The sequence below is a fragment of the Asticcacaulis aquaticus genome (genome assembly GCF_028550415.1).
GTDB lineage: Bacteria > Pseudomonadota > Alphaproteobacteria > Caulobacterales > Caulobacteraceae > Asticcacaulis > Asticcacaulis aquaticus.
Genome location: NZ_JAQQKX010000005.1, coordinates 168494 through 224564 on the forward strand (window position 1 = coordinate 168494; position 56071 = coordinate 224564).

The 56071-nt window shown below is 60.4% G+C and carries 56 protein-coding genes and 2 tRNA genes (2 of these 58 cut by a window edge); 22 read left to right on the top strand and 36 right to left on the bottom strand.

The window, feature by feature from the left end; all coding sequences use genetic code 11:
* On the top strand, positions 1 to 793 hold the final stretch of the coding sequence (locus PQU92_RS08305; protein ID WP_272747750.1) for a hypothetical protein. 1871 nt of this gene lie to the left of the window's left edge; only the last 793 of its 2664 coding nucleotides appear in the window; the start codon falls outside the window, past its left edge; the stop codon is at positions 791 to 793.
* An 11-nt stretch (positions 794 to 804) separates the two neighbouring features.
* Complete coding sequence (locus PQU92_RS08310; protein ID WP_272747751.1) at positions 805 to 1119, top strand: hypothetical protein; 315 nt, start codon at positions 805 to 807, stop codon at positions 1117 to 1119.
* A gap of 96 nt (positions 1120 to 1215) precedes the next feature.
* Here PQU92_RS08310 and PQU92_RS08315 read toward each other — a convergent pair whose 3' ends face one another.
* From PQU92_RS08315 to PQU92_RS08345, 7 genes are all read right to left on the bottom strand, one after another.
* The gene (locus tag PQU92_RS08315; RefSeq protein ID WP_272747752.1) at positions 1216 to 1689 is read right to left on the bottom strand and encodes a phage virion morphogenesis protein; all 474 of its coding nucleotides are present in this window, start codon (positions 1687 to 1689) and stop codon (positions 1216 to 1218) included.
* A complete protein-coding gene (locus PQU92_RS08320; protein ID WP_272747753.1) occupies positions 1682 to 2179 on the bottom strand; it encodes a phage tail protein in 498 nt (165 codons plus the stop codon). Before PQU92_RS08320 ends, PQU92_RS08315 begins: the two co-directional genes overlap by 8 nt.
* 4 nt (positions 2180 to 2183) lie before the next feature.
* Entirely contained in the window at positions 2184 to 2405 is a 222-nt protein-coding gene (locus PQU92_RS08325) for a tail protein X (RefSeq protein WP_272747754.1), read from the bottom strand.
* Positions 2405 to 2881 (bottom strand): head completion/stabilization protein, encoded by a 477-nt coding sequence (locus PQU92_RS08330; RefSeq protein ID WP_272747755.1) that lies wholly within the window; start codon positions 2879 to 2881, stop codon positions 2405 to 2407. Before PQU92_RS08330 ends, PQU92_RS08325 begins: the two co-directional genes overlap by 1 nt.
* Before the next feature lie 107 nt (positions 2882 to 2988).
* Positions 2989 to 3774, bottom strand: a complete 786-nt coding sequence (gene gpM / locus PQU92_RS08335; RefSeq protein ID WP_272747756.1) for a phage terminase small subunit — start codon at positions 3772 to 3774, stop codon at positions 2989 to 2991.
* A gap of 75 nt (positions 3775 to 3849) precedes the next feature.
* Positions 3850 to 4872, bottom strand: a complete 1023-nt coding sequence (locus PQU92_RS08340; RefSeq protein ID WP_272747757.1) for a phage major capsid protein, P2 family — start codon at positions 4870 to 4872, stop codon at positions 3850 to 3852.
* 23 nt (positions 4873 to 4895) lie between these two features.
* Positions 4896 to 5744 (bottom strand): GPO family capsid scaffolding protein, encoded by an 849-nt coding sequence (locus PQU92_RS08345; protein WP_272747758.1) that lies wholly within the window; start codon positions 5742 to 5744, stop codon positions 4896 to 4898.
* 147 nt (positions 5745 to 5891) lie between these two features.
* Here PQU92_RS08345 and PQU92_RS08350 point away from each other — a divergent pair, with 147 nt between their 5' ends.
* From PQU92_RS08350 to PQU92_RS08360, 3 genes are all read left to right on the top strand, one after another.
* Positions 5892 to 7721 (top strand): terminase large subunit domain-containing protein, encoded by a 1830-nt coding sequence (locus PQU92_RS08350; protein ID WP_272747759.1) that lies wholly within the window; start codon positions 5892 to 5894, stop codon positions 7719 to 7721.
* Positions 7718 to 8749: a phage portal protein gene (locus PQU92_RS08355; RefSeq protein ID WP_272747760.1), complete on the top strand. Its 1032-nt coding sequence runs from the start codon at positions 7718 to 7720 to the stop codon at positions 8747 to 8749. The genes PQU92_RS08350 and PQU92_RS08355 overlap by 4 nt, the downstream gene beginning before the upstream one ends.
* Positions 8750 to 8835: 86 nt before the next feature.
* Complete coding sequence (locus PQU92_RS08360; protein WP_272747761.1) at positions 8836 to 9633, top strand: DNA adenine methylase; 798 nt, start codon at positions 8836 to 8838, stop codon at positions 9631 to 9633.
* Positions 9634 to 10435: 802 nt separating this feature from the next.
* Here the strand turns inward: PQU92_RS08360 and PQU92_RS08365 are convergent.
* Positions 10436 to 10511 (bottom strand) — tRNA-Ala (locus tag PQU92_RS08365).
* A 124-nt stretch (positions 10512 to 10635) separates the two neighbouring features.
* Between PQU92_RS08365 and PQU92_RS08370 the strand changes: the two genes are divergently transcribed.
* A complete protein-coding gene (locus PQU92_RS08370) occupies positions 10636 to 10941 on the top strand; it encodes a YggT family protein (protein ID WP_272747762.1) in 306 nt (101 codons plus the stop codon).
* Complete coding sequence (locus tag PQU92_RS08375) at positions 10934 to 11206, top strand: DUF167 domain-containing protein (RefSeq protein WP_272747763.1); 273 nt, start codon at positions 10934 to 10936, stop codon at positions 11204 to 11206. The genes PQU92_RS08370 and PQU92_RS08375 overlap by 8 nt, the downstream gene beginning before the upstream one ends.
* A gap of 52 nt (positions 11207 to 11258) precedes the next feature.
* On the opposite strand, the gene leuB is transcribed toward PQU92_RS08375, so the two are convergent.
* The 10 genes from leuB to PQU92_RS08425 form a co-directional block, all read right to left on the bottom strand.
* Positions 11259 to 12326: a 3-isopropylmalate dehydrogenase gene (gene leuB / locus PQU92_RS08380; protein ID WP_272747764.1), complete on the bottom strand. Its 1068-nt coding sequence runs from the start codon at positions 12324 to 12326 to the stop codon at positions 11259 to 11261.
* An 89-nt stretch (positions 12327 to 12415) separates the two neighbouring features.
* Positions 12416 to 13009, bottom strand: coding sequence for a 3-isopropylmalate dehydratase small subunit (leuD, locus tag PQU92_RS08385; protein ID WP_272747765.1), 594 nt, complete (start codon positions 13007 to 13009; stop codon positions 12416 to 12418).
* 20 nt (positions 13010 to 13029) lie between these two features.
* Complete coding sequence (locus PQU92_RS08390; protein ID WP_272747766.1) at positions 13030 to 13269, bottom strand: hypothetical protein; 240 nt, start codon at positions 13267 to 13269, stop codon at positions 13030 to 13032.
* Positions 13269 to 14675: a 3-isopropylmalate dehydratase large subunit gene (gene leuC, locus PQU92_RS08395; protein WP_272747767.1), complete on the bottom strand. Its 1407-nt coding sequence runs from the start codon at positions 14673 to 14675 to the stop codon at positions 13269 to 13271. Before leuC ends, PQU92_RS08390 begins: the two co-directional genes overlap by 1 nt.
* A gap of 182 nt (positions 14676 to 14857) precedes the next feature.
* A complete protein-coding gene (locus PQU92_RS08400; RefSeq protein WP_272747768.1) occupies positions 14858 to 15784 on the bottom strand; it encodes a branched-chain amino acid transaminase in 927 nt (308 codons plus the stop codon).
* Positions 15768 to 17357 carry a 2-isopropylmalate synthase gene (locus PQU92_RS08405; protein WP_272747769.1) on the bottom strand — a complete coding sequence of 530 codons (1590 nt, stop codon included), beginning with the start codon at positions 17355 to 17357 and terminating at the stop codon, positions 15768 to 15770. The genes PQU92_RS08400 and PQU92_RS08405 overlap by 17 nt, the downstream gene beginning before the upstream one ends.
* A 12-nt stretch (positions 17358 to 17369) precedes the next feature.
* Positions 17370 to 17645, bottom strand: coding sequence for an ACT domain-containing protein (locus PQU92_RS08410; protein WP_272747770.1), 276 nt, complete (start codon positions 17643 to 17645; stop codon positions 17370 to 17372).
* Positions 17623 to 19311 carry an acetolactate synthase 2 catalytic subunit gene (gene ilvG, locus PQU92_RS08415; protein WP_272747771.1) on the bottom strand — a complete coding sequence of 563 codons (1689 nt, stop codon included), beginning with the start codon at positions 19309 to 19311 and terminating at the stop codon, positions 17623 to 17625. Before ilvG ends, PQU92_RS08410 begins: the two co-directional genes overlap by 23 nt.
* Before the next feature lie 166 nt (positions 19312 to 19477).
* On the bottom strand, positions 19478 to 20479 hold the full coding sequence (ilvC, locus tag PQU92_RS08420) for a ketol-acid reductoisomerase (protein ID WP_272747772.1): 1002 nt from the start codon (positions 20477 to 20479) through the stop codon (positions 19478 to 19480).
* Positions 20480 to 20532: 53 nt separating this feature from the next.
* The gene (locus tag PQU92_RS08425) at positions 20533 to 21063 is read right to left on the bottom strand and encodes an IlvD/Edd family dehydratase (protein WP_272747773.1); all 531 of its coding nucleotides are present in this window, start codon (positions 21061 to 21063) and stop codon (positions 20533 to 20535) included.
* 784 nt (positions 21064 to 21847) lie between these two features.
* On the opposite strand from PQU92_RS08425, the gene ilvD reads away from it, so the two are divergent.
* Positions 21848 to 23713, top strand: a complete 1866-nt coding sequence (ilvD, locus tag PQU92_RS08430) for a dihydroxy-acid dehydratase (RefSeq protein WP_272747774.1) — start codon at positions 21848 to 21850, stop codon at positions 23711 to 23713.
* A gap of 187 nt (positions 23714 to 23900) precedes the next feature.
* On the top strand, positions 23901 to 24617 hold the full coding sequence (locus PQU92_RS08435) for a DUF4197 domain-containing protein (RefSeq protein ID WP_272747775.1): 717 nt from the start codon (positions 23901 to 23903) through the stop codon (positions 24615 to 24617).
* A gap of 154 nt (positions 24618 to 24771) precedes the next feature.
* Here PQU92_RS08435 and PQU92_RS08440 read toward each other — a convergent pair whose 3' ends face one another.
* Together PQU92_RS08440 and PQU92_RS08445 are read right to left on the bottom strand one after the other, a co-directional pair.
* On the bottom strand, positions 24772 to 25575 hold the full coding sequence (locus PQU92_RS08440; protein ID WP_272747776.1) for a hypothetical protein: 804 nt from the start codon (positions 25573 to 25575) through the stop codon (positions 24772 to 24774).
* A gap of 57 nt (positions 25576 to 25632) precedes the next feature.
* Positions 25633 to 26520, bottom strand: a complete 888-nt coding sequence (locus PQU92_RS08445) for a peptidylprolyl isomerase (protein WP_272747777.1) — start codon at positions 26518 to 26520, stop codon at positions 25633 to 25635.
* A 187-nt stretch (positions 26521 to 26707) separates the two neighbouring features.
* On the opposite strand from PQU92_RS08445, the gene PQU92_RS08450 reads away from it, so the two are divergent.
* Complete coding sequence (locus tag PQU92_RS08450) at positions 26708 to 27022, top strand: DUF485 domain-containing protein (protein WP_272747778.1); 315 nt, start codon at positions 26708 to 26710, stop codon at positions 27020 to 27022.
* The gene (locus PQU92_RS08455) at positions 27019 to 28680 is read left to right on the top strand and encodes a cation acetate symporter (RefSeq protein WP_272747779.1); all 1662 of its coding nucleotides are present in this window, start codon (positions 27019 to 27021) and stop codon (positions 28678 to 28680) included. Before PQU92_RS08450 ends, PQU92_RS08455 begins: the two co-directional genes overlap by 4 nt.
* Before the next feature lie 175 nt (positions 28681 to 28855).
* On the opposite strand, the gene PQU92_RS08460 is transcribed toward PQU92_RS08455, so the two are convergent.
* From PQU92_RS08460 to PQU92_RS08470, 3 genes are read right to left on the bottom strand one after another with little or no spacing between them, the layout of a single operon-like run.
* Entirely contained in the window at positions 28856 to 29482 is a 627-nt protein-coding gene (locus tag PQU92_RS08460; RefSeq protein ID WP_272747780.1) for a DsbA family protein, read from the bottom strand.
* Between the two features lie 40 nt (positions 29483 to 29522).
* Positions 29523 to 29906, bottom strand: coding sequence for a protein-disulfide reductase DsbD domain-containing protein (locus tag PQU92_RS08465; protein ID WP_272747781.1), 384 nt, complete (start codon positions 29904 to 29906; stop codon positions 29523 to 29525).
* Between the two features lie 32 nt (positions 29907 to 29938).
* Positions 29939 to 31486: an SEL1-like repeat protein gene (locus PQU92_RS08470; RefSeq protein WP_272747782.1), complete on the bottom strand. Its 1548-nt coding sequence runs from the start codon at positions 31484 to 31486 to the stop codon at positions 29939 to 29941.
* A gap of 872 nt (positions 31487 to 32358) precedes the next feature.
* Here PQU92_RS08470 and PQU92_RS08475 point away from each other — a divergent pair.
* The 4 genes from PQU92_RS08475 to PQU92_RS08490 all read left to right on the top strand — a co-directional run bounded on the left by PQU92_RS08475 (position 32359) and on the right by PQU92_RS08490 (position 38640).
* Positions 32359 to 32631, top strand: a complete 273-nt coding sequence (locus PQU92_RS08475; RefSeq protein WP_272747783.1) for a hypothetical protein — start codon at positions 32359 to 32361, stop codon at positions 32629 to 32631.
* 289 nt (positions 32632 to 32920) lie between these two features.
* Positions 32921 to 35059 (top strand): methyl-accepting chemotaxis protein, encoded by a 2139-nt coding sequence (locus PQU92_RS08480; protein WP_272747784.1) that lies wholly within the window; start codon positions 32921 to 32923, stop codon positions 35057 to 35059.
* A 39-nt stretch (positions 35060 to 35098) separates the two neighbouring features.
* Positions 35099 to 36787 carry a methyl-accepting chemotaxis protein gene (locus PQU92_RS08485; RefSeq protein ID WP_272747785.1) on the top strand — a complete coding sequence of 563 codons (1689 nt, stop codon included), beginning with the start codon at positions 35099 to 35101 and terminating at the stop codon, positions 36785 to 36787.
* Positions 36788 to 36960: 173 nt separating this feature from the next.
* Positions 36961 to 38640, top strand: a complete 1680-nt coding sequence (locus tag PQU92_RS08490; protein ID WP_272747786.1) for a methyl-accepting chemotaxis protein — start codon at positions 36961 to 36963, stop codon at positions 38638 to 38640.
* Here PQU92_RS08490 and PQU92_RS08495 read toward each other — a convergent pair.
* Positions 38637 to 39380, bottom strand: a complete 744-nt coding sequence (locus PQU92_RS08495; RefSeq protein ID WP_272747787.1) for a helix-turn-helix transcriptional regulator — start codon at positions 39378 to 39380, stop codon at positions 38637 to 38639. The two genes, PQU92_RS08490 and PQU92_RS08495, sit on opposite strands and share 4 nt — an antisense overlap.
* A gap of 211 nt (positions 39381 to 39591) precedes the next feature.
* Here PQU92_RS08495 and PQU92_RS08500 point away from each other — a divergent pair, with 211 nt between their 5' ends.
* Both PQU92_RS08500 and PQU92_RS08505 read left to right on the top strand, forming a co-directional pair.
* On the top strand, positions 39592 to 40755 hold the full coding sequence (locus PQU92_RS08500; protein WP_272747788.1) for an FIST signal transduction protein: 1164 nt from the start codon (positions 39592 to 39594) through the stop codon (positions 40753 to 40755).
* 1 nt (position 40756) lies between these two features.
* Positions 40757 to 42613 (top strand): putative bifunctional diguanylate cyclase/phosphodiesterase, encoded by a 1857-nt coding sequence (locus PQU92_RS08505; RefSeq protein ID WP_272747789.1) that lies wholly within the window; start codon positions 40757 to 40759, stop codon positions 42611 to 42613.
* A 56-nt stretch (positions 42614 to 42669) separates the two neighbouring features.
* On the opposite strand, the gene PQU92_RS08510 is transcribed toward PQU92_RS08505, so the two are convergent.
* A complete protein-coding gene (locus PQU92_RS08510; RefSeq protein WP_272747790.1) occupies positions 42670 to 43125 on the bottom strand; it encodes a helix-turn-helix domain-containing protein in 456 nt (151 codons plus the stop codon).
* 14 nt (positions 43126 to 43139) lie between these two features.
* Positions 43140 to 43634, bottom strand: coding sequence for a response regulator (locus PQU92_RS08515; protein ID WP_272747791.1), 495 nt, complete (start codon positions 43632 to 43634; stop codon positions 43140 to 43142).
* Between the two features lie 292 nt (positions 43635 to 43926).
* Here PQU92_RS08515 and PQU92_RS08520 point away from each other — a divergent pair, with 292 nt between their 5' ends.
* Positions 43927 to 44343 (top strand): hypothetical protein, encoded by a 417-nt coding sequence (locus tag PQU92_RS08520; RefSeq protein WP_272747792.1) that lies wholly within the window; start codon positions 43927 to 43929, stop codon positions 44341 to 44343.
* Between the two features lie 4 nt (positions 44344 to 44347).
* Here PQU92_RS08520 and PQU92_RS08525 read toward each other — a convergent pair whose 3' ends face one another.
* From PQU92_RS08525 to hemC, 8 genes are all read right to left on the bottom strand, one after another.
* Positions 44348 to 45013 carry a putative phage abortive infection protein gene (locus PQU92_RS08525; protein WP_272747793.1) on the bottom strand — a complete coding sequence of 222 codons (666 nt, stop codon included), beginning with the start codon at positions 45011 to 45013 and terminating at the stop codon, positions 44348 to 44350.
* Positions 44977 to 45408 carry a hypothetical protein gene (locus PQU92_RS08530; protein WP_272747794.1) on the bottom strand — a complete coding sequence of 144 codons (432 nt, stop codon included), beginning with the start codon at positions 45406 to 45408 and terminating at the stop codon, positions 44977 to 44979. The genes PQU92_RS08525 and PQU92_RS08530 overlap by 37 nt, the downstream gene beginning before the upstream one ends.
* A 51-nt stretch (positions 45409 to 45459) precedes the next feature.
* Entirely contained in the window at positions 45460 to 45702 is a 243-nt protein-coding gene (locus PQU92_RS08535; RefSeq protein WP_272747795.1) for a hypothetical protein, read from the bottom strand.
* 196 nt (positions 45703 to 45898) lie between these two features.
* Positions 45899 to 45974, bottom strand: a tRNA-Thr gene (locus PQU92_RS08540).
* Between the two features lie 91 nt (positions 45975 to 46065).
* A complete protein-coding gene (locus PQU92_RS08545; RefSeq protein WP_272747796.1) occupies positions 46066 to 47610 on the bottom strand; it encodes a heme biosynthesis protein HemY in 1545 nt (514 codons plus the stop codon).
* Positions 47607 to 48536: a COG4223 family protein gene (locus PQU92_RS08550; protein ID WP_272747797.1), complete on the bottom strand. Its 930-nt coding sequence runs from the start codon at positions 48534 to 48536 to the stop codon at positions 47607 to 47609. Before PQU92_RS08550 ends, PQU92_RS08545 begins: the two co-directional genes overlap by 4 nt.
* A gap of 21 nt (positions 48537 to 48557) precedes the next feature.
* Positions 48558 to 49235 carry a uroporphyrinogen-III synthase gene (locus tag PQU92_RS08555; RefSeq protein WP_272747798.1) on the bottom strand — a complete coding sequence of 226 codons (678 nt, stop codon included), beginning with the start codon at positions 49233 to 49235 and terminating at the stop codon, positions 48558 to 48560.
* Positions 49232 to 50176, bottom strand: a complete 945-nt coding sequence (gene hemC, locus PQU92_RS08560) for a hydroxymethylbilane synthase (RefSeq protein WP_272747799.1) — start codon at positions 50174 to 50176, stop codon at positions 49232 to 49234. Before hemC ends, PQU92_RS08555 begins: the two co-directional genes overlap by 4 nt.
* 256 nt (positions 50177 to 50432) lie before the next feature.
* Here hemC and tsaD point away from each other — a divergent pair, with 256 nt between their 5' ends.
* The 3 genes from tsaD (at position 50433) to PQU92_RS08575 (ending at position 53093) form a co-directional block, all read left to right on the top strand.
* Positions 50433 to 51572: a tRNA (adenosine(37)-N6)-threonylcarbamoyltransferase complex transferase subunit TsaD gene (gene tsaD / locus PQU92_RS08565; RefSeq protein ID WP_272747800.1), complete on the top strand. Its 1140-nt coding sequence runs from the start codon at positions 50433 to 50435 to the stop codon at positions 51570 to 51572.
* Complete coding sequence (locus PQU92_RS08570; RefSeq protein ID WP_272747801.1) at positions 51569 to 52585, top strand: NAD(P)H-dependent glycerol-3-phosphate dehydrogenase; 1017 nt, start codon at positions 51569 to 51571, stop codon at positions 52583 to 52585. The genes tsaD and PQU92_RS08570 overlap by 4 nt, the downstream gene beginning before the upstream one ends.
* Before the next feature lie 169 nt (positions 52586 to 52754).
* Positions 52755 to 53093 (top strand): Rieske (2Fe-2S) protein, encoded by a 339-nt coding sequence (locus tag PQU92_RS08575; RefSeq protein WP_272747802.1) that lies wholly within the window; start codon positions 52755 to 52757, stop codon positions 53091 to 53093.
* Here PQU92_RS08575 and PQU92_RS08580 read toward each other — a convergent pair.
* Positions 53090 to 53836 carry a creatininase family protein gene (locus tag PQU92_RS08580; protein ID WP_272747803.1) on the bottom strand — a complete coding sequence of 249 codons (747 nt, stop codon included), beginning with the start codon at positions 53834 to 53836 and terminating at the stop codon, positions 53090 to 53092. The two genes, PQU92_RS08575 and PQU92_RS08580, sit on opposite strands and share 4 nt — an antisense overlap.
* A 143-nt stretch (positions 53837 to 53979) precedes the next feature.
* Between PQU92_RS08580 and acs the strand changes: the two genes are divergently transcribed.
* Complete coding sequence (acs, locus tag PQU92_RS08585) at positions 53980 to 55911, top strand: acetate--CoA ligase (protein ID WP_272747804.1); 1932 nt, start codon at positions 53980 to 53982, stop codon at positions 55909 to 55911.
* A gap of 15 nt (positions 55912 to 55926) precedes the next feature.
* On the opposite strand, the gene PQU92_RS08590 is transcribed toward acs, so the two are convergent.
* A protein-coding gene (locus PQU92_RS08590) for a hemerythrin domain-containing protein (RefSeq protein ID WP_272747805.1) crosses the window boundary here: on the bottom strand, positions 55927 to 56071 show its end. 305 nt of this gene lie beyond the right edge of the window; only the last 145 of its 450 coding nucleotides appear in the window; its start codon lies off the right edge, out of view — the gene reads right to left on this strand; the stop codon is at positions 55927 to 55929.

The following is a 56071-nucleotide window of genomic DNA, read 5'->3' on the forward strand; positions in this document are numbered from 1 at the left end:
CCTGCTCAATGTCGATTCGCTGCGCAACGTCTTTGAGAATTGCCATATCCTGCTGGCCAATGTGGCGGATGCGGAGGGCGTGCTGTGTGACGGCACGATGTCCACGAATTTCTGTTTTTCGCGCTACATCAACCTCGTCATCTGCTTTCAAACCGCGCGAGGCATCGGCATCCGGCTGCGAAACTGCGACAATATGCGGTTTGATGATGTGCAGTTTCTCAACGCGGGCATCACGTCGCCGAACATCGTTTTTGATTACACGGGCAACGCCGTGTGGCCCGCATCGAACTATTTCTACGGGGTCGAATTCGGTAACAACGCCATTCCCTGCGAGAACTGGGGCACCCCTGACGTTTTGGCGCGGCCAAACGCATTGTCGTGCGTCGCTGAAACGAACGGTGGACGTGTCATGTTCCCCTCGCTGCCCAACCTGGTCAATGGTGATTTTCCCCGGCTCGAGCCCGGCGGTATCCATGCCCTGGGTCAATCGGGGCCGCTTCCGGAAACCATTATGTGCGTCCCGCAAATCGCGGGCATGTATCGCGTAAGTTATTATTTCTTCACGCAAATCGCGGGCACGGGCGGTACGTATCAGCTCAAGGTCAAGTCGAATAACACGACCGGCATTCAAACCCACAGTTCCGCTCTGGTCGGTGCAACGGGCGGATATGCCCAGGACTCGTTCATGCTCTATTGTGGTCCCGACTCTAACATCACTTACGAATTTTTGTGGGACGCGGTCACCGGGTCCGCGCAGTACGGCCTCGTTATCGCGATCGAACGTATTTATTAGGGGAGCCTGTCTTGAAATTTTTGCCTGAGGGCGTACCGCTCTTCGTTGTCATCGCCGGTATCTCCGGAGCGGTGGCGTCCGCCGCCTTCGATTTCAAAGACCCCAAGCGCGCGGCGCGCAAGGTGGTGGTCGGCTCGGTGTCGGCGATCTATGTGTCGCCACTGGTGGCCAAATGGTTGACGGCGCTGGGGCTCAATGGCGATCACACGCTGGGCCTTGCGGGCTGGCTGTGCGGGCTATTGGGGCTACTGATCGTCGAGACGATCCATCAGGTGGCGCCGGAGATCCTCAGCGCCTGGCGATCGCGCAAAGGGAGGCCGGAATGAAGCTGATCAAGGACAGCCTGTTCAAGGCGCTGCACCGCGAGCGTCATTCGTGGTTTATGGTGGTCGGGGCCGTCGTGCTGCTGGCCGTGATGGTTATCACCCGCTTTTAGCGTCCAGATGCGACATGACCAGGTCGAGCAGATCCTCGCGTTCATCGTCAGCCAGACCCAGCAGGACGCGCTCAGGATATTGGACCTCGGGCGCGCCTTTCAGCCGGACAACGCGGTCTTTGAGGCCGTATTGGTGAACGCGGGCGATGGCAGCCACGCGCCCGACGAAGCCGACCCAGGCCTCATTCGCACTGGCCCCTGATTTCAGATATTTGACCAGGCGAAGCTTTCTGAACATCGCCCCGTTTTTCAGGGGCTCATAGCCGTCTTTCAGCGGCTTGCGCTTTTCATAGGTCGAGCCGTCGGGGTTCTTCTGCGCCCGAATCCGCGCGCTCTGGGACTTGCGCCAGTCCCGCGCCACCTTGCGCATGAGGACGGCGCGGCCGGACGGCGACAGGCCGACCAGCAGGCCGTTGACGATGCCTTCCATGTCCTCGATCGCCGCCAACTCCCTAGCCATTGTCGGCGTCCGGCTGGGCCTCAAGTGAGGCGAGGAAATCCAGTGCCGTCATTGGCGGGACACCGGCAAAGGTGTCGGTGCCCGCGATCGGCGGTTCCGGTACGGCCTTAAGGTCGAACGCGCCGCCGGGCTTTTCGATGATCGTCGTCGACTCGGTCAGGTTCAGGGTCAGGTCGATATCGACGGTTTTGGCGTCGAGGAAATCGACCGACAGGTTGAGCACCTGTTCGGCGGAGGTGTGGTTGAGCAGCAGATCCGGCTGATGATCCCGAACCCACAGCAGGACCGGCATGACGATGTGATCGACGCTGCCCGCGAAGTCGCGCACATGGATGGTCAGGGGGTAGCTGTACTGGTAGCCCTTGGCCTCGGTCGAATAGCGCGCCGATACGCTGCCTGAGCGGATGAAGACGGCCAGCTTTTCCGGGTTATTCTTAAGGTCAGGGTTACGGGCGACGATAGCGGCGCGGAGGAGGTCGGGTTTTTTCACGGGCTTAATCCCAAAGCTGGACGATTTCAGTCGTCTTGACGGTTTCGACCTTGAGCACCGGCAGGGTCACGATCTGGCCTTCGGGCAAGGCCGTAGCGATCGAGGCGATATCGCGGTTGATCTGCAGCACCTGTTCGACGACCGGCGAACCGCGTTTCAGGACGCGCCAGACCAGAGCGTCGAGGGTCTCGTTTTTATGCGCGGCGGCGGTGAAGGTCGAGGCCATCAGATGAGCGCCGACTTAACGCGGCGCTTGCCTTTGAGGTCGCGGATTGCGTGGGTGGCGTTGCGTTTGTGGTCACCGGCGGTCGGCTGAGACTCTTCGATCCGGCCCAAGCCCGCGCCGGTGGCGGTCGTATCGCGATGGTTTTCGAGCAGGTCGGCGGCGGCGAAGGCGTAGATCGCCCGGCGATACAAATGGATATTGACGCTTTCGCCGTCGATCTCGTCGGCAGGGATAGCGGCCAGGGTGGCATATCCGGCGGCGACCTGAGCCGCCTTCCATTCGATCGTTTCAGAGCGCAGCGACAGCAGCGCGCCGCGCAGCGCCAGGACGAGACGGGCATGGGTGATTTCAGGCCCGGCGACGCGGAAGGATTCGCGGAAGTCGTTGATATCGATGTCCGGCCAGAATGGCCCGGCGGTCACGACAGAGTTGCCGGGCGAGGCATCTTCAGGAGGGATCGAGATCAGATCGGACATTGGGCCTCCGGAGAAAAAGGTGAGGGGGGTGGAAAAAGGTAAAACCGGACTGGGGAGATCATTCCAGGCGGTTTATCTTTCTGCCCCCCTCGGCGTCGCGGGGCGACCTATTCAGGCGTCTTTTTGAGGACACGTTCGATCGTTTCGATGTCCTTTTTGACGCCAATCTTGTTATCGAGCTGATAGGCCCGGTGGAAGTGTTTCAGGGCTTGGGTGCGCGCGGCCTTGGCGCCACCGGCGGGGCCTTGTTCGGTGCCTGCGTCGATAGCGGCGGCCAGCCGGACGAACAGCTTACCGGCCAGCTTGTGCAGCTTGGCCGGGATGATATCGACCGCATCGGTGCGGCCCTCGATCAGACCCAGCGCGCGGCGTACCGTGTCGATACTGAACGGTGCCGGGCCATCCGCCGGCGCGGAACCGAGTTTATTCTGACCATCATCGGCGACGAATTCGGCGAACAGGGCGGCGGGGGCGCGGTTGAAGCGGTCGGGCACCGTCAGGCCGAATTTCAGAATGTAGTCGGCCAGTTCGAAGGCGCGCGGGTAGAACTCGGGATCGATGGTCGCGATATCGAAGGCCCAGACCGCCATCCACGAGACGATATCGTCCTGAAGCGCCTTATCCGTCTCCTCGGATGTCAGGATGACGGTATCGACGTGGTCGGCATAGATCGGCATCCATTCCCGCTTTTTCTCCTGACGCGCCTCGATCGAGGCCGTGTCGGACAGCTCGCGCAGGTGCTCGCCCAGCTGCGCGCGCAGGAGGGCGTAGGGCGAGGTGTCGGGCTCGACCGGACGGGCGGCAGCGACGGTCAGGACCGGCGCGGCGTCAATGGCGGTTTTGGCCAGGTGCATGGCCACGTGAATTTGACAGGGAGAAAGGCGCTTCTTCATGGATGATCTCACTTTGAAAAAGGCGGGCCGGATATGGTCAGGCCCGCCTTGCTTTGTTCGGAGGCGGGAAGACGATTATTCTTCCTCGAACTCCTCGATATTTTCGGCCAGACAGGCGAATTCGAGATCTTCGATCACATAGGCATGGTTGGCAGAATTGTAGTCTTCGACGCGCTTGCGCTTGTGGTTGTCGTCGATCTTCCGGCGCGTGGACTGATCTTGGATGTAGATTGAGAGGTTGTCGTAACGCGTCACGAAGATTTTGCCGTCGGGGAAGTGCGGTACCCGCACGGCGGGCAGGCCACCCAGGCGTTTCGACGACATGATGATGTCGGTGGCCAGAGTGTTTTGCGCGTCCTGCTCTTTGTTGATCAGCGGGAAATACTTATCGTGGAGCAGCGAGCGACCGACGATGGCGACAAGGCCGGTGTCATCCGCCGCCCATGGGGGCAGCAGGGTGTTGACCATGTCATACACCAACGCGTCGAGGTTGATATAGTTGGCATCGACATGGCCATAGGTGATCTTGCCGGTGCCGCCGACCTGAGTGAGCGTGCGGCCCGCGTTTTCGGTACGCTGCTTTTGCAGCCAGCCGATATTGACGTCCTGCAACAGCGGGTTGGCATTGCGATCGGTAGCCGTAGCGGCGGACGTACCGTTCCAGCCGATCATGATCATGTCGTGCGCGATACGTTCGGCCACCAGCGCGGCCCAAAGTGCAAAGAAGTTCGGGAACTTGGACCACTGGTCCAGCTTGGCCCACGGAATCGATACGTCGAAGTCCGTGCTTTTGCACAGATAAGCGCGGTCTTCGAGATTCGATGGATCAGAACCAAGGCGATCCGTGGTCGCGACATTGACCCGGCCCGCAATGGTGCCGGAGATGCCCATGCCGATAATTTCGCCCGCGAGATCGCGAACCATCGGCATGTTGATTTTTTTCAGAAACTCAGAAGTATCCTGAACTTTCTTGTACAGTACCTGCTCGACCGTGGGGGCCGCGACGAAGCTTTTGGCCGCATCTGCGAACGCGATCGCATTGGCGAGCGCGACGGCTGCCACGTACTGGTTGTAACGAGCGCGGGTGTCGTTGCGCATGGGGCTTTAAACTCCGGATCTGGTTAAAAAACGAAAGCGTTGTCTTTGTCCCCGCCGCCGGAAATCGGCGCGCGGTTGAACTGTTGCGGGGCGGGTTCAGTTTCGAACTTCGTCTTCAACGCGGTGAATTCACGCTGCTGGGTCTCGAACAGGTTCGTCAGGCTGGTGAACTGCTCCGCTGTAGCCTTGGCCTGGGCTTCGATGACGCCGGTGACGGCGGTCAGGGCCGCGGCGAATTTGTCGTCGGTGGCGGCGGGTGCCGCAGGGGCGATGACAGGAGCGGCGGGCGCCTCGGGTTTGGTACCGGTCAGGGCCGTGACGGCGTCCTTCAGGATTGACAGGGTCGAGGCCAGAAGGGTCTGGTTTTCGCTCGGCGCATCGACGTCGAACTTGAAGGCGATTTCCTGACCAGCCTTGCCGGGCACGATGATCGTCTGATGGACCTTGGAAAATTCCAGACGGTGGGTAGCGATCGAGGCCGGAGTGTCCGTGACCGCGATCCCGAGCAGGCCGATTTTGCCCGTACCCGCGAAGTTTTCGCGAAGCTCGATCGAGGTGAAGACCTTCTGATCCGACTTGTTCAGCTCAAGGGCGCGCTCGTTCGGCCTGATCTCGGCATATAGGGCGGTGCGCTTTTCCGTCTTGCCGTCGATGACTATGTCGTCGTCCTGTACCGACAGGCCGATGACATCGCCGACCATGCCAAACGGCTTATCGCCGCTCAGGCCGCGAATGTGTTCGACATTGACACGGACGCCATAGGTCGAGGGGTTGAAGGTGTCAACGGCGTCGCGCAGCCACTGCGGTTCGATAACACGACCGTCAATGGTGTCACCGGCAACGGCTACGCGGAATTTCTTGGCTTTGGCCATATGGCGGCTCCTGATGAGGTCGGGCGGCAAAATGATCGCCATTGACGCGCAGGCGCGTGGCTGAGGGCAACCGTCGCAACCCGTCAGGACCGTGCTGACGGGGGCGGCGTCTCACGCGCGCGAGTGGGTGGGCCGTATCGTCCGGACATGTCCGAGTTTCTCATCCCCGCGGCCAACTTTTCGCTGCCCGGCGTGCCGTTCGACGCCGAAGCGCAGGCGCGCGTCATGTACTGGATGGGATGGCGGGTGCCGGAGATCGCCAAGGCGCTGGCGACCCCGGAATCGACCGTCAAGAGCTGGAAAGCGCGGCAGAAGTGGGACGAGGCCGAACCGATCACGCGGGCCAATGAATGCACCTACGTGCAATACATGCGCCTAGTCATGAAGCCTGAATATTCGCCGTCGGACGTGCGCGATATCGACGTGCTGGGCCGCCAGCTGGAGCGCATGGCGCGGATCGACAAGTTCCGCAAACCCGGCGGCAACAGCGCCGACCTGAACCCCAATATCGCCAATCGCAACAAAGGCCCGAAGAAACAGGCGCGTCAGAATCTGATCGGGCCTGAGGATCAGGCCAAGCTGATCGCGAAATTCGACGAGGGCCTGTTCGACTACCAGCTGACGTGGAAGAATTCGACGGCGTTTTCGACGCGCGCTATCCTCAAGAGTCGTCAGATCGGCGCGACCTACTATTTTGCGCGCGAGGCGCTGATCCGGGGCATCGAGACGGGCAATAACCAAATCTTCATTTCGGCCAGCCGCGCCCAGGCCAATATCTTCCGCCGCTATATCGTCGACTTCGTGTTTCAGGCCACCGGCATCATCCTGACCGGCGATCCGATCCGCGTTGATCGCGGCGACGATGAAGACGGCAATCCGCTGCCGCCGTTCGAGCTCACGTTTCTGGGCACCAACTACAAGACCGCGCAGGGATACCACGGCGACGTCTATATCGACGAATTCTTCTGGATTCACGGCTTCGAAGACATCGACACCGTGGCATCGGCCATGGCGTCGCAGAAGTTTTACCGCGTCACCTATTTCTCGACGCCGTCGACGATCGGCCATCAGGCCTATCCGCTGTGGTCGGGCGAGCGGTACAACGAAGGCCGCGCCAAGGCCGACCGCGTCAAGGTCGATATCAGCCACGAGAGGCTGAAAGACGGATTCCTCGGGCCGGACGGCGTCTGGCGCCACATCGTCACGATCGAGGATGCGCTGCTGGGCGGCTGCAACCTGTTCGACCTCGACAAGCTCAAGCTCAAATATTCGATTGAGCAGTTCGAGCGCCTGTTCCTGTGTCAGTTCGTCGATGACGCCAAAAGCGCTTTTCCGCTGCGCCTTCTGCGGCCCTGTATGGTCGATAGTTGGGAAAGGTGGAAGGATTTCGAGCCCTATGCAGTCCATCCCTATGCCGGTGAAGTCTGGCTGGGCTACGATCCGCAAGAGAGCGAGGAGGGCGATAATGCTGCCTTGGTCGTACTGGCCGCGCCGCGCGACAAGAAATCGAAGTTCAGGGTGCTTGACCGCATCCAGTGGCGCGGGCTCGATTTCCAGCAACAGGCGGCGGAGATCCGCAAGCTGACCGAGATCTATCGCGTGACCGAGATCGCGATCGACGTGACCGGCATGGGCAGCGCGGTTTACCAGCTGGTGCTCAAGTTCTTTCCGACCGCGCGGGCGATCGCCTATTCGCCGATGGTCAAGATGCAGATGGTTTTGAAAGGCCAGAATGTCTTCCGCAACCGCCGGATCGAAATGGATCAGGGCACCCATATCGATATCGCCGCGGCGCTGATGTCGATCCATCCTGAACAGACCAAGGGCGGCAAACAGCTGACCTATGTGGCGCGGCGGTCAGCCGAGACGGGCCACGGCGATCTGGCGTGGGCGCTTTTGCATGCGCTGTTCTGCGAGCCGCTTGAAAATACCGACGGCGAGTCGGGCAAGAAAACGAGAGTGAGTATCTCATCATGACCCAAACCGTACCTGTGGCCGTCACGACCGAGGCCAGGAGCACCGGCAACAAGATCCGCGCCTTTGCGTTCGGCGATGCCGAGCCCGTGCTGGACGGAGGCCGGTTCCTCAACCTGATCGAGGTCTGGCACAATGGCCGGTATTACGAGCCGCCGGTCAATCCGCGAACGCTGTCAAAGGCCATGAACCTGTCGCCGCACCATCGGTCGGCGATCGCACTTAAGGTCAATCTGCTGGTGAAATACTTCGTCGAACACCCAGTGTTGAGCGCCGAAGCTTTCGAGCGGTTCGTGCTGGACTACCTTGTCCAGGGTAATGCCTATCTGGAGGCCATTCTGAGCCGAAGCGGGGCGGTGGCGCAGCTGGAGCCCAGTCTGGCGCAAAATACCCGCGTCGGCCTGACGGCGGGCTCGTACTGGTGGATCGACGACAAGTGGCAGGAACATGAATACGCCGCGGGCCGGGTGCTCCACCTCAGGCAATACGACACCGCGCAGGAGATCTATGGGCTGCCGGAATATCTGTCGGCGTTTCAGTCGATGCTGCTGAATGAGGCTGCGACTCTGTTCCGTCGGCGCTACTACCTCAATGGCGCCCACGCGGGGTTCATCCTCTATATCAACGACGAAGGCATCGACGACACCTCTATCGACGCCATCGAGCAGTCGATGAAGGACGCCAAGGGCGTCGGCAATTTCAAAAACATGTTCATCCATAGCCCGAAGGGCAAGGATAAGGGCGTTCAAATCCTGCCGATCTCCGAGGTGGCGGCCAAGGACGAATTTCTTGGCATCAAAAACACTTCACGTGATGACATTCTCGCCGGTTGGCGGACGCCGCCGCAGCTGATGGGCGTGGTGCCCGCCAATGCCGGGGGCTTTGGTGACGTCGAAAAGGCCAGCGATATCTTTTTCGAGAATGAGATCGTGCCGCTGCAGCGCAAGTTCCGATCGGCGATCAATCGATTTGCCGGGCGCGAGATCGTCGTGTTCGAACCGCGGCCCAAGCCAGCGGGGGCGAAGGCCTAAGCCTTACTCACGATCGCTTAGATCGCTGCCCCACTGCTCTGGCAAGCGTGGAACAATTAGCGAACAAATAAGCGGATATCAAATCAATGGATAATCTATCCCCGGTTTTGCCGGTGCGCCCTGTCGCCCCGTATTTTGGCGGCAAAAAGAACCTCGCCAAGCGCCTTATCGCGCGGATCAATGCCGTGCCCCATGACGGCTATGCCGAGGTGTTCATCGGCATGGGTGGCGTGTTCCTGCGCCGCGATCGACGGCCAAAGGCGGAGGTCATCAACGACTGGTCAGAAGACGTCTCAACGTTTTTCAGGATATTGCAGCATCACTATGTGGCGTTCATGGACGTGCTGCGCTGGCAGGTCACCAGCCGTGCCGGTTTCGAACGGCTGATGGCCACAGATCCGGCGACCTTGACCGACCTGCAGAGGGCCGCGCGATTCCTCTATCTGCAGCGGCTGGCCTTCGGGGGGAAGGTGACAGGCCGTAACTTCGGTGTCAGCAATGGGCGACCTGCGCGCTTCGATGTCACGAAGCTGGGGCCAGAGCTTGAGGCGCTGCATGAACGGCTGTCGGGCGTAGTCATCGAGCGCTTGCCCTGGTCGGATTTCATCAGGCGCTATGATCAGCCGGGCATGCTGTTCTATCTCGACCCGCCATATTACGGCTGCGAGGGAGACTATGGCCGGGATCTGTTCGGGCGCGAGCAGTTCGAGCTGATGGCGGAGCAGCTGCGCGTGATCAAAGGTCGGTTCATCTTGTCGCTCAATGATTACCCTGAAGTGCGCCGGATCTTCGCGGGCTTCCAGATGGAAGCGGTCGACGTGACCTATAGCGTCAGCCAGCGGTCCAACGGCCAGAAGGCGGGCGAGCTGATCATCAGCAACTGACCACGGCAGCACCAACCACGAGCCCCGGCAGGCCCCTGCCGGGGCTTTCGCATGCCGCCCCCTCGAAGTGCGACCAGCGAGGCCGACCGGGCCATCCAGACCCCGCGCGCCGCGCTCGTCCCCGCGCCTCGCCCGCGCGCTTTTTGGGTCGATTTAGACGCAAATCCGGCCAACTGGATGCGTCGCAAGGCTATACAGCGTCTTTGAATTGCGAGGGGCCGGGCGTCGGAGTTGCGGACGCAAAAAGACGCAGATTCGGGTTGCCCCCGTGTCTTGAGTTAGCTTTCACTTTTTGATCGAAACGTACCGACGGAACGGGGGCGTGGTCGGGGAATTCCTTACCTCCAATTTTTGGTATCCGAATTGAGAAATATTAAAACAAAATCATAGAGATAGCTTAAGTTCTCGCCGCCTTACCTGCGCTTACATCGACCTAGCAACTTTAGTAATATATTGATTTTTAAGTATATTTATTACTCCAAAGGTGTGATTTGGTAAGTCTCACTTGGTTAGGCAAATGTAAGACTGATGTTTGGTGAATTGCTCAACAAAATCAGCAAGGTAAGAAAGGTAAGGAAATCCCCGTGCATACCCCGGAATTTTCAGATTCCGGCGTTGCAGGCTTTAAAGGCTGTGGAAATGTATAAATTGCTACGTCGCCTGACCTGCGCGTGGGAGCCGGTCAAGCTTCGAGTGCAAACCATAGAAAGGATGGTTGTGCGCGCAAGTCGCGCGCAAATGATGCGGACATAAAAAAACGGCCTCCCGAAGACCCGGTAAGCCGTTGATTTATACGGTGAAATGGTGGAGCTAAGCGGATTCGAACCGCTGGCCTCCTCATTGCGAACGAGGCGCTCTACCAACTGAGCTATAGCCCCATTTCACGGTGAGGGTGTTTTAATCAAACGCCCACAGGTGTCAAGACGGCTTTAACTTGTTAATCCTATTCAGGTCATTATATTCACAACAAGCCTGTAAGGCGTCATTTTACAAGGGGTGTCCATGTCGGGCTTTATCGTAATCATTCTGGGCGGCATTCTGTCGGTGGCCTGGTGGCTGATCATCATCAGCGCGGTCCTGAGCTGGCTGGTGGCGTTCAATGTGATCAATACGCGCAACCCGGCGATCTGGCGCATCATCGAGACGCTGGAGCGCATGACCTATCCGATTTTGGAGCCTTTCCGCCGGGTCATTCCGACGCTCGGCGGCGTCGATATCAGCCCGATCTTCGTGCTGATCCTGATCCGCGGTCTGCAATATCTGCTCTATACGGTGGTGGCGCCCAATCTGGCGCAACTCATTGGCTAGACTGGTCATTCGTCTGACGCCCAAGGCGGCGTCAGATCGCATCGACGGCTGGGACGTGGACGCGCAGGGGCGGGCGTTTCTCAAGGTGCGCGTTACGGCGCCGCCCATCGAAGGCCGGGCCAATGCGGCGTTGATCGACTATCTCGCCAAGCGGTTGAAGGTGCCGAAGTCACGGTTGACGCTGATGACGGGCGATACATCGCGCCTCAAGCAGATCGAGGTCGACGGGTTGGATGAGGCGGTGTTACAGGACGTATTGAAATAAAAAACCCCGCCGGAGCGATCCGGCGGGGTTTTTGTTTGCTCTGTCGTACCGCTTAGGCCGCGACCGAAGCCCCGGCACGGATTTGCGCTACGATGGCCTTGGTGACTTCTGAACCGGGCAGCGTGCCGCCCAAATCCTTGGTCAGTTGGCCTGCCGCGATAACGGCTTCGATAGCGGCGTCGAGCGCGTCGGCTTCTTTGCCCAGGTTCAGCGAGAAGCGCAGAAGCATCGATACCGACTTCAGCGTGCCGATGGGGTTGGCGAGGTCTTTACCGGCGATGTCCGGGGCCGAGCCGTGGATCGGTTCGTACAACCCTTTGCCGGTGGCACCCAGCGACGCCGAGCCCAGAAGGCCGATCGAGCCCGGCAGGACCGAGGCGAGGTCGGACAGGATGTCACCGAACATGTTCTCGGTGACAATCACGTCGAACGACTTCGGACGCGTGACGAGGTGCATGGCCATCGAGTCGACGAGGGCATGTTCCAGCTCGACGTCCGAATATTCAGCCTTGTGCAGCTTGATGATCGTTTCGCGCCACAGACGCGAGGTCTCGATGACATTGGCCTTATCGACCGAGGTCACCTTGTTGCGGCGCTTGCGGGCGGCCTCGAACGCCACGCGGGCGACGCGTTCGACCTCGGCGACGGTGTACAGGCATTCGTCGGTCGCTTGGGTTTCGGTGCGGGTCTGCTTGCCGAAATAGAGACCGCCGGTCAGTTCGCGCACGATCAGCATGTCGGCGCCCGACACGATGTCTTCTTTCAGCGGCGACCGGAAAGCCTGCGACGGGGCGACGTCCATTGGGCGCAGATTGGCGAACAGACCGAGCGACTTGCGTACCGCCAGCAGGCCCTGTTCCGGGCGCTTGGGTTGCAGGTCCCACTTCGGCCCGCCGACCGCCCCCAGCAGCACGGCATCGGCGGCCAAACAGGCGGCGTCGGTGTCGGCGGGGTAGGGATCGTTGCGCTCGTCGATGGCGATGCCGCCGATCAGCTTTTCTTCGAAATTGAACGTGTGGCCATAGACGTCACCGATGGCTTTCAGGGCCTCGACCCCTGCGGCGGCGACTTCGGGACCGATGCCGTCACCCGGCAGAACGACGATGTTGAATTGAGCCATCTTAAGCGCTTTCCAAAAAGTGGGACGCACTTTTTGGACTCAAAAGCGCGACCATTAAAAAATTGAATTCAAGGCCGAAGATTTTGAATTCAAGCGGCCTTTCCGGTTTTTTGTTCGTAGGATTCGATGGAGGGCAGGCGGTTCAGAATCCAGCCCATGGCGTCGACGCCCTCCAGCAGGCACTGGCGCGCGAAGGCTTCGATGGCGAAGGTGAAGACGGTGCCGTCTTCCAGCGTCAGGCTGTTGGCTTCGAGGTCGATGGTCACGCGCTGCTGTGGGTTCTTGAGCAGCTTTTCGTGAATCTCTGGCGTTACCACGATCGGCAGCAGGCCGTTCTTGAGCGAGTTCGACTTGAAGATGTCGGCGATATTGGTCGAGATCACCGCCTTGAAACCGAAATCGGTCAGGGCCCACGGCGCGTGTTCGCGCGACGAGCCGCAGCCGAAATTGTCGCCCCCGACCAGCACGCGGTGTTCGCTGGCATCGATGGTATTGAGGATGAAATCGGCCTTCTTCGAGCCGTCGGCATTGTAGCGCCAGTCGTTGAACGCCACGTCACCCAGACCGGCCTTGGTGGTCGTGGTCAGGAAGCGCGCGGGGATGATCTGGTCGGTGTCGATATTGGCTTCCGGCAGCACGGCGATGCGCGACGAGAAGGTGTTGATCGGTTCCTGATTGGACATCGAGTACCTCTGTGAGGTTATTAGCGTGGGTCAGATCGGATAAGTTGGAGCGCAAACTGCTTCAACGCATCTTCACTAAGTTCAAATTCCGGTCCTTCTTCCATGACGGCGACCTGTAGAATCTTATCTTTCAGGTCTTCGTTCGAAAGATCGGGCCTATGGTAGTTCTGAAACGCCCATCGTGCGATGCGGACAGTATCGTAGCCATTGTCGATTTCTACGAGGATGTCCGCACCAAAATCACGAGAGGTGTAAGGCATCAGGCGCTTTGCAGATAATCTCTGGGATCGACGACGTGACCAGCGATGGCCGAAGCCGCCGCCGTGGCGGGCGAGGCCAGCACTGTGCGCGAGCCCGGGCCCTGACGGCCTTCGAAATTGCGGTTGGAGGTCGAAACCGCCAGTTGCCCCGGCGCGACGAAATCGCCGTTCATGGCGATGCACATCGAGCAGCCCGGCAGGCGCCATTCGGCCCCGGCATCGGTAAAGACCTTGTCCAGCCCCTCGGCGACCGCGTCGATGCGGACCTGTTCCGAACCCGGCACGACCAGCATCCGTACGCCCTCGGCGACCTTGCGTCCGCGCAGGATGTCGGCGGCGGCGCGCAGATCGGCCAGACGGCCATTGGTGCACGAGCCGATGAAGACCACGTCGACCTTGGCCACCGAACGACTGTCGCCGCCGTGCAGGCCCATATAATTCAGCGCCTTGACCTCGTTTTCGTTCGAGGCGACCGGCACGCCTTTGGAGATCGCGCCGCCCTGATCCGGCGTCGTACCCCAGGTCGCCATAGGCTCGATGACCGAGCCGTCGATGACGATTTCGTCGTCGAACACCGCGCCGTCGTCGGTTTTCAGCTTCAGCCATTCGGCCGCCGCGGCATCGTAATCGGCGGGCACATAGGCGCGGCCGCGCAGCCACTCGACCGTCTTCTGGTCCGGCGCGATCATGCCGCAGCGCGCCCCGGCTTCGATGGAGAGGTTGCAGACCGTCATGCGGCCTTCCATATCGAGCGCCTCGATGACCGGGCCGGTATATTCGAGCGCGTAACCCGTGCCGCCGCCGAAGCCGAGGCGCTGGATGATGGCCAGCGCCACATCCTTGCCCGACACGCCGGGTTTCAGTTCGCCATTGACGGTGATGCGCATGGTCTTGGGCTTGCGCTGGGCCAGGCACTGGGTGGCCAGAACGTGGCCGACTTCCGAGGTGCCGATGCCGAACGCGATGCAGCCGAACGCGCCGTGGGTCGAGGTGTGCGAGTCGCCGCAAACGACGGTATAGCCCGGCTGGGTCAGGCCCATTTCCGGGCCGATGACGTGGACGACGCCGCGGTTTTCCGAGCCCCAGCCGAACAGTTTCACACCATGCGCGGCGGTGTTGCGCTCCAGCGTTTCGACCTGTGCCTTGGCTTGCGGGGTGAAGTAAGGGCGGTTGCCTTCGGCGTCGGGGCCCAGCGTCGGGATCGAGTGATCGAGCGTCGCAAAGGTCCGGTCGGGGCGGCGTACCTTGAGGCCGCGCGCTTCCAGTTCGGAGAAGGCCTGCGGGGAGGTGACCTCGTGGACGAGGTGCAGGTCGATATAGAGGACGGCCGGACGGTCGGCGGATTCGTCCTCGACAATGTGGCGTTCCCACACTTTTTCGAACAGAGATTTGGGTGTCGATGACATTCGGGTCGTCCTGAGTATTTTTAAGAGCCCCCACCACCACATCTCACCGCTTCGCGGCTTGTGCGGTCCCCCTCCCCAACAAGTTGGGGAGGTATGAAGGGTGTTTGCCTTACTCCTCCCTGGCTACGCCGGGGAGGGGGACCGCTTTGCGAAGCAAAGGGGTGGTGGGGTATCTTGCTTTCTTAGTTCACGTAATCCAGCCAGCCGTAGGTGTCTTCGGTCTCGCCGTTGAACAGGCCGTGGAAACGTTGTTGCATCAGCTTGGTGACTTCACCCGGACCGCCAACGCGGGTCGGGATGTCGTCGATCGAGCGGATCGGCGTGATTTCCGCTGCCGTGCCGGTCATGAAGACTTCGTCGGCCAGATAGAGCATCTCACGCGGCAGGGCCTGTTCGATGACCTCGATACCGGCGTCGCGCGCCAGAGTCAGAACCGTGTCGCGCGTAATGCCGCCGAGGATCGACGACGAAACGGGCGGCGTGTGAATCTTGCCCTTCATGATCAGGAACAGGTTCTCACCGGCGCCTTCCGACAGGCGACCGTCGGTGCCGAGGCCGAGGCCTTCTTCGTAGCCGCGCGAACGGGCTTCGCGACCGATCAGGTAGGACGACAGGTAGTTGCCGCCGGCCTTGGCCGCGGGCGGCACGGTATTCGGGGCCAGACGCTGCCACGACGAAACGATGACGTCGACGCCCTTGGTCAAGCCGTCTTCGCCGAGATAGGCGCCCCACGGGAAGGCGGCGATGGCGACATCGACCTTGACGTTTTCGGGCTTCGGCGTGACGCCCAGACCGCATTCGCCCAGAAACGCGATGGGGCGCAGATAGGCGGATTTCAGACCGTTGACGCGCAGGGTCTCTTTACAGGCTTCGTTGATCTGTTCGGGTGTGAACGGGATCGGCATGTGATAGATGCGCGCGGAGTCGAACAGGCGTTGCGTATGTTCGGCCAGACGGAAGACGGCAGGGCCTTTCGGCGTGTCGTAGGCGCGGACGCCTTCGAAGACGGAGGTGCCGTAGTGCAGGCCGTGGGTCAGGACGTGGATCTTCGCGTCTTCCCAGGCTTTGAGTTCACCGTTGAACCAGATTTTTTCAGCGAGCGGTTTCATGGACTTTTCCAGAATCAGAATGAGGGTTAGCTCTTTGGGCATTCTTCCTGTCGTGCAGGAAGACGTATTTTTCGAAGGCGTCGCACATGGCGCGGAGCCCGGCCCATACAGGGTCGGGGCCGCGACCACGGCCCCGATATGCCTCACCCTTAATCTGTAAACTGATTTCTGCAAAGGCCCCACCGTCGAACGTGAAGCCCGACTGGATGATTTCGCAGTCATTGACCCGCGCTTCGATCTGATACGCCTCGACCAGAGCCCGGAAACCGGCCTCGAAGGCGTTGACGCCGGTGGCGGAGACCTTGAGCGGATCGCCGTTGTCGCGGAACAGGTCGAGCGTGATATTGACCTGATCCTTGGTGACTTCGCTGGAGACCTTGAACAGGCGCGCATCGTCCTTGTCGGCATTGTTGCGCGTCAGAAGCGACATCAGCTCGAACTCGTCAATCTCACCGATTTCGTCGGCGCGGCGCTTGAAGGCGGCGAACAGGTCGCCCAGCGCCAGTTCGTCGAGGTCGAAGCCCAGAGCCTCAGCCTGTTTGGCGATGGCGTGGCGGCCCGAATGCTTGCCCAGAACGAGGTTGGACTTCTCCGCCCCGACGTCTTCCGGGCGCATGATCTCGTAGGTGCGGGCGTCGGACAACATGCCGTGCTGGTGGATGCCCGATTCGTGCGCGAAGGCGTTCTTGCCGACAATGGCCTTGTTGCGCATGACGATGGTGCCCGTGGCGCGCGACAACAGGTGGCTGGCCTTGGAAAACTTCGTCGCGTCGATGCCGGTGTGCAGCTTGTATAGCTCAGGCCGCGTGCGCAGGGCCATGACGACCTCTTCCATCGCCGCGTTACCGGCGCGTTCGCCGATGCCGTTGATGGTGACCTCGATCTGACGCGCCCCGGCCTCCAAGGCCGCCAGCGTATTGGCGACGCCGAGGCCTAAGTCGTTGTGGTTATGCGCCGACAGGATGACGTCCGGGTGATCCTTCAACGCCGCCTTGAGGTCGGTGAAGATCTGGAAGATTTCCTTGGGCGTCGTATAGCCGACCGTGTCGGGGATGTTCAGGGTGCGCGCCCCGGCCTCAGCCGCCGCGATGCAGACCTCGTGCAGGAAGTCCTGCTCGGTGCGGATGGCGTCTTCCGGCGAGAACTCGACCTCGTCGAAGATCTTCGAGGCGTAGCTGACGGCCTTGTGGGCGATCTCCAGCACCTGCTCGCGGCTCTTTTTCAGCTTGGCGGCGCGGTGGATCGGTGAGGTGGCGAGGAAGATGTGGCAACGCTTGCGCTTGGCGGGCAGCAAAGCGCGGGCGGCGGCGTCGATGTCGGATTCCAGCGCGCGCGACAGCGAGCAGAAGGTTGGGCCGACAACTTCACGCGCGATGGTGCGGATGGCTTCTTCGTCGCCGGGCGACGAGGCGGCAAAACCGGCCTCGATGACGTCGACGCCCAGTTCCTTGAGGGTATGGGCCAGCATCAGCTTGTCCTTGACGCCCAAGGAGAAGCCTGGGGCCTGTTCGCCGTCGCGCAAGCTGGTGTCGAAAACGATGACGCGGTTTGGATCGCGATTTACTACGGTCATAATAGGTGACTCTTAAGCGCTGATTTTTTGGGCTTCGGCGGCGACAGGCGTGGCTTGCGGCGCGGGGACGCGCCTGATGCCGTACAGCTTGTCAATCTGGAAGCCAAGGGTGTCGAAGCTGCGCGTCGCGTCGCGTGGGCGGAGCGTCAGGGTCAGGCCGCGGGTATCCTCGCCGAGGTCGTAGAGTTCGAGCCCGTCGATGTGGAAGCCCCGACGCTCGACGAGGCCGAGAATGCGCAGCAGCGTACCTTCGAGACGGTCAATCTCAATATGAATCGATTGGCTCATCCCAGCGCTCCTCCATCATTTCGGCGTTCGACGCGCCCGGCGGCACCAGCGGCCAGACGTTCTCACGCGGGTCAATCAGTACATGCAGAAGGGTCGGCGCATCGGCGGCCAGCAGGCGGTCGACGGCCCCTTCGACTTCGTGGCGCTGGGTGATGCGGAACGCACTCAGCCCGAACGCCTTGGCGACCTCGACGAAGTCGGGATTGTCCGACAGGTCGATCTCGCTGTAGTTCTCTTCGTAGAACAGTTCCTGCCACTGGCGGACCAGCCCCAGCGAGGAGTTGTCCAATAGCACGATCTTCAGGTTGATGCCATAACGGCGCAGCGTCGCCATCTCCTGAATGTTCATCATAAAGCTGCCGTCGCCGGAGACGGTGACGACGTGGTGGTCGGGCAGGGCGAGCTTGGCGCCGACCCCGGCGGGCAGGCCATAACCCATGGCACCGGAACCGCCCGACGTGATGTGCGCCTTGTTCTGCGCAAATTCGCAGTGCTGGGCGACCCACATCTGATGCTGGCCGACGTCGCAGGCGACGATGAACTTATCAGCAGCGACTTCGGACATGTATTTCAGCAGGGCCGGGGCGTAAATGCCCTTGCCCGGCGCATCGTACTTGAAGCGGTGCTGCCACTTGTTGGCCTTGTTGAACTTCACCCACTCGGAGATGTCCGGCATTTTCGGTTGCAAGGCGGGCAGGGCCAGTTTCAGGTCGCCGATAATGCCGACATCGGCGCGGCGGTTCTTGTGAATTTCCGCATGGTCGATATCGAAATGGATGACCTTGGCGTGGGGGGCGAAGGCCGAGAGCTTGCCCGTCGCGCGGTCGTCGAAACGGGCGCCGACGGCGATCAGCAGATCGGTTTCCTGAACGGCAATATTGCCGGCGCGGGTGCCGTGCATCCCCAGCATCCCCAGCGCCAGATCGTGCGTGGTGGGGACAGTGCCGAGCCCTTTCAGGGTGGCGACCAGCGGGATGCCGGTGCGTTCGACGAAGTCGCGCATCTCTTGGTCCGCGTCGGCCATGTGGACCCCGCCGCCGATGTACAGCAGCGGCTTTTTCGCCTGTTCGATCAGAGCGCGGGCGGCGTCGATGGCCTCGGCGTTGGGGGCGGGCGGGACATAGGCCGACAACTCACCCATGTCGGACGAGTCGACGAACGAGGCGGCGACGTCCTTGGGGATATCGACCAGAACCGGGCCCGGACGGCCTTCCTTGGCGATGGCGAAGGCCTTGGCGATGATCGCCGGAATCTGAGAGGCATCGCGGACCAGCCACGAATGTTTGACGATCGGCAAGGTCAGGCCCAGAAAGTCCACTTCCTGAAAGCCGTCGGTGCCGAGCAGGTGCGTGCCGACCTGACCCGTGATGCAGACCATCGGGATCGAGTCCATATAGGCATTGGCGATGCCGGTGATCAGGTTGGTGGCGCCGGGACCCGACGTCGCCATGCAGACCCCGACGCGCCCGGTGGCGCGGGCATAGGAGTCGGCGGCAAAGGCCGCGCCCTGTTCATGGCGCACCAGAATGTGACGCAGGCCGGACCCGGCCAGGGCGTCATAGATCGGCATGATCGCGCCGCCCGGATAGCCGAACAGCACGTCTACGCCCAGCGCCTTCAGCGTTGAGATGACGAGTTGCGCGCCGGTCGGTTTATTGGTGGCCATGATTAAACTCGGTGTAAAATTTTGAATGTGGTTTCAGGCAAACGCCTGAAACCACTCCAACTTATAATTTCAAGCCAAGGCGAAGGGCCGCCCCGAGCCTTGGCTTGTCGATATGGGCCACGAAAAATGTATTGCCACGAAGTGGCAGACTTTTTCGTGAGGGCAATTAGCCGTTACCCTTTTGGTTCAGCCACGACATGCGCGCGCGCAGGTCACGACCGGTGTGCTCGATCGGGTGATCCAGATCCTGACGCATCAGGGCGTTGTAACGCGGACGACCGGCCATGTTCTCAAGGATCCAGTCGCGGGCGAAGTCACCCGACTGGATGTCGTTGAGCACTTCTTCCATACGCTCGCGCGTTTCTTCGTTGATGATGCGCGGGCCCGAAACCAGATCGCCGTACTTGCAGGTTTCCGACACGAACTCGTGCATCTTGGCGAAGCCGCCTTCGTACAGCAGGTCGACGATGAGCTTCAGCTCGTGCAGGACTTCGAAATAGGCGATTTCCGGACGGTAACCGGCGTTGGTCAGGGTCTCGAAGCCCATCAGGATCAGCTCGGTCGTGCCACCGCACAGGACGGCCTGTTCGCCGAACAGGTCGGTTTCGGTTTCTTCCTTGAAGGTCGTTTCGATCACGCCGCCGACGGTGCCGCCGATGCCGCGCGCATAGCCCAGCGCCTTGCGGGCCGAGTTGCCGGTGACGTCACGATCGACCGCGAACAGGGTCGGCACGCCGCGGCCGCGCTGATATTCGCGACGGACCAGGTCGCCCGGACCCTTGGGGGCGACCAGGATGACGTCGAGGTCTTCACGGGCGATGACGCGGCCGTAGAGGACCGAGAAACCGTGAGCGAACAGAAGCGCGGCACCCTTGGGCGCGAACGGCTCGATCTCGTTCTTGTAGATTTCGGCGTGGCTCATGTCCGGGGTCAGGATGGCGATGATGGTCGCGTCCTTGACGGCGTCACGGATTTCAGCGGTCGCCAGACCGTCGTGGGTGGCCTTCTGATGGCCCGAACCGCCGGCGCGCACGCCGACGATCACGTCAGCGCCCGAGTCGCGCAGGTTCTGGGCGTGGGCGCGGCCTTGCGAGCCGTAGCCGATAATGGCGACGCGTTCGCCCTTCAGGCTGTCGGGGGAAACGTCGTCATTGGTATAGATTTTCACAGTGGAGGCTCCATTAGATCCGGCTTGGTGCCGGTTGTTGAGAGAAGTAAAACTTATTGCGCTTCGGCAGCGGCCATGATCGCCGCGTACTTGCCCATCGGGGCAAAGCCGTTCTTGACCTTGGTTTCGCGCGGAGCATCGTTACGGCGGGCGACGATGTCGGCGTCGATATCGATGCGGCGGTTCTTAATGTCAATCGTCAGGGTGTCGAAGTTCTGAACGTAGCGGATCGCCTTGCCGACGTGACCGATGACGATACCGTTCGAGGACGGTGCGAAACGACCGTTCGAGATCAGGGCGATATCGCGCAGGCCCGCGGTGTCAATGGCGGCAAAGATGGCCGACATTTCGGCATCGTCAGCCGCCGCGATGACAATGGCTTCCCCGTTGGCGACGCGGCCCTCTTCGATGGCGGCGATGGCGTCGGCTTCGACGGCGAAGACGCGGGTGCGGGCTTCGTGCGGGTCGCGCTCGAAACCGCCGCCGGTCATCACGCAACCTTCGGGCGACAGCGAACCGTGCAGAATCACGAAGTTCGAGCTGGAGAAGGCGGCGGGATCGATGATGCGGGTCTGAGCGTTCATGATGACATCTCGGTTTTCAAAGGGTGGTACGCGTTACAGGTGAAGGTCTTGGGCTTTGGGCATGTACAAAAAAGCCCGCTCTGGTCAGGGAGCGGGAGGACGTATATTCCTCGAAAGGCGGGGTTAAACCTGCTCTACCACTCCGTGATCATAGGGCGTACAAGTACGCCTACGATAAGTAGGTTGATCAGGGCTACGATGACGGCGGACGCGGCAAAGGTCAGGTTCGCGGCGGTGGCCCGAACGTCCTGTTTTGCAGCGATGGCAATAGCCTTGCGCACGTGTGCGTCTCCGTCATCAGGGCCACCATGGCCCCGTGTTGCGATCATATAGCCTGAAACCTTTTCAAATTGCAAAGGTAAAAACGCAAAAAATTTTCTTACATCGGCGTTTGGGTGAATTTATGCGGCAATAATTTTTTTCATATTGCCATAATTTGAAAATATATTTCTGATATATGGGTTCTGGCAAAAATTTACCCTGCGACACGGCGACTCTGCGCAACAGTTTCGCGGGCGCAAAAAAATGCAGAGGACGTCGGAATCCGGGGTTGTGGGTAAAAGCGGCGTCGGGGCGCTGTTGCAAATCTCCGCATTCGTTTTATATGGCCGCCAACAGCGACTGTTTTGACTATGCTTCCCCCCTTCCGTCACCTCGCTATGCTCGGTGCCACCTTCCCCGTGAACGGGGAAGGATGAACGCGGAAATCCCTCCCTGTTTACGGGGAAGGGTGGGAGGGGCGAGTCACGCACACTCATATATAAAGTAAAATCCGAGGTTCCTCATGCCCGCCTATCGTTCCCGCACCACCACCTTCGGCCGCAACATGGCGGGCGCGCGGGCGCTCTGGCGCGCGACCGGCATGACCGACGCCGATTTCTCCAAGCCGATCATCGCGGTGGTCAACTCCTTCACGCAGTTCGTCCCTGGCCACGTCCACCTGAAAGACCTGGGGCAGATGGTGGCGCGCGAGATCGAAAAGGCCGGCGGCGTCGCCAAGGAATTCAACACCATCGCGGTCGATGACGGCATTGCCATGGGGCACGGCGGAATGTTGTACTCGCTGCCGTCGCGCGACCTGATCGCCGACAGCGTCGAATATATGGTCAATGCCCACTGCGCCGACGCCATGGTGTGCATCTCGAACTGCGACAAGATCACGCCGGGCATGCTGATGGCCGCCATGCGCCTTAACATCCCGTGCATCTTCGTGTCGGGTGGCCCGATGGAAGCGGGCAAGGTCGTGTGGCCGGACAAGGACGGCGTCAAGAAGACCCACGCCCTCGATCTGGTCGACGCCATGGTGCAGGCCGCCGACGATTCCATCTCCGACGAGCAGGTCAAGGCCGTCGAAGAAGCGGCGTGTCCGACCTGCGGTTCGTGCTCGGGCATGTTCACCGCCAATTCGATGAACTGCCTGACCGAGGCGCTGGGCCTGAGCTTGCCGGGGAACGGCACGACTCTGGCCACCCACGCCGACCGCAAGGCGCTGTTCTGCGAGGCCGGTCGCCTGATCGTCGAAAACACGCGTCGTTATTACGAGACCGACGACGCCTCGGTCCTGCCGCGCTCGATCGCCACGTTCGAAGCCTTTGAAAACGCCATCCGCCTCGATATCGCCATGGGCGGTTCGACCAATACGGTGCTGCACCTTTTGGCCGCCGCGCAGGAAGCGGGCGTTGATTTCACCATGAAGGACATCGACCGCCTGTCGCGCTCGACGCCGTGCCTGTGCAAGGTCGCGCCGGCGACGTCGAGCGTGCATATCGAAGACGTTCACCGCGCCGGCGGCATCATCGGGATTCTGGGCGAATTGCATCGCGGCGGTATGCTGCACGGGGAACTGCCGACAGTCCACGCCCCGACTCTGGCCTCGGCCATCGCCCACTGGGACATCAAGTCGTCGAACGACGAACGCGTGGCGACCTTCTTCAAGGCGGCGCCGGGTGGCGTGCGCACGACGGTCGCCTTCTCGCAGGAGCGCCGCTGGGACGAACTGGACTCGAACCGTCAGACGGGCGTCATCCGCTCGGTCGAACACGCCTTCACCAAGGACGGCGGTCTGGCGGTGCTCTACGGCAATATTGCGGAAAACGGCTGCATCGTGAAGACAGCGGGCGTCGACGAGGAAATCTGGCGCTTCAACGGTACGGCGCGCGTGTTCGAGTCTCAGGAAGACGCGACGGCGGGCATCCTGAACAACAAGGTCGGGCCGGGCGATGTGGTCATCATCCGTTACGAAGGCCCGCGCGGCGGTCCGGGGATGCAGGAAATGCTCTACCCGACCTCGTATCTGAAATCGAAAGGTCTCGGTAAAGTCTGCGCCCTGCTGACCGACGGGCGGTTCTCGGGCGGCACGTCGGGGCTCAGCATCGGGCACGCCTCGCCCGAAGCGGCGCAGGGCGGCCTGATTGCGCTGGTCGAAGAAGGCGACACCATCGAGATCAATATCCCGGAACGGACGATCAGGCTGGCCGTATCGGACGCGGTCATCGCCGAGCGCCGTGCTAAGGAAGAGGCGCGCGGCAAGGACGCCTACACGCCGAAAAACCGCGAACGCTACGTCTCGGCGGCGCTTCAGGCCTATGCGGCGATGGTAACGAGTGCTGATACGGGCGCAGTGCGCGATGTAAGTCTGTTGCGGAAATAACCCTCTCCCAGAGGGAGAGGGAAAGCGCGTAGCGCCGGGTGAGGGGGAGCTGCCAGCTATGCGCTCGGTTTCAACCCTTTCCCCCCTCACCCGGCTTCACTACGTTTCGCCACCCTCTCCCTCAGGGAGAGGGGCTTACTTTTCCAGATTAACCGTCGTATCGTCGCCGTAGTTAACGGAGGGTAGTATGGATCGGCGGTTTCTGATTGCGGCATTGATTTCGGCGGGCTGGACGACGCAGGCCTCGGCCCAGGGCGATCTGTCGAAGATCGTCAAGGCGGTCACGGCGTCCAAGGGTGGATTGACCAACGCACAGGCCGATAGCGGGTTGCGCGAGGCCCTGTCGCTGGGGGCTGCTGCCGCCGTGTCGCGGGTCGGCAAGACCGACGGTTACTGGGGCGACAGCCTGATCCAGATTCCACTCCCCAATACTTTGGCCAAGGTTCAGAAGACGCTGAAACCGCTGGGTCTTTCCAGCGCGCTCGATGAAGTGCATTTGCGCGTCAACCGCGCCGCCGAAACCGCTGCGCCGGTGGCCAAGAGCCTGTTTATCGACGCCATCAAGTCGCTGACGGTGCAGGACGCGGTCGGCATCATCAAGGGGGGCTCGACCGCCGGGACGCAGTACCTGCAAAAGTCGACGACGCCGCGCCTGATCACTCTGTTCACCCCACCGGTACAGACCGCGCTGGAGCAGACCGGCGCCGTGCAGTCGCTCGACAAGGCGATCAAGCGCAATGGCTTGGGCAACTATATCCAGAAAGACCCGAAAGTGTACTTAAGCGACTTCGCCGTGGGCAAGGCGCTCGATGGCCTGTTCTACTATGTCGGGCAGGAAGAAACGGCGATCCGCACCAATCCGGCCAAGCGGACGAGTGCGATTTTGAAAGCGGTGTTTGGGTGATACATCCTCCCCTGCGAAGCGGGGGAGGTGGCAGCGCGAAGTCGCTGACGGAGGGGGCAAGCCGGAAACTGAATATGTGGAAGCGGTGCCTCCCCCTTCCGTCTTTTGCCGCTGCGCGCCAAAATCCACCTTCCCCGTAAACGGGGCAGGATGTTTAAGCCCGAGTCAGTTTCCTGAAATTCATCCAGAACAGGATCGCCCCCAGCGGGATCGACAGCATGATAAACAGCGGCTGATAGAGTTCCAGCGCCAGTCGCGTCGGCGGCAGGCCGGCGTCGATGATGTTCAGCGCCATGCGGCCTTCCAGCCAGTTGAAGCTCATCAGCCCGACCCCGACAAGGATCAGCGCAATCCACAGGAAGCGCCAGCGCACGCGCGGCGCGGCGATACACACGAACAGGGTGGCCGCGCAGAAGACAAGATTGATCACCGCCAGCCCCAGCAGGATATAGTGTTCGATGCTTTGACCGCTTAACCGGAATTTCGTCCGTTCCAGCAGCGACGCCGTATAGGTGTTGAGGTTGAACCCGGCGATCAGGCGTTGCGGATTGGACGGCTCCGATGTCACCGTCGCCACGACCCAGCGGTCGGAAAATTCGTATTCCAGCACCACGAAGACGAAGCGCTTTCCCTCCATCTGACGGACCAGATAGCCGACGGGCTTGACGCTTTTCGGCGTTTCCTGCGGCAGGTAGAGATAGACACGCTCCATGATCAGGTCGAAATTGGCGTCGATATAGTCGCCGTTCATGCGCGCGCGAATGGCATTGGTGTCATAGGTCTGCATCAGGGCGAAGAAGGCCTTCGACTGCCCGACCTCGGGCTCCAGCTTGGCGATTTCGCCGCTGACGCGTTCGGCCTGGCGGGTCTGATCCAGACCGCCCAGCAGGACATAGGCCTGACTGAGGAGCAGCCCCAGACTGAGCACAACCGCCGCAATATACCGCACAAGTTTCATCTGACCCCATCCCGTTAACCATTGTTGGCTTAACGGGCGACGCGACAAAAGCGGTTTTTACTTTTTCTCGCGCACGGGCGGCAAAGCGTTGCAAATATCCAACGCTCCGGCCGAGACGGCGAAGAAGTCGTCCTTGCGGTTGGCGCGCGCCTTTACCCAGGCGTCGAAGGTCGGGCTGCGGGTATCGAGCACCTGAAAGGCCGGTTGTTCGCCCTTCGGCAGGTCGGACGCCACGCGGATCGAAACGATTTTCGTGCGCTCTTCGGCGGTCTTGTAGAAGCCCAGCGTCTCGGTGCCGCGCGGGCGGGCGGTCAGATATTCCATCCCCGACACAACGCGCCCGGCGATGGCCAGATTGCGGTCGAGGTGGCGCGGGGCGTGGCCGATGACGGTGTAGAGCTGCGACGACGAACCGGTATCGGGATTGAGCCCCCGCGCCACGCCGATCATGCCGTAGCAGTGCGGAATCCACTGGGCCTTGCCGTCCGACGCGACCGGCCAGCCGTCGATATGGCCGACCTGCGTCGCATAGGCGTCGCGATAGGGTAGGGGGCGTAGCTTACCGGTGACCGGTTGCTCGTATTCGGCGGGCGGTTCGGCCTTGACGGTGTCAGGGTATTTCGGCTCAGGTTCGTCTGGCCACCCCCACTGCGTAACATAGCCGTCCTGCACGCGGATCAGGGCCGAGCCGTCCCACCATTTGGCGCGGGCAAAGGCCTTCACATTGGCCACGTGTACCGGCGAAAAGGCGGGCGCCAGTTGCCACACCACCTTATGGCCATCGGCCAGCGTCATGACCACCAGATCCTCAGGCGCCACATCGCGCCACACCGTCGGCGGCGCGGACTCAAGGATCGAGGACGGCGTCACCGGCTTGGGCTTCTCGGCGGCCAGAGCCGGGGTGACGACCAGCGCGGCCATAAGGATCAGGTGATGCGGTTTCATGGTCGGCCCTTTGAAAATAAGCAAAGAGATTAACCGGCGCACCACCACGCGCAAGCGGAAATTTCAAATGAAACCGGTGTCGGCTATCCCCTCTTGCCAAACCGGCGCGACTAAAGTCGTATAGCCGCCAGGAAGGGTGTCACGTACGCTCAGAAACAATAATAAGCCGTCAGGCAGAGGAACCGCTATGAGTACAGATGATGTCTATCGTCGCATCTACGACAACCCGAAATTTCAGTCGCTGGTCAAGCGGCGCGGGCGCTTCGCCTGGACGCTGTCGATCGTCATGCTGGCGGCCTATTACGGCTTCGTCTGTCTGATCGCCTTCGATCCCAAGCTGCTGGGGCAGCCGGTCAGTTCGGCGACCGTGATGAGTTGGGGTATTCCCGGCGGTCTGGGCCTGATCTTCCTGTGCTTCTTCCTGACCGGGATTTACGTTCAGCGGGCCAATGGCGAGTTCGACCGCATCACGCGTGAAATCCTTGCGGAGGCGGACCAATGAGAGCCTTGCGTTCCCTTTTTGCCGCTGCGGCCCTGACCGCCGCGCCCGCGCTCGCTTTTGCCGACTCGATCAATGGCGAGGTGCATAAGCAGCCGACCAACTATATCGCCATCGGCATGTTTCTGGCCTTCATCATCCTGACGCTCGGCATCACCAAGTGGGCCTCGAAGCGCTCGGCCTCGACCAAGGACTATTACACCGCCGGCGGGTCAATCACCGGCTTTCAGAACGGTCTGGCCATCGCTGGCGACTTCATGTCGGCGGCCTCGTTCCTCGGCATTTCGGCGCTGGTCTTCACCTCGGGCTTTGACGGCCTGATCTATTCGATCGGCTTCCTTGTCGGCTGGCCGATCATCCTGTTTCTGATGGCGGAGCGCCTGCGTAACCTGGGCAAATATACCTTCTCGGATGTGGCGTCGTACCGCCTGAGTCAGACGCCGATCCGCTTCCTGTCGGCCCTGTCGTCGCTGACCGTGGTCGCCTTTTATCTGATCGCGCAGATGGTCGGGGCCGGTAAGCTGATCCAGCTTCTGTTCGGGCTCGATTACCTTGTTGCGGTGGTGCTGGTCGGTGTGCTGATGGTGCTCTACGTCCTGTTCGGCGGGATGCTGGCGACGACCTGGGTGCAGATTATCAAGGCGGTCCTGCTTCTGTCGGGGGCGACCTTCATGGCCGTGATGGTCATGGTCTCGGTCGATTTCGACTTCTCGAAGCTGTTCGCCGACGCGGTCGCTGTCCACCCGAAAGGCGTGGCGATCATGAGCCCCGGCGGGCTGGTCTCCGACCCGATCTCGGCCATTTCACTCGGTCTGGCCCTGATGTTCGGGACCGCCGGTCTGCCGCACATCCTGATGCGTTTCTTCACCGTGAGTGACGCCAAGGAGGCGCGCAAGTCGGTCTTCTACGCCACAGGGTTCATCGGCTATTTCTACATCCTGACCTTCATCATCGGCTTCGGCGCCATCCTGCTGGTCGGCACCAATCCGGCGTTCAAGGACGCGGCGGGCGAACTGCTCGGCGGGTCGAACATGGCCGCCGTGCATCTGGCCAAGGCCGTCGGCGGCGATGTCTTCCTCGGCTTCATCTCGGCGGTGGCTTTTGCGACCATCCTCGCGGTCGTCGCCGGTTTGGCGCTGGCCGGGGCCTCGTCTGTGGCGCTCGACCTCTACAGCCACGTCATCCGTCAGGGCAAGGCGACCGAAAAGCAGCAGATGGCCGTGTCGAAAGTATCGGTGGTGGTGCTGGGCATCGTCGCGATCGGGCTGGGCGTCGTGTTCGAAAAACAGAACATCGCCTTCATGGTGGGGCTGGCCTTCTCGTTAGCGGCCTCGACCAACTTCCCGATCCTGTTCCTCAGCATGTACTGGCAGAAGCTGACGACGCGCGGCGCGTTTCTCGGCGGGGCGCTGGGCCTGATCACGGCCCTGACCCTGACCGTGCTGAGCCCGACCGTGTGGGTCGATGTCTTCCACCACGCCACCGCGATCTTCCCGTACAAGTACCCGGCCCTGTTCGCCATGATCGTGTCGTTCGTGGGCACGTGGTTCTTTTCGATCACCGACAACTCAGCCAAAGCGAAGGCCGAGCGCGAGAAGTTCTTTGCGCAGTTCGTCCGCTCGCAAACCGGGCTGGGGGCGTCGGGCGCGGTGGATCACTAAAGCGATATGCCGAAAAGTGTGAGCGGTTTTCGGCTACAATATCGCGATAAAACAAATAATTAGAGCGGAATGACGATTCTACCTAAAGTCGTTCCGCTCTAGCAGCGCAATCTAATTTATGTGTGTGTAAGATCCTGAGTACGTATGGGCCGTTCCGCAAGGGACGGCCTCTTTTTTACGCGGACAGGGCCTTCTGACGCTGGCGGGCGTCGGCAATCGCCTGTGTCATGTCGTCCGGCGACAAAGCGCCGCGATAGACGGCATTGCCGATGATAAAGGACGGTGTGCCGCTGAAACCGAACCCTTCGGCCTGACGGGCATTGCGCGCCAGAAGGGCGTCGATGCGGGCCTGATCGGCGCGATAGGCCTTGAGCAGGTCGGCAGGGGTGAGCCCCGTCTGCATCAGGGCACCGAAGATGTCGCCCTTGTTAAGATTGCCGCCGGGAATACGCATCAGGGCGCTGCTCACCTGTTCGTAGACCCCTAGAGTCTGCGCGCCGAGCGCCACCTGAGCCGCATAGGTCGAGACCTCGCCGAAGATGATCCAGTCGCGCAGCATCCAGCGGATATTCCCGTCGGCCCTGACGATATCCATCAGGCTGAAATGGGCGTGCTTGCACACGCTGCACTGATAGTCGAAATATTCGACGATGGTCAGGTCGCCGTTTGCATTGCCGATGAACGGGGCGTCCGGATCGACGGTCACCTCGGCCAGGGTGGGAAAATCCGTCTGGGCCGCGGCGCTGAACGGAACAGCGGCGGTGGCGGCGCCGAGCGCCAGCATGTGTCTGCGCGTGATCATGGTTTCGGTGTGCAGATTCTGGATCGCCGGTGCAAGCTTTTTATCTGGCCGGAATAACCACACGGATCGGGATGTAGCACAGCCCGTCTTCCTGACAGCCGCGATAGCTGAGGGTTATCGCGCCCTTATGGCGGATATCGGCGCGGGCGGTGCCGTAATAGACCTCGACCGGACCGAAGGTGGGATCGGCCTTCAGGGTGGCGTTCGGTGTGCGGACGTTCAGCGTGCGTCCCTGCGCATCGGCGGCGGTAATATGTTCCCGATAGAGATAATACCCCTTGGGCATGACCCAGCGCAGGCGCACCTCATCGCCTTTACGCGCATAGCTCATGGCGAAGGCCTGCGCCGGGGGCAGGGGCGCTTCGCGAGCGGCTACGGGGGCGGCAAGGAGGAATAGGACAAAGAAAAAGGGCATGACGCGCATGCCCTTTCCTTAGCAGTCGGTCGTCTGAAAACCTAGCCCTTGGGCTCGGGCGCCAGCAGCTTGCTCAGTTCCGCCTTGTCGGCCTCCGTCATCTGGGCCTGGACGGCCTTGAGGGCGGCGGTGGCGTTTTCATGCCCACCCTTACGCGCCATGGCGAACCACAGATAGGCGTTGACCAGATTTTTCGGCCCGCCTTCGCCCTTCATGTACATGACGGCCAGATTGAACTGCGCGTCGGTCTGACCGTTCTTGGCGGCGACCTCGAACCACTGACGGGCGGCGGTGTCGTCCTTGGGCAGGAGGCTGCCGCCCTGATAGAAGTAGGTGCCGACCGCGTTCTGGGCATCGGCATTACCGCGAATGGCGGCTTCCTTGTAGAAGCCCAGCGCCTTTTGCTGATCCGCCGGTACGCCTTCACCCGCGTCGTAGGCCACGCCCAGCGCGTAGAGTCCGCCCGGGTGGTTCGCCTTGGCAGATTCGTTGTACCAGGCCAGCGCCATCTTGCGGTCGGCCTTTATATCGCCTTCGCCGGTATAAAGGATTTCGGCGAGGGCGTATTGCGCTGGCGCATAGCCGTATTTGGCGGCGTCCTGATAGTTCTTGACGGCCTTCTTGACGTCCTTGGTCGTGCCGACGCCGTTATAGTACATGTCACCGACCGTCTTGGTCGCCGGAATATAGCCGATATAGCTGGCGCGTTCGAACCACTTCAGCGCCTCTTTCTGATCCTTGGGCACGCCATAGCCGGTCAGGTAAATCTTGGCGAGCGTCAGATTGGCCTCGGCCAGGGTATTGGCGGCCTCGGGGTTCTTGGGGTCGAACTTGTGGATTTCCTTGTTGATGTCGAAGGGACGTTCGGCAACGCGACGGAACCAGTAGACCGCCTGCTTCGAGTCCTTTTGCGTGCCCATGCCGTACAGGTACATCTTGCCGATCATCAGCGCGGCGTCTTCGTAGCCGATCTTGTCGTAGCTCTTCTTGAACATCGCCAGAGCCTCGGGATACTTCTTCTGATCGAAGAGGGCGAAGGCTTCGGTGATTGTTGTATCGTTGCGCGCAATACGTGCACGGGCGGCGGCGAAGGCGCGGTCGGTCGTGGTGCATCCGCCTGTCGACGGTTCGCCGCTTTCGCTATCGGCCGCCGCCTGGTTCTGGTCGAAGAAGCTGGTACCGCCATCGCGCGAGGCGTCGCCGTTCGGGCTGTTTTCGTCGAACGAATTCGGGTCGCTGGCGTCGTTGCTGCCGGTAAAGTCGCGGATATAGTCGGCCATGTAGTCGGCGCTGCCGTCGCTGCCGAAAAAGCCGCACGACGAGGCCGAGCGCGTATCGATACGCATGTTCTGCTGCGGGACGCTGCTCTTCTTTTTGAGGAAGACGGTCACATCGGTGATGTCTTCGGCGCCCGAAGCGGATTTTTCCTCGGTCTTGGCGGCGGGGGCCGGTGTTTGCTCGGTGGTCTTGGCGGCCGGTGCGGGCGTCTTGTTCTGGGTTTGGGTCTGCGTGGTGGTCTGGGCCGTGGCCGACACGGCGACCGACAGGATAAGCGTGCTCAGTGCGACGGCATTCAGCGATTTGATCATGGGATCCCCCTGGTTATCTATTGGTATTTATACGGGTACGCGAACGATTCCCTGCGGTTTGTCTGATAAATATCCGCGGTGAAATATTAGAGCGATATGCCGAAAAGTGTACGCGGTTTTCGGCGGCAATATCGCGACAAAACAAAAACTTGGAGAGGAATGACGTCTCTATCTAAAGTCATTCCGCTCTAGTGAGGTTCGGGCGAGGGGCCGATATGCCCCCCTGACGCGTTTCACGGGCGTGGCGGCCTAAAAAGCGCGCACCGGAGACGGCGGCGCGAAATGGCGTGTTCATTTTTCCCCCTCATGCCCTGAATGGTTCAGGTGCGTTGACCCTCAAAGCCACTTGAACGCGTTATACCGCGTGCTACCCGTGCACCGTCAATAGCGACCATGGTCGCGGGTTGAATAAAGTTTGGTGTGTGGGGGAGAAGTGGTGCTTAGGTGACTCGAATTGTCAAAATAAGCCTTTGAATGCAATTCGCTAAATGAAACACACTAAATGGTGAAACCCCCAATAGGCCCGCAGCTCTAATGTGTTGTTCGGGTTGCGGTCCTCAAAAATACTCTGAGACCGTAAACCTCCGATGAAGCCATTCTACCAATAATCCTTCGGTGATGTGAATACGTTTAATCGGACGGCCGCACGTAGCTCATTCCGGACATAGGTATTACTTTTGGGAGGCAATAGCGGACATCGCTGTACCATTCAACAGATATTCAGCAAGACTGAATACATCAAATATATTTAGGTTTGGTGTCCTTCAAATATTACCTCGAAGGCCGGAGGGCGCACTAAAAATGAGATCAAATTGTTAATCCGACATTAGCTATTTACCCCTACTATTATTAGGTGTTTTGTGGAGATCATTATGGCTGGGGCAAAAATTGTTGCGATGCCGGTTCACGACATGACCGCGACGGCATTACGGCTATCTCAGGTCGCCGATATTGAAAGCGTGAGAGCGCAGACTAAAAACTTAATACGCACTCACACGGAAACAATAAGGCAGGCCCGGGAGATAGCTATAAATGCCGTAGCTATACTACCTCCGGATAAGCAGGGTTCACTATTAGAGAATCTTGAAGAGCGGCTTTTACGTCTGGAGCGGCTTATCGGGCGCATGACGGATCGTCTGCCCTGAGGCAGAGCGCTCATTGTGTCAGCATCAGATAGTATTGATGTTGGTTGAGCCGCAAAATTTTACTACCGCGCCGAACGCTCGAAAATATTAGAGGGCTGTTAATTCTTTTGGCCCAAATTTGGATTTCAGCGTTTTGCGCTTGTCGCGTGTGACGGTCAGGGCAAGTAAGAGAGAGATTTTGCCCCTGTCCAATTGTGTGGTTCTGGGGAAGGCTCCTATGCGTTTCAATCTAAAGATACAGCATAAGCTCTTGGGTATGATTGCTGTATTCCTCATTCCCATTTGCTTAATGAGCTTCCTGTTTGTGCAGCAAAGCCTCAAGGAAATAAACTTCGGCACCCGTGAAATCAAAGGCGTTCTGGCGCAGACGGAAGTCTGGCCCATCTTTAGCGATCTGTCGCGTAAAGCCGCTGGGGCAATTGATGCAGAGGTTACGGCATTTGATTTCGGAGAGGTTTTTGCCGATCTGGCGCCAGACGCCGCCAAGGATCTTAAAAACGCAGCGCAGCAGGCAACGGATATCACGCGGGACCGTGCGCAGGCCCTGATCGGTGCCGTGGCCGATGGTTCGAACCTGACGCTCGATCCCGATCTCGACACCTACTATCTGATGGATGCCACGTCGTTCAAAGCGCCGCAGGCGCATCGCGAAATCAGCGCGGTCTTGTCGGGTCTGCTCTCTCAAAATACATCGACGGCATCATCTTCGGCGCGAGACATGGTGCTGGGTCTGGGGCAGTTTCATACCGCCTGGGCCGGTGAGGTGGACTCGTTGCAGAAGGCCATTGCTCAGAGCCCTTCGCTGGCGCAACTGGAGTCGAAAATCGACGCTTTTTCCAAGTCGGCAAAAGGGCTTGAGGTGCAAGCCATGGCCGCTGTCGATCAGATCGCTCAGCCCGAAGGGCGCGTAAGCGTTGATCGCGAAGCCCTTATGACGGCGTATAAGCAATATCAGGCCGATGCAGATCAGTTGTGGGGTCAGTCGGCGGACTTGCTTAAGGGCAGGTTAGAGCTCCGGGTAAGCGGTTTTCAGACCCGTCTTTACACGCTGCTGGGCATTTCGACTGCGACGGCCCTGCTGGCGATTTTCATGGCGCTTGGTTTGTCGCGTTCCGTAATCGGGGCTATTCGCGCCCTGCGCCGTAATCTTCATGCGCTCGCGGATCAGGATATCAATGCCGAGGTGCCTGAGGCGCGCCGCACCGACGAGATCGGCGAAATCGGTCAGGCGATTGTTTATTTCCGTGAGCGGGTCATCGAGCGTATTGCCGATGCCACCAACGATGTGAAGCGTAATACTTTGATCGTTAAAGAAAAAGAGCGCATCAATACGCTGAGTATGCGTATTCGTAAGTCGCTGACCGATGTCATCGAAGCCGTGCAAACCCTGTCGTCATCCATCAAGGACACGACCGGCGATGTGACGCAGACGGCGCGGGCGACGCGTGAAGAGCTTTTGAGCGCCATTGAAAAGCTGACGGTTTCGGCAGCGGACGTCGACAAGGTTTCCGAGGCGATGATTGTCGTTACCCAGGCCTTTTCAGAGATCGCCACGACGACGCAGCAAAGTGCAGGCCTCACCGGGGACGTTACGGCTGAAATCCAGAAATCGCGTGAAGTCGCCGATACGCTGGTTCAGGCCGTGTCTAAGATCGGTGAGGTCTCAAAGCTGATTCAGGACATCGCTACCCAGACCAATCTTCTGGCGCTCAACGCGACCATTGAGGCGGCGCGGGCCGGAGACGCCGGCAAGGGGTTTGCCGTCGTGGCGGGTGAAGTCAAGTCGCTGGCCACCCAGACCGGGCGCGCCACCAGTGAAATCGAGACACAGATTGCGGATGTTCAACGGGCCGCCGCCAGCATGTCGCACTCGATCGGGCATATCAACGGTCTTATCTCGACCGTTGCTGAGGCTTCAGCCCGTGTGGCGCAGGCCATCAATGTCCAGAGCCAGCAAACCGATCTTATCCGTGTCAGTCTGGAGCGGGCGGCAATGGGCAGCCGTCAGGCGGTCGAGATTATGAACCTGTTGCCGGAGGCGACACGGCGGACCGAGGCCAGCGCGGGTAATATGCACCACATCTCCGATGACATGGTGCGGACGTCTCAGGACATGCAGGGCGAACTCAGCGAGTTGCTTGAAGAGATGGTCGATAAGCGCATCGCGGCGCGGTACGCGACGGTCGAACACATCGAGGTCGGTTTCAACGCGCAGCAATTTTCCCATATTCGCCTGTACGACATTTCAGAGTCGGGCGCGCGTATCGGTCGTGTTGATGGCGTCGTGGTCGGGGACGTGCTGTCGTTAACCCTTCTTGGAACGGACATGGTCCGCGGCAAGGTCGTGTGGGCCGGTGATGAGACGCTTGGCGTTGAAATTATAGAAATAAGGCTGGGCCAGCATCAGCTCATGGCGCTGGCGGCATAAATAAACAGGCAGGAAACGCACTTTAGTAAGGGTAGGGTCATGAAACTTGCGGACATCAAGATCGGTTTTAAGATTTTAGGCGTCATCGCCGCCTTCGGTTGTTCAAGTATCGCCATGACATTGTGGCAAAACGGCCAGTTGAGTGCCGCTCAGACTAAATACGAACATATCATCGCCTCTCTGGATGCGGCCCTGATGTCGGGCGCCCGGATGAGCCAGAACGTTTACGCGCTTGAAGCCGCAAATAATGGCCTTGCGTTCCAAAACTGCCCCAGCGCCGCCTGTGATATCTTCGATGCTCAGGCGCGGCAGTCGGTGAAGCTGTTCAATGAACGCTATCAGGCGGTGGTTAAGCTGGCGCCGCAGTATGAAGCGGACTTTGCCCCCTTAAAGGCACGTTTCGACACTCTGGCCGCTGAGGCGATCGATGTTCTGATCCCGCTGGCCGCCAACAATGACCAGCTTCAGTTGCGTGACAAGCTGTCGCGTCAGACCGCCGACGTTCAGGCCCTGACCGACGATTTGCGTAGCGTGATCGAGCGGAAGACGTCTGAAAATGAGGCGGTGATTGCCGCCCTGCATAAGAGCACCGAGACCAATGCCCGTAACGGCCTGATTCTCTCGATACTGATCGTCATGGGCATTACGGCGCTCGCGTCGTTCATCGCCTTCGCCGATATCGTCAAGATGATCACCCGCCTGACGCAGCAGATGGCCAGCGTCGCCGGTGGGCAGCTTGAAGCCGTCGTTGACGGGCAATCGCGCCGCGATGAAATCGGGGCCATGGCGCGGACGCTTGCCGTATTCCAGCAGGGCCTGCGTGAGGCCGAAACCCTGCGTCAGGAGACGGAAGTCCTTAAGGTTAAGGCTGAGGCCGATCGTCGGGAAGCGATGCTCGATCTGGCTGGGGATTTCGAGAAGTCGGTCGGCGTCATCGTCACGACGGTGTCTTCGGCGGCCACGGAAATGCAAGCTGCGTCGGCACAGTTGACGGCCTCGGCGCAGGAAACCTCGGCGCAATCGGTTGCTGTGTCTGCGGCCGCGGAAGAGGCCGGGACGAATGTGACCTCTGTCGCCTCGGCTGCCGAAGAGTTGGGGGCATCGGTCGGTGAAATTGGCCGTCAGGTGGCAACTTCAAGCCAGATATCGACCGCCGCCGTCAAACAGGCCGATATGGCTGCGGTCGTGGTTGCAGAACTGAATGAGGTCGCCGCCTCTATTGGCGGGGTAGTTGACCTGATCGCCGGTCTGGCCGGGCAGACCAACCTTCTGGCGCTCAACGCCACCATCGAGTCGGCGCGGGCCGGCGAGGCCGGTAAGGGCTTTGCGGTCGTCGCCGCCGAGGTCAAGGCCCTGGCCGGGCAAACCGCGAAGGCGACGACCGATATTTCGACCAAGATCGCCCAGATACAGAATGCTACCGGACGCGCCGCCGATGCCTTCAAAAGCATCACCCAAACCATTCAGGACATTAATGCGACCAATGCGATGATCGCCTCCGCCGTTGAACAGCAATCGGCGGCTACGCACGAAATCATCCAGGCCGTCAATCAGGCCTCAGTGGGTACGCAGGAGGTGACGGTTAATATTACCGGCGTCGCTCAGGCGTCCGAACAGACGGGCGAAGCGGCGTCGCTGGTCTTTTCGTCGTCGAGTCAACTGGCGGAACAGGCGGCCCGCCTGCACGTCGAGATGGATCGCTTTCTGGCCACCGTGCGTGCAGCTTAATTTCGGATGTGACGACACGCACAACCTGACGGCGGGTTGTGCGTGAACGGGCCATCGGAAATTGTGCGGCGCAATAAAAAATCTTCGTTTTCCAAAATTGTGGCGTATTTATTAAGTGGGCATTAATTTTTACAAGCCACGTTACGTCTCAGAATGGGGCAAGGCGAAAAATAATGCTTAACTTTCAACTCATTAGAACGCAACTTTTGGGTGTGGTCGCGGTTCTGGTCGCCGGTATCTGTCTGTTGTCGATCTGTGCCTGGCAAATGGCCGAGGCCGGTCGCGCCGGACTTCAGACCGTATTTGCCGATCGGGTCGTACCCTTGAGCGATCTCAAAAGTGTAAGTGACGCTTATGCGGTGGCGATCGTCGACAATGCGCACAAGATGCGCTCAGGGGCGGTGAGCTGGGAGGCCGGGGCGCAGATCATGGCTGATGCTCTCGTTACGGCAGATAAGAAATACGCCGCCTATATGCTGACCTATATGGATGCTCACGAGAAGGCGCTGGCGGATGAGGCCCAGGCCCGAATGACGGAGGCCGGGCCTTCGCTGGACCGGCTTCGGCAGATCGTGGCGACCAAGGATCAGGCCGCACTTGAAGCCTATGTCTCGACGAACCTCTACCCGACCATCGACCCGATTACCGGCGCCATAGAAAAACTGACCGTGCTTCAGGTGAGCGAGGCGAAGAAATCCTACGATCTGGCTGTGACGCAGCAGCACCGCCTGTTTGTACTTCTGGTTATTGCGGTGGCGGTCAATCTGGTTATTGCGGTGGCGGGCGTGTGGTTTATCCGTCGCCGCGTCGTTCGACCGATCAACGAGATGACGGAGGCGATGACCGATCTGGCGGACGGCAACTTCGCGCTTCAGGTGCCGTCCCTTGGGGCGCGGAACGAAATCGGCCGCATGGCCAAGGCGGTTGAAGTGTTCAAAATCAGCGGCGTTGAACGGCTGAGACTGGAACAGGCCGAACGTGCCGCCGTGGCGCAACGCGAGCAACGCGCCCGCCGTATCGAAGGCCTTGTGGGGCAGTTCAACAGCCGGACCTCGGAGATTATCAGCGTCGTATCGACGGCGGCGGTTGAACTGGAAGCCTCCGCTCAGACCCTGACCAGTGGTGCCGAAGAGACGTCGAAACAGTCCATTGCCGTGTCGGCGGCGTCGGAAGAGGCTTCGGTCAATGTGCAGACCGTGGCGGCGGCCACCGAAGAGATGGCGGCGACGGTCAATGAAATCGCGCGGCAGGTACAAAGCTCGGTGAACATCGCATCGCAGGCCCGTCATGACGCGGCGCAAACCTCACAGATCGTCCAACAATTATCCCATGGCGCACAGAAGATCGGTGACATTGTACGTCTGATTGCCGAAGTGGCATCGCAGACGAACCTGCTGGCGCTCAATGCAACGATCGAGGCGGCGCGCGCCGGTGCGGCGGGTAGCGGCTTTGCTGTGGTCGCCAATGAGGTGAAAATGCTCGCCGGACAGACGGCGCGGGCCTCGGCTGAAATATCGCAGCAGATCCATGATATTCAGGACATAACCGGCGATGCGGTGGCCGCCATCGGCAATATTTCCCAAACGATCGAAAATCTGGCCGCTATATCGTCCAGTATTTCGATGTCGGTCGAGGAACAGTCCGCGGCGACGCTGGAGATCGCCCGGAATGTGCAGCAGGCCGCCATGGGGTCGCAGGAAGTGACGCAGAATATCACCGGTGTCACCCGTTCCACCGAAGAAACCAGCGCCGCCGCCTCTCAGGTGCTGGGGGCATCCGGGGAATTGGCGGAGCAATCGTCGGTGCTGCGTCGCGAGGTCGAGGCCTTTGTGACGCAGATACAGGCGGCCTAGTCAATAATGCGCAGGCGGATGGCGTCGGCTATGGCCTGACTGCGGTTGCGCGCCCCCAGCTTGCGCGTGGCGGACTTGAAATAGGTATTGACGGTCTCGGTCGACAGGCCGGTTTTGAGACCGGCTTCTTCGCTGGTCAGGCCGCGGGAGGCCAGTTCCAGGCATTTCTGTTCATTGTCGGTCAGGCCGACCTGAGCGTTGAAGGCGCGAAGAATCGGCAGGGCCATGTCGTCATGAAGCTTGCGGCTGGCCCATTTCAAAACGGCGCGTTCATCAGGTGTAAAGGGCGTCTGGCGCGTAAACCCGGCACTGCCATACAGGCCGCCCTGATCGTTCCAGAACGAAAAGACCGTTCGCGGCGCGATGTGATACCGATCAAACAGCCGTTGCATCGGTTTGATCTGTTGCGCCTGTTTGACCGCGTCCGGCAGATCGAACCACGATACGTCGGTTTGATCAGGGGTCAGCGCGTGCAGGATGGGATCGATTTTTGCGTAACGCTCACTGAGATAGGTCGTAAACATATCCATCGGCATGTCGGTGGACAGTAAAATCCCGCTGCCCGTCTTGCAGCCGTCGAGATCAACGCCACTGAACCCATAGTGTTCAAAGGGGACGACCGCCCGGAGGCTTTCGATTATCGCGGGGTGAAAGGCCGGATCGGATTCTTTCAGGCTGGCCAGTTCGCTGATAGCAAATTCGCGGGCGCTCAGAAGCCGTGAGCGAACATAAGAAGGCATGTCGGGTCACTGATTAATGATAACGCTACTCAATAGCGATATTCGGCAAGCGACCGCAAGGTGTTTTTAGGGCCATGGATCGGTGCTTAAATACCATGTAATTGATTTTCATAATCAAACCATTGTTATTTATTATTGGATTAACTCGATTTCGTAACGCGGTTCTAACCATTTGCTTCCAATTTAGAGGTCAGTACAGGGAGTAAGGTTCGTGTGGACCCAAAATATAAACTGGTCAGGCCTCGGCACTGATGATCCGCGTTTAGATATCCAACAGGCCAATCTGATATTCGTATTCGGGCAAACCGACGCCTTTTCAGAGGGCGGGGAAGGGATGCTTTCGGGTGTATCGGCCCTAAGGCAAGCGGCACCGCACGCTCATATCATTGGCGCCAGCACCGGCTCTTCGATCGCGGGTCAGGCCTTGCATGAAGAGGGGCTTCAGGCCCTTGCGATCGGATTCGAACGGGTAAGCCTGCGACAGGCCGCCGTGACCGTCGACGCCGCGCAGGAGAGTTATGACGCCGGTGTGAGGCTCGGAAAAGCATTGTTGGCCAACGACCTTCGCCACGTGCTGATGCTCAGTAAAGGGCTTGAGATCAACGGCAGCCAGCTTGCCGAGGGGATGACCTCGGTCATTGGTGATCGGGTGTCGCTGTCAGGCGGTATGGCGGGCGACGGTGCGCGGTTCGGGCAAACCTTCGTTCTTCTGGATGGCCAGCCTCAGGAACATATGGTAGCCGCCATCGGCTTCTATGGCGATGCCTTGCGTATCGGTACGTCCGCCAGCGGTGGTTGGCGCGAATTTGGGCCGGAACGCCTCATCACCCGCTCAGAGGGCAGCACCCTTATCGAACTTGATGGCGTCCCCGCGCTTGATCTTTATGAACGTTATCTGGGGGATGAAGCCGCGGGCCTGCCCGCATCGGCGCTGATTTACCCGCTGAAAATTCGCAATCCCGACTATCCGGACCGTGAAATGGTCCGGACGGTCTTGTCGGTCGATAAAGAGACGCGCACCCTGACCTTTGCCGGAGATATGCCCGAGGGCTGGTCGGCCCGACTCATGCGCGGTCAGTTCGACAATCTGGTGCTTGGCGCGGAGGCGGCCGCCGAAGAGGCGTTGAAAAGCCTGCGGCGCCTTGAGCCGGATTTGCGGCCGGAACTGAGCCTCATGGTGTCCTGTGTCGGCCGGCGTCTGCTCATGGGCCAAAGGACCGTGGATGAGGTCGAGGCCGTGTCGGCCATCCTGGGCGATGACGTGCCGCAGACGGGCTTCTACTCCTATGGCGAGATTGCGCCCCTGGCCGGTACGGGCGTCAGCGGGTTACACAATCAAACCGTTTGTCTGACCTTGTTTGCGGAAGTTCCGTAACATGCACCGTCTCTTGTCGCGTCAGATCGCCCGCGCCACGCAAAACGGCACTCTGGATACCGAAAAACTGATTGATCAGGTCGACGGGGCTTATGGCGATTTCGACCGGGACAATCATCGTCTTGATCGGGCCAGCCTGCTGATGTCGGAGGAACTGGAGGCCGCAAATGCGACGCTGCGCCGTTCTCTGCGGGAAATCAGCCGTCAAAGCCGCCGCTTTCAGGCAACGCTGGATAATATGCCGCATGGCGTTTGCCTCTACGACGATCAGGGACGTATCCTTGAATGCAACCGTCGTTTTTACCTGAAGTACGGTCTATCGGATCAGCAAACCTATCGCGGTTTGACCCTGACCGAAGCCCTGGCCAGCGGCGGGCAGCCGGACCGTATGGATTTGCCATGGCGTCTTCTGGTGATGGAAAACGTCGCTCTGCCCATACAGGGTTATGGTGAAATCGAACAGCACTGGCCTGATGGGCGCGTGATGCGTATTTCCCGCAGTGGGGTGGAGGGCGGCGGGTTTCTCGATACCATCGTCAATGTCACCGAGGCGCACAAAGCTCGCCAGCGCATTCAGCATATGGCGAGTTTCGACGCCCTGACGGACCTGCCGAACCGGGTTCTGTGTCGTGAGCGGCTCAAGGACGCGGTTGAGGCGGCCCGTGAGGGTGAAATGGGGGCTCTGTTGTGTCTCGACCTTGATCGTTTCAAGGCGGTCAATGACACGCTGGGGCATGCCGTTGGCGACCAGTTACTGGTTCAGGCAACCCGTCGTCTCAAAAAAATCCTCAAGCCGCAGGATACGGTTGCTCGTCTTGGGGGCGATGAATTCGCCGTGGTTCTGCGTCACTTGAAGTCGACCGCCGAAGCCCATCGTATCGCGCGCCGCCTCATTAGCCACCTCAGCATGCCGTATGAGATTAACGGCCATCAGGCGCTGATCGGTGCCAGTATCGGTATCGAATTTATCGATGAAAAGACATCCGGTGTCGATGAACTGCTTCGTAACGCCGATCTGGCGCTATATCGGGCCAAGGCGAATGGTCGCGGCAGCTTCGCGGTCTATGTACCCGAACTGCATGAGCAACTATCCGAACGTCGCCAGCTCGAAATAGATATGAGGCAGGCGCTCAAGGCCAATGAATTTTTTGTCCTCTATCAACCGTTTTACTGTGTCAAATCCCAAACCATCTGCGGCTATGAGGCTCTGGTGCGCTGGCGGTCTGCCAAGCGGGGTATCGTATCTCCGGCCGACTTCATTCCACTGGCGGAAGAAACGGGTCTTATAGAGGAGATAGGCGCGTGGGTTTTGCGTCAGGCCTGCACGGATGCGCTTGACCTGCCCGACCACATGACCATGGCGGTCAACCTGTCACCGGTTCAGTTCAAGTCCAGGAAGATAGTGCCTCTGGTGCGCACCATTCTGGCGGAAACGGGACTCTCACCGCAACGTCTTGAGCTCGAAATCACCGAAGGCGTCATGATCGGCGATCAGGTGGAAGCCCTCAGCATATTAAAGGGTTTAAAGGATCTGGGCGTCCGCATCTCGCTGGATGACTTCGGCACCGGATATTCTTCCTTCAGCTATGTGCGCGCCTTTCCGTTCGACAAGATCAAGATCGATCAGTCCTTCGTTCGTGATCTGGGCCGCACCACCGACAGTCTGGCCATTATACGCGCCGTTGCGGGCATGTGCAGCAGTCTGGGCATCACCTCGACTGCGGAAGGCGTGGAAACGGACGATCAGTTTCACATCCTTGAGGCCGAGCATTGCGATACGCTGCAAGGCTATCTGTTCGGTCGTCCCGGGCCGCTTCAGGCGTCGGACATCCAAACCGGCACGGCGGCCCAAGGTTAGCGAAACACCGCCTGTTCAGATGCGTCGGGCGAAATAGCCAGAGGGCGGGCGCCCCCTTATATGCCGTTGCCATGTAACGGTTCGACCGAGGTTTCGCGGTGATCCGCGACAATCGCTTTCACCAGTTCGGTGATTTTGCGCCTGATATCCGGACTGGATATGGTGGGGAAATGCCTGACCAATCCGGCACCTTCGGCGGTCAGAAGGAAGTGGGCTGTCGATGCGTCATCCATTGAAGCAGGTTCTGTCTGTTCAGAATTCCCGATGCCATCAAAGAAACGCGCAATCGGGCATCTGAGGAAGGTGGCCATGTCGTACAGAACCGACGCACTGACCCGATTCGTGCCACGTTCGTATTTTTGTATTTGCTGGAAAGTCTTGCCAACGGCCAGAGCCAACTCCAGTTGCGTCAGGCCCAGCGCTTTACGTCGACGCCGTATGGCCCTGCCGACGTGATGGTCGACCGGATGGATGCCGCGCGATGGTTGAGATTGGTTTTCCTGATTTTCCATGATCTTACTCGTTACTACACTTCCTGAGCGTTCGAGGATCGCCGATCCTCACCGGGGAAATCTTCGACTTTCCGCCGCCGGTCGGGCCCGAAATAGGCATGCGTCTTTATGAAGGCGCGCGGAGAGTTCACGATTTCTCTGATTTTTCTGTAGAGTTCGTTTGCCGTTACTGGCTTTGCACAAAATTCCGTAATGCCGGCGTCGCGCGCAGCAATTACGCGGGACCGTTCGGAGTGCGCTGTCAACATGATGATCGGTATATGCAGATTTGAACTGTCGGATGAGGTGCGGACCAGTTTCACGAACTCTATGCCGTCCAGAACCGGCATCATGTAGTCAACGATGACGATGTCTATCGGGTTGCTTCTCAGTAAATCGAAAGCTTCTACGGCATCGCGTGCCTCGACGACCTTCTCCGCACCAAAGCCACGCAAAATCGTCTTGATGATCGAAACCATGTGATGGTTATCGTCAACGACCAGAAAGCAGAGGCGCTTGAGAGAAGCCATGGGAGCCTGACGGCGGAACGCTGTTTATTTACACGACGGTACTGTACACAGTCTGCACTGAATTGGTTTCAAGTCGGTTAACTTTTAATCCCTAAAAATGGCGAATGCGGTGTCACTCGCAGGGCGCCTACCCATAATATGCAAGTTGAAAATGCGCTTGTTCATGGCGATGAAGATTTCTTTCTGAAATCGCGAAGTCAAAATGTGATATTCTGATATTGCAATATCATGATGTTGCGTGCTGTCAATAGAACTGCTATGAAAATGTGATATTCTTCTATCAGGTATTCAAGTGTCAGAGCCGACACCACGCGAAATGGTCGAAACCATCAATCGCATCATCAGCGAATCGAACACTGAGGAACTGGTGCATTTTCGTGAGTGCATACGCAAAGCTGCGGTCATGATGCCGCCCACCACCACACTGCGTCAGTTCCTTATTTTTCTTGAGTTTGGCGTGTCTGACTTGCGCGGTAACAGCATCAGCCTGTCAGAGCTTAAAGACCAGCACGATCAGCCAGACAATTTTGGCGGTAAGCTGTTTGCCAAAACCACCAGTAGCGCCTTCAACATGATCTTTGATGATCTGAAATGGCTGTCCAAGCGGCCAAGCGACAAAGACAGCCGGGTCAAGCTGGTGGAAATGACGCCAGAAGGCCGCAAGGCGCTGTTCAGCATCACCAAGAAGGTTGATGTGAAACGAGACTGACCGATCACAGTGCCATTCGTTGACCGCTTGACGGATAATAGGTCTCAACCAAGTTGCGAAACTCAGTGTTGGTTGGTGTCTGTGCGAACTTAATCAGAAGCTCAAATTCTGGCAGCGAGAGACAGCCTGTCAGAACATTGGCGTATTCCATCTGATCGGCTTTAGGCTGCTTGCTGATCATCCAGAGAATGTTGCGCAGGTTCATCACATACAAAGACGCATGATTGCGGGCGTCTTCGTCATTCAGGCGCGGTATAATGGCGGTAATGGCTTCACGACCAGTCCACTTTTGGAACTTCATCTTCTGACGATGATCGTCAATTTTGCTCAACAGATAATGAAACTGAGTCATGAACCGCGCGTCATCGGCGGCTTGTCGGGCGTCTGCTATTTCCTGCCTTTGTTGAACAATGCCGTAAGCCACACCGATCACGATAATGGCTGAGAACAGGCAATTGGCCGCACCGAACATGTCGCCAAAGGTTCCCCTCAAAGCGAAGTAGTCACCATGCTGTGCGGCATCTTTTGGCACATGGCTAAAAAAGCAAAGTGTGCCGAACCATGCAGCGCCTACAAACAAGATGGCGCAAAGCCATAGCCAGTGTTTCGCAATGAATTTCATAACCACCTGCATCAGAACTCTGGCTTGGGCGCTTTGCCGTTGCTGCATTTAGCCCAACCTGATTGGAATCCGTATTCGGCAAACTCGCCATAGCAGTAGCCAGCCTTCTCAAGCTTGTCGCTTAGGGCATCGCGCTCATCACATGCCTTCATGGTCTTAGGATCGTCACCAGAGCCGCCACGGCACTGTTCGTTCAGGTCTGCATAATGGGTCAACAGCGCCTTATCGGCTGTGGTTGATGCTGCCTGTTTGAACTGAGTGTACAGGTTCAATCTGCCATTGGTGGCATCATCGAAAGCCGCGCCAATTATGGTCTGCGGATTGTACTGAATGCGGTTGATGACCTGCCCGTTCAGAGTTTGCCGGATAATCGTACAGGGGTTCGCACAGGTCGTAATGACCATCGAATTTTCGTCTTGCAGATAATAGAGACCGTCTTTCACCCCAAGATATTTGAACGCAACAAAGCCAGCCGCGCCTACACCGGCTTCGCGTTATGCCTCTGAAAGCGTCTGCGCGTAAAGATAGATGCCGTCTTCATTGGCGCTGTAATTGTGGTCAGGCACAGACGGAACTTCGGCCACTACCGGCAGGGCGGTCGCAGATGATTGCGTGGCAATGCCGGTTGGTTGTTCAGCTATTGCAGAGCTTGTTTCGGCTGGCGGTGCTTCATCGGAGGGTTTGCCGCCACATGCGGTCAGCGCCAACAAAAACACCAATACCCAAGTCTGCTTCATAGTCCGCCCCTCAAAATTGCAGAGCGATGTTATTGCACCATTGGGTGACAGGCAATGCCGCTGTAAAAATTCGCCGGATGCAACTATCGGAGTGTGCAACAAAGTGTGCAACATTTTGGGCAAAAGTGTGCAACATGGTCGAGCGGCCATTTCGCAAGCGTCTGATTTTATTGGGAAAATTTATCAGAAAAAGTAGTGGTGCCGCTTAGGTGACTCGAACACCTGACCCCATCATTACGAATGATGTGCTCTACCGGCTGAGCTAAAGCGGCACTTATGCGCGGGCGAAAAGAGACGCCCGTCCGGTTCGGAGGGCGTTTCTTTACAGGCAGGTACGCCCGCTTGGCAAGGGGGCCGGATGAATTATTTTGTGGGTTTTGCGCGTTTGGCGCGGGGCTTAACGTCCGGCACAACCACCGCCTCGTCAAGGTCATGCCCGGCCACCGCCGCGTCGTAGCCGTCCGGGGCTTCCGCGAGGTTGTCCGGCAGCGGCGCGGGGGTGCCTTTCTTTTGCGCCGCGCGGACGAACGGCATGGACGGCATATAGCGCGACGGCATGTCGGGCACGTCGGGCAGGCCTTTCTCGGACCGCTCATGGCGGGGATGGGCCAGCGCGCCGGTTTCGGCATAGGTCAGGACCAGCGCCGTCCAGTCGGCGGGCGTATAGGCAAAGGCCTTGCCTTCCGGATCGAGGTCCGACCAGTCGGGCTCGGACCGCGCCAGCGACGCCTTGGCCACCCAGTTGCGGGCGCTGTCGATATCGTTGGACGCCAGGGCCGCCTTGGCCATCAGGCCGCAGACGCGCCGCGTCACGCGCTCTTCGCTCAGATCGTCCTCAAGGGTGGCGGTGGCGGCGGCGATGTCCTCGCGGCTGTTGTTGAGCACGGCGCGCTCGACCGTCAGCAGGCGGCTTTCGCGATGCGACGGGTTGCGGTCGATCAGGCCGTTCAGACGGCGGGCGCGGTCCTTCGGCGTCTCGTCCGACACGAGGTCGCGATAGGCCAGCCAGATCGCCGGGTGCGGGGCGGCGGCGTAAGCGGCCTCAAGCACGTCCTCGGCGCGCCCCAGCTTGCCATGCGCGGCCAGAAGGCGGGCGGCGATGACGGCGGCAGGGGCAAACATCGGTTGCAGCTTGGCGGCGCGCACAGCGTAGTCCAGTGCCTGTTCGCGCATCTGGGCGTCGGTCGCGGTTTCCAGTTGCGCGGCCGACGCCGCCATCAGCGAGGCACGGGCGCGTTCGGAAAACAGCGGCGAGACCAGCTTGCGGTTCAGCGCGCCTTCGACAAGCGCCAGGGCCTCGGCCCATTCGCCAGCGGTGATCTTGGCTTCGAACAGGGTCTTGAAGGCCCACATGGCGGGCTTGGCCTGATTATAGGCGTCGGTGGCCAGACGGATGGCCTCGCTGCGGTCGCCGGAAGAGATGGCGAGGTTCATTAACCCGCGTAAGCCTGCCAGTTTCAGCTCCGGCACGGTCAGCATGGCCGTATAGGCGGCGCGGATGGCGGCGGTGTCGCCGGCGGCATCGGCGGCAAAGGCGTTGAGGATGCGGACCAGCGCCACATTATCGTGCAGGTCGACGGCCTTGACGGCGTGGCGGCGGGCTTCGAGACCGTCACCGGACGCGACGGCCAGAAACCCCCGTGTGAGGATGTCTTCGCCCTGACGGCGGCGCGTGGCGGCGCGTTTGCGCTCGGCGCGTTGCGGCGAACGCGACAGCCACAGGGCCAGGTTCCAGAAGCAGACGGCGGCAAAGGCCATCAGGCCGATGACGATGACCGCCGTGGCGGCTGAGGTATCGATGCGGTAGCCGAGCCAGACGAGGCTGGCCGTGCCCGCTTCGCCGGTGGCGCTCAGGGCGACCACGACCAGAATGATGATGCCGAGAAGGATCAGGAGGGTGCGGATCACAGGGCGGTCCCCGTATTGACGGTGGTATAGTTGGCTTGTGACAGGCGGCTCAGGGCATCGACCGTGATGCGGCGCGTGGTGGTGTCGACCAGCAGGCGGTTGCGCGCCCTGGCCAGCCACGGAGCCAGCGCGTCCTGAGCGGGTTTGGGCAGGGTGGCCAGCACGGCCAGAGCCCCGGCGAGGTCGCCCTCATCAAGGCGGCCCTGCGCCTGAAGGAGCAGATTGTCGGTGCCCTTGGCCGTGCCATCGACGCGGCGGACGCTGATCAGGCCGTTCAGCGCATTGCCGATGCGGCCGAGGAAGCTGTCGTCGTCGGTGGATTTGGCGGCGGTCTGGGCGCGGGCGGCGTAGGCCGGGAACTCAATGGCCAGCGACACTTCTGACGGCACGCCCTTTTGCGCCAGCGGGCGCAGCGGTGCCAGCAGCGACGTGTCGGTCAGGCTCTTTTCGACGTCGGCCAGTTCGCTCAGGAAGGGCTGCGAGCCCTTGGCGGCCTGTTGCAGACCGGCAGCGGCGGTGGCGGACGCCGCGGCCTGAACCAGCAGGCGCTGATTGGCCTCAAGACGATCCATGCGCTCGCTCAGGCGCGAGGCGAGGTTGGGGTCGCTATAGACCGGGGCGGTGGCGGCGGTCGCAGGCGTTTCCACCGGCACCGGGGCGGGTTGCGATTTGAGTGCGTTCAGTTCGGCGGTCAGGCGCGCGATTTCGGCATCCTTGGCCGACGGGGCGGGCTCGAAATAGGCGGCCACACCCTTGTTCAGGTCTTGTTTGGTCTTGTCCTTGTACAGGCCGTAACCGAGGGCCAACAGGGCCAGGACTACAAAGACGACAGGAAACGCAAAGGCGATGATCAGCGGACCGCGCGCCCATTTCGTCTTTTCCGTATCGGTTACGGTGGAGCCGTTGAGAGAGAGGTCGTCGGTCATGGGTATCCGCGCTTTTTTTGGTTATGTCAGCAGGTCTAGCATGGCCGCCTCGTCAGGCGTAGCGGCCACCCTTATGTTTAGGCCTGCGGGCGGTAAATTTCCAGTGACCAAATTCAGGCTTTCGCGCAAGGCGCGGGCGGTATTGTCCGAGATGCAGATAACGGTGAGAGTGGCGTCGCGGAGATAGGGCGCCGCCAGCGTAGCGGCGCGCGGCGAATGCAGCAGGACATGGGTGAGGTCGGTGACCGTCACCCCGGCCTTGCGCTCGACCGTGCGATAGAAAATGGCGCGGGTGACATCGTAGCCGTCGAGGTTCGACAACAGGTCGCGCGCAGGCGTTTCCGGTGAGACATACAGATAGCGCCGCGTGGGATCGGCGGTTTTCAGAAGGTCGAGCAGGTCTCCCGCATCGCCGCTTGCGCTGTGGACCGTGGCGAACCCGGCGCGGCGGGCGGCCTCGGCGGTGGTATCGCCGACCGCCCAGACCGTGTGATCGCGCGCGTTATGCTGCGCACAAAAGGCCTCAAGCCCGTTGGGGCTGGTGACGATCAGGTCGTCGAACGCCGTGGGATTAATATCGGGGTTGAGGGTGTCGACGCTCAGCAAGGGATCGACCCGTGGCATGAAACCCAGCGCGGCGACCTTGGCGGCGGTAACCGTGGCGGCGGGCTCGGTGCGGGTGATCCAGACGAGGGTCACGATGTGTATTGGATCAACTGGTCGCCCGCCTCGTCGCGGATCGATTGGCCCAGTCGCAGACCGAGCGCATGAGCCGTTTCCGGCGTCGGGGCGCTGAGCGTTTCCCGCCGCTGCCAGCGGGTCTTGCCGTCGGCGGTCAGGGCCTCGACGAACAGGGTCAGGGTGCTGTCCGCGATGGTCGCATAGGCTCCGACGGCGGTGCGGCACGAGGCCTCTAATGCGACCAGCGCGCCGCGTTCGGCGGAAATTTGCAGGAAGGTATCGGAGTGGTGCAGGCGGGCGATCCACGCCTGATCGAGGTCGGCGGTCCGGCATTGGACGGCCAGCGCGCCCTGACCCGGCGCGCAGGGAAACTGCTCCGGGTCAATATAGGATTTGATGTGGGCTTCGAGCCCCATGCGTTTCAGACCCGCAGCGGCGAGCAGGATGGCGTCGCAGTGCCCGGCCTCCAGCTTCGACAGGCGCGTATCGACATTGCCGCGCAGCATGACGATCTCAAGGTCGGGCCGCACGGCCAGGGCCTGAGCCTGACGGCGTAGCGAGGCGGTGCCGAGTTTCGCCCCGGCGGGCATATCCTCTAAGCTATGATATTTCAATGAGACGAAGGCGTCGCGCGGGTCTTCGCGCACCGGAAAGGCGCACAGGCTGAGGCCGGGGATTTCTTCGGCGGGCATGTCCTTGAGCGAGTGGACGGCGACATCGACTTCGCCGTTCAACAGCGCGTCCTCGATTTCCTTGGTGAAGAGTTGCTTGCCGCCGGCCTCGATCAGGCGGCGGTCCTGAATGCGGTCGCCCTGAGTCGTGATGATGACCAACGGCGCAAGGTCGTGCGCGTGCATCGGGTCGTGGCCGAGCGCCGTGACGATCTGGCGCTGGACCCAGCCGCATTGGGTGGTCGCCAGACGCGAGCCGCGGGTGCCGATTTTCAGGAGTGCCGTCATGGAAGAGCGCTTTCGATTATACGCGGTCTTTCCTAAATTTTAGCGCAGAGGCTTGCAAGCCCCTTGACGTGCGGCCATTTGCCCTTTTGAGGTTTCGGACTCCTCCTAATCCCCTCTCCCTGAGGGAGAGGGTGGCCTGAAAGGCCGGGTGAGGGGGAACTGGTAATTGCGTGCTCGGTGAAACATTTCCCCCTCACCCTGCGCTGCGCGCTTCCCTCTCCCTCGAGGGAGAGGGGGTAAAGGAAGTTTCCGGCTCATGGCCAATAGTTTGTGCGTTCTGGGTATCGAATCGAGCTGTGACGAAACGGCGGTCTCCGTTGTGCGGCGGGCCGACGACGGCACGGTCGAAGTCCTGTCCTCGGTCATCCATTCTCAGGTCGTGCAACACGCCGCCTACGGCGGGGTCGTGCCGGAAATCGCGGCGCGCAGCCACGTCGAAACCATCGACGATCTGGCGCGGCTGGCGCTTCAACAGGCCGCCGACAAAGGCGTCACCGCCGACGACCTTGATGCCGTGGCGGCGACCGCCGGGCCGGGCCTGATCGGCGGGGTCATGGTGGGCTTGTCGTTTGCCAAGGGGTTTGCCCTGTCGCGCAGCCTGCCCTTGATCGGGGTCAACCATCTCGAAGGCCATGCCCTCTCGGTGCGTCTGACGCACGATGTGAAATTTCCCTTCCTGCTGCTTCTGGTGTCGGGCGGCCATTGTCAGTTGTTGTCCGTCAAAGGCGTCGGCGATTACGAACGGCTGGGCACCACCATCGACGACGCAGCGGGCGAGGCCTTCGACAAGATCGCCAAGACGCTCGGCCTCGGCTATCCCGGCGGCCCCGCTTTGGAGCGCGAGGCCAAGACCGGGGACGCCACGCGCTTTGCCCTGCCGCGCGCGCTTTTGGGCCGCAAAGACTGCGATTTTTCGTTTTCGGGTCTGAAAACCGCCGCCGCCAAGATTGCCATGGAGCAGGTGAAGACGCCGCAGGATCGCGCCGATCTGTGCGCCTCGGTGCAGGCGGCGATTGCGCGGCAACTGGTCGAGCGGTCGGCACGGGCGATGGTTGATTTTAAAGAAGCGAATACGGTTGAGAAGCCTGCGTTCGTGGTCGCCGGTGGGGTTGCGGCCAATCAGACCGTGCGCCGCGAACTGACGGCTCTGGCCGATAAACACGGTTTTGAATTTGTTGCGCCGCCTCTGGCCTATTGCACCGACAATGCGGCAATGATCGCGCTGGCGGGCCTCGAACACTTTGCCGAAAAGCGCGCCGCGCCCGATTTCGATGGGGATGAATTCCGTCGCGAGAGCCTGACGACGGTGGCCCGTCCGCGCTGGCCCCTTGACGAGCGCCGCGCTATCAGTGCACCCATACACAAGAATTCGGGACGCAAGGGAGCCAAGGCTTGACCCAGTTTCAGGAAGCGCAGCCTTTTCAAAAGGTCGGCGTCATCGGCGCGGGCGCGTGGGGCACGGCTTTGGCCGCCGTTGCCGCGCGGGCGGGCCGCGAGGTGCTGCTGCAATGCCGTGAGCCGGAGGTCGCCGAATCGATCAATAGCCGCCACCAGAATCACCTCTATCTGCCGAATATCGAACTGGCGCCGGAGCTTAAGGCAACGGCGGATCTCGCCGATCTGGCCGACTGCGATCTGGTCCTGGCCGTGCCCCCGGCGCAGCATATGCGCGCTACGCTCAAGGCCTTTGCGCCCTATGTGAAGGACGGTCTGCCGATCGTCCTGTGCGCCAAGGGCGTCGAGCGTGGCTCCGACTGCCTGATGAACGAGGTGCTGGCGGCGACCCTGCCTCAGGCCCGCGCGGCGGTCCTGTCCGGGCCGTCGTTTGCCGCCGAGGTGGCGCGTGGTCTGCCGACGGCGGTGACGCTGGCGTGCAAGGACGCCGAACTGGGGGCGCGGATACTGAAAACCATCGCCACGACGACCTTCCGGCCCTATCTGATCGACGACATGGTCGGGGCCGAGGCGGGCGGCGCGCTGAAAAACGTGCTGGCTATCGCGGCGGGTATTTCCGAAGGCAAGGGGTTGGGGCGGTCGGCTCACGCGGCCCTGATCACGCGCGGGTTTGCCGAGATGACGCGTCTGGCCGTCGCGCTGGGGGCTGAGGCCGAGACCATGGGCGGCCTGTGCGGCATGGGCGATCTGGTTCTGTCGTGTTCGTCGCCGCAATCGCGCAATATGAGTGTCGGTCTGGCGCTGGGTGGCGGCAAGACCCTCGCCGAAGCTTTGGAAGGCAAGATTTCGGTCGCCGAGGGCGTCGAGTCCGCGCCCGCCGTCAAGCATCTGGGCGAAAAGATGGGCGTCGAACTGCCGATCTGCCACATGGTCGCGACGATCCTGTCCGGCGAAGCCAGCGTCGATGAGGCCATCGGCGAACTGATGTCGCGTCCGCTGAAGACGGAACGGTAAAAAACATCCTCCCCTGTGAGCGAAGCGATACGGGGGAGGTGGCGCGGCGCTCGCGCTTGCGCGAAGTCCGCGACGGAGGGTGCAAGCCACGCAAAGAATGCCCCCTCCGTCTGCTCGCTTAGCTCGCATCCACCTCCCCCGCTTTGCAGGGGAGGATGTAAGGTGAAATATGACCCATCCCCCCTCTGGCACCGTTATCTGTAGCTGGGCCGACCTGCAAGCGACCGGCACGGTGCTTTATCGCGCCGACGGGTTCGAAGGCTTCGTTATCCTCGATGACTACCTGCCGCGCGGCTATGTCGATGCCTGTCCGCACAACGGCATGCCTTTGGGCGGCGATCAGGAAGAAGTCGATTACCAGACGCGCGAACAGGACGTCATTATCTGCCGCTGGCACGGGGCGTCGTTCCTGAAAGACACGGGTGAGTGCATCGGCGGCCCCTGCGCCGGCGACCGTCTGGAGCCTTGGCCGGTCGAACGTCGCGGCGACGAGGTGGTTGCTCTTTAAGGCCGCACTTCGGTGCTGAACTTTTCGACATCCTTCAACAGCGCCGGGACCGCCGCGTCGATGATTTCCTGACCTAGCGCAATCGTGGCCAGCGACGAGTCCGCGCCGATGCGGCCGTCGGCAAAGCGCGCGCGGTAATCGAGTGCGTCGCGGATCGGGCCGTTGGGCGCGATCTTCGGTTCCATCGGCACGTTGCGCACGGCGTCGGGATAGGCGGCGTAGGTGACGGCGATCTCGGACGGCGTGGCGTGGCTGCCGTGGCCGACCGGGAACTGTCGCGCGCACAGCGACGCAATCCCCGGCAGATCCCACCAGTTGGTCAGTTTCAGCGCGAACGGGCAGCGGATGCCCTTATAGGACCACTGGCTGTAGATTTCCGAGAAAGCCGCTTCGATCGAGGCGACGTTACCGCCGTGGCCGTTGAGGAAATAGATGTGCTGAAAGCCGTGCCGTCCCAGCGATTTCACCCAGTCCTCGATGGCGGCCATAAAGGTCGAGGGGCGCAAGCTGATGGTCCCGGAAAAAGCGAGGTGGTGCTGGGCCATGCCGATATTGAAGGTCGGCGCGACGAGGATATTGCCCTGCTTTTCCGCCGCGTGGGCGATGATTTCCGGGCACAGCCAGTCGGTGCCGAGCAGGCCCATCGGGCCGTGCTGCTCGTTGGAGCCGATGGGGATGATGACGGTCTTCGAAGTCTTCAGGAAGGCGTCGATTTCGGGCCAGGTCGAATGGGCGAGCAGCATGGGAACCTCGGTATCTTTTGTAACCGTTGTTTAGGCCTTTCGACGACGATTGACCACGTTTTTTTGAAGCGGTGACCCTCGACACCGGGGGAGGGCAGTGCTTATTTCAACATAAGGACCAAGAATAAAATACCGAGGACGCCATGACCGATACGACGCTTTTTCCTGTGCCCGACGACTTTGCCCGCGCCGATACGGTCACGGCAGCACAGCTTCAGGCCCAGCGCGATCTGGTGAAAAGCAACCCCGACGCCCACTGGCGCACACTCGGCAACGCGCTCGACTGGACCACGCCGTTTACCCAGGTCAAGGACGTGTCTTTCAACCGCGAAGACTTCCGCATCCGCTGGTTTCATGACGGCAAGCTCAACGTTGCGGCCAACTGCATCGACCGCCACCTGCCGGACAAGGCCGATCACACGGCCTTCATCTTCGAGGGCGACGAGCCGGGCGTCTCTTACAAAATCACCTATGCGCAATTGGCCGAAGCGGTCGGCAAACGCGCCAACCTGCTGAAAAAGTATGGTGTAAAGAAAGGCGACCGCGTCACCATCTACATGCCGATGGTGCCGGAAGCGGCCTATTTCATGCTGGCCTGCGCCCGCATCGGCGCGGTCCACAGCGTCGTTTTCGGCGGGTTCTCGCCCGACAGTCTGGCCGGACGCATCCTCGATTGCCAGTCGCAATATCTGATCACCACTATCGAGGGACGGCGCGGCGGCAAGGCCATCCCGCTCAAGGCCAATGCCGATCTGGCGCTCTTACAATGCCCGGATGTCAAGACGGTCTTCGTTACCGGCGAAGGCTGCTCGATCAATCGCGAAGGCCGTGATGTCTGCGTCGAGACGGAACTGGACGGCTTAAGCGCCGACTGCCCGGCGGAGCCGATGAACGCCGAAGACCCTTTGTTCATCCTCTACACCTCGGGCTCGACGGGCAAGCCGAAGGGCGTACTGCACACGACCGGCGGCTATCTGGCCTGGGCGGCCTACACCTTCAAGACCGTCTTCGACTGGCAACACGGCGACGTCTACTGGTGTACCGCCGATGTCGGCTGGGTGACGGGACATTCCTATGTCGTCTATGGCCCGCTGGCCAATGCGGCGACCTCGCTGATCTTCGAAGGCGTGCCGAATTACCCGACCAACAGCCGGTTCTGGGAGGTCATCGACAAACATCAGGTGACGACCTTCTACACCGCACCAACGGCCATCCGCGCCCTGATGCGCGATGGCGATGCCCCGGTGCTGAAAACCTCGCGTAAATCCCTGCGTCTGCTCGGCAGTGTCGGCGAGCCGATCAATCCCGAAGCGTGGCTGTGGTATCACCGCGTCGTCGGCAACGGCAATTGTCCCATCGTCGATACGTGGTGGCAGACCGAGACCGGCGGCCATCTGATCACCCCGGTACCGGGGGCGACGGCGCTCAAGCCGGGGTCGGCAACGCATCCGCTGCCCGGCGTCGAAGCCTGTCTGGTCGATGCCGAGGGCAAGGTCCTTACCGGGGCGACCGAGGGTAATCTGTGTTTGTGCGATTCATGGCCGGGGCAGATGCGCTCGATCTTCGGCGACCATCAGCGCTTTATTGAGACCTATTTCTCGACCTATCCGGGGATGTATTTCACCGGCGACGGCGCACGCCGTGACGAGGACGGTTATTACTGGATCACTGGGCGCGTCGACGACGTGCTGAACGTGTCTGGGCATCGTCTGGGCACCGCCGAGGTCGAAAGCGCGCTGGTCGCGCACTCAGCCGTCGCCGAAGCCGCCGTGGTCGGCTTCCCGCACGATATCAAGGGGCAGGGCATCTATTGTTATGTCACGCTGGTCAAGGGTGTAGAAGCGACCGACGCCCTGAAAAACGAGCTGCGCAACTGGGTCAGACGCGAAATTGGCCCGATCGCCTCGCCGGATGTCATCCAGTGGGCGCCGGGGCTGCCCAAGACGCGTTCCGGCAAGATCATGCGCCGTATCCTGCGCAAGATTGCCGAAGGTGCGCCCGATCAGCTGGGGGATATCTCGACCCTGGCCGATCCGTCAGTGGTCGCCGATCTGGTCAAGGGCGCGGGTCTGTAGCCCGCGCCACTATAATCACGCATCCGCCATCATCTCACGCTTGAGCGCGTCCATGTCCCTGGCCAGTTGCCGGGCCTGAGCCGCATCGAAATAGCTTTTGGCTTTCTCGAACAGCGTGCCTTCCTCTTCCTCGAAATGGTGGGCGCAGGCGTGTTTCAGC

What these genes read in the sequence shown, in the direction of transcription:
- PQU92_RS08435 (WP_272747775.1), top strand. Translation starts at nt 23,901, where the DNA reads ATGGATCGGCGGTTTCTGATTGCGGCATTGATTTCGGCGGGCTGGACG.
- PQU92_RS08445 (WP_272747777.1), bottom strand. Translation starts at nt 26,520, where the DNA reads ATGAAACCGCATCACCTGATCCTTATGGCCGCGCTGGTCGTCACCCCG.
- acs (WP_272747804.1), top strand. Translation starts at nt 53,980, where the DNA reads ATGACCGATACGACGCTTTTTCCTGTGCCCGACGACTTTGCCCGCGCC.
- PQU92_RS08340 (WP_272747757.1), bottom strand. Translation starts at nt 4,872, where the DNA reads ATGCGCAACGACACCCGCGCTCGTTACAACCAGTACGTGGCAGCCGTC.
- leuC (WP_272747767.1), bottom strand. Translation starts at nt 14,675, where the DNA reads ATGTCATCGACACCCAAATCTCTGTTCGAAAAAGTGTGGGAACGCCAC.
- PQU92_RS08325 (WP_272747754.1), bottom strand. Translation starts at nt 2,405, where the DNA reads ATGGCCTCGACCTTCACCGCCGCCGCGCATAAAAACGAGACCCTCGAC.
- PQU92_RS08370 (WP_272747762.1), top strand. Translation starts at nt 10,636, where the DNA reads ATGTCGGGCTTTATCGTAATCATTCTGGGCGGCATTCTGTCGGTGGCC.
- PQU92_RS08460 (WP_272747780.1), bottom strand. Translation starts at nt 29,482, where the DNA reads ATGATCACGCGCAGACACATGCTGGCGCTCGGCGCCGCCACCGCCGCT.
- PQU92_RS08490 (WP_272747786.1), top strand. Translation starts at nt 36,961, where the DNA reads ATGCTTAACTTTCAACTCATTAGAACGCAACTTTTGGGTGTGGTCGCG.
- PQU92_RS08345 (WP_272747758.1), bottom strand. Translation starts at nt 5,744, where the DNA reads ATGGCCAAAGCCAAGAAATTCCGCGTAGCCGTTGCCGGTGACACCATT.
- PQU92_RS08550 (WP_272747797.1), bottom strand. Translation starts at nt 48,536, where the DNA reads ATGACCGACGACCTCTCTCTCAACGGCTCCACCGTAACCGATACGGAA.
- gpM (WP_272747756.1), bottom strand. Translation starts at nt 3,774, where the DNA reads ATGAAGAAGCGCCTTTCTCCCTGTCAAATTCACGTGGCCATGCACCTG.
- PQU92_RS08330 (WP_272747755.1), bottom strand. Translation starts at nt 2,881, where the DNA reads ATGTCCGATCTGATCTCGATCCCTCCTGAAGATGCCTCGCCCGGCAAC.
- PQU92_RS08480 (WP_272747784.1), top strand. Translation starts at nt 32,921, where the DNA reads ATGAGCTTCCTGTTTGTGCAGCAAAGCCTCAAGGAAATAAACTTCGGC.
- PQU92_RS08505 (WP_272747789.1), top strand. Translation starts at nt 40,757, where the DNA reads ATGCACCGTCTCTTGTCGCGTCAGATCGCCCGCGCCACGCAAAACGGC.
- PQU92_RS08400 (WP_272747768.1), bottom strand. Translation starts at nt 15,784, where the DNA reads ATGAAACCGCTCGCTGAAAAAATCTGGTTCAACGGTGAACTCAAAGCC.
- PQU92_RS08525 (WP_272747793.1), bottom strand. Translation starts at nt 45,013, where the DNA reads ATGCAGCAACGGCAAAGCGCCCAAGCCAGAGTTCTGATGCAGGTGGTT.
- PQU92_RS08485 (WP_272747785.1), top strand. Translation starts at nt 35,099, where the DNA reads ATGAAACTTGCGGACATCAAGATCGGTTTTAAGATTTTAGGCGTCATC.
- PQU92_RS08355 (WP_272747760.1), top strand. Translation starts at nt 7,718, where the DNA reads ATGACCCAAACCGTACCTGTGGCCGTCACGACCGAGGCCAGGAGCACC.
- PQU92_RS08515 (WP_272747791.1), bottom strand. Translation starts at nt 43,634, where the DNA reads ATGGCTTCTCTCAAGCGCCTCTGCTTTCTGGTCGTTGACGATAACCAT.
- PQU92_RS08535 (WP_272747795.1), bottom strand. Translation starts at nt 45,702, where the DNA reads ATGAAGCAGACTTGGGTATTGGTGTTTTTGTTGGCGCTGACCGCATGT.
- PQU92_RS08580 (WP_272747803.1), bottom strand. Translation starts at nt 53,836, where the DNA reads ATGCTGCTCGCCCATTCGACCTGGCCCGAAATCGACGCCTTCCTGAAG.
- PQU92_RS08360 (WP_272747761.1), top strand. Translation starts at nt 8,836, where the DNA reads ATGGATAATCTATCCCCGGTTTTGCCGGTGCGCCCTGTCGCCCCGTAT.
- PQU92_RS08315 (WP_272747752.1), bottom strand. Translation starts at nt 1,689, where the DNA reads ATGGCTAGGGAGTTGGCGGCGATCGAGGACATGGAAGGCATCGTCAAC.
- ilvD (WP_272747774.1), top strand. Translation starts at nt 21,848, where the DNA reads ATGCCCGCCTATCGTTCCCGCACCACCACCTTCGGCCGCAACATGGCG.
- PQU92_RS08475 (WP_272747783.1), top strand. Translation starts at nt 32,359, where the DNA reads ATGGCTGGGGCAAAAATTGTTGCGATGCCGGTTCACGACATGACCGCG.
- leuB (WP_272747764.1), bottom strand. Translation starts at nt 12,326, where the DNA reads ATGGCTCAATTCAACATCGTCGTTCTGCCGGGTGACGGCATCGGTCCC.
- PQU92_RS08410 (WP_272747770.1), bottom strand. Translation starts at nt 17,645, where the DNA reads ATGAGCCAATCGATTCATATTGAGATTGACCGTCTCGAAGGTACGCTG.
- PQU92_RS08575 (WP_272747802.1), top strand. Translation starts at nt 52,755, where the DNA reads ATGACCCATCCCCCCTCTGGCACCGTTATCTGTAGCTGGGCCGACCTG.
- PQU92_RS08470 (WP_272747782.1), bottom strand. Translation starts at nt 31,486, where the DNA reads ATGATCAAATCGCTGAATGCCGTCGCACTGAGCACGCTTATCCTGTCG.
- tsaD (WP_272747800.1), top strand. Translation starts at nt 50,433, where the DNA reads ATGGCCAATAGTTTGTGCGTTCTGGGTATCGAATCGAGCTGTGACGAA.
- PQU92_RS08510 (WP_272747790.1), bottom strand. Translation starts at nt 43,125, where the DNA reads ATGGAAAATCAGGAAAACCAATCTCAACCATCGCGCGGCATCCATCCG.
- ilvG (WP_272747771.1), bottom strand. Translation starts at nt 19,311, where the DNA reads ATGGCCACCAATAAACCGACCGGCGCGCAACTCGTCATCTCAACGCTG.
- PQU92_RS08425 (WP_272747773.1), bottom strand. Translation starts at nt 21,063, where the DNA reads ATGAACGCTCAGACCCGCATCATCGATCCCGCCGCCTTCTCCAGCTCG.
- PQU92_RS08390 (WP_272747766.1), bottom strand. Translation starts at nt 13,269, where the DNA reads ATGCCTTACACCTCTCGTGATTTTGGTGCGGACATCCTCGTAGAAATC.
- PQU92_RS08350 (WP_272747759.1), top strand. Translation starts at nt 5,892, where the DNA reads ATGTCCGAGTTTCTCATCCCCGCGGCCAACTTTTCGCTGCCCGGCGTG.
- PQU92_RS08440 (WP_272747776.1), bottom strand. Translation starts at nt 25,575, where the DNA reads ATGAAACTTGTGCGGTATATTGCGGCGGTTGTGCTCAGTCTGGGGCTG.
- PQU92_RS08465 (WP_272747781.1), bottom strand. Translation starts at nt 29,906, where the DNA reads ATGCGCGTCATGCCCTTTTTCTTTGTCCTATTCCTCCTTGCCGCCCCC.
- PQU92_RS08405 (WP_272747769.1), bottom strand. Translation starts at nt 17,357, where the DNA reads ATGACCGTAGTAAATCGCGATCCAAACCGCGTCATCGTTTTCGACACC.
- leuD (WP_272747765.1), bottom strand. Translation starts at nt 13,009, where the DNA reads ATGTCCAATCAGGAACCGATCAACACCTTCTCGTCGCGCATCGCCGTG.
- PQU92_RS08455 (WP_272747779.1), top strand. Translation starts at nt 27,019, where the DNA reads ATGAGAGCCTTGCGTTCCCTTTTTGCCGCTGCGGCCCTGACCGCCGCG.
- PQU92_RS08450 (WP_272747778.1), top strand. Translation starts at nt 26,708, where the DNA reads ATGAGTACAGATGATGTCTATCGTCGCATCTACGACAACCCGAAATTT.
- hemC (WP_272747799.1), bottom strand. Translation starts at nt 50,176, where the DNA reads ATGACGGCACTCCTGAAAATCGGCACCCGCGGCTCGCGTCTGGCGACC.
- PQU92_RS08495 (WP_272747787.1), bottom strand. Translation starts at nt 39,380, where the DNA reads ATGCCTTCTTATGTTCGCTCACGGCTTCTGAGCGCCCGCGAATTTGCT.